The following is a 56127-nucleotide window of genomic DNA, read 5'->3' as shown; positions in this document are numbered from 1 at the left end:
GTTCCGTGTATTCTTTGAGGTCGGCGAGGACCGGCGCCTGCTCGGCCCGGGGCAGCATCAGCGCGAAGTTGGCGGCCGAGCCGATGGCGTTGGCCTCCTGCAGCACGGCTTGGCGGCGGAGGTCGTAGCGCTCGAGGGCCATGGAATAGGTGAAGGCGATCAGCAGGGCGAGCAGGCCGAGGGCGGCGCTGGCGAGGTTTCCGGCGTCCGTGTCGTCGGCGACCTTCCTGCGATGGGCGCGTCCGAGCCGATTGCCGAACTCGGCGGCGGCGATCAGCAGGGCGAGCAGAATCACCAGCACCTCGACGAGACCGAGGGACTGCAGGCTTTCGAAGGACAAGCTCGGAACTCCGCGACGGGCCGCGCCGCGCGGTCCCCCCGGCGCCCTTCGCACGTCCGTCCGCACGGCGCCACCGCCCCTCGCTTGGCCGGCGGGCCCCGGGCCGCTACCGTGGCGCGCATCGATCGGAGGGTGACATGTCCGGGGCGCTTCGGAGATGCGGATTCGTGGCGGCCCTGGCCCTGCTGTCCGGTCCGGCGCCCGCGCAGGAGGCGCCGGTCGGCCCCTGCTCGCCCCACCGCGGTGCGGACGGCGACATCCCGAGCGAGATGCCGGGCTGCGCGCGGCACCGGCGGCCCGCTCCGGGATCGCTCGACGACGAGCTCGACTTCATGCGGCGGCGGCACGACGGCGCGGCCACCGCATCGGACGAGCCCGGCGACGACGCGCCCGCCCCGCGCCACCGCGTCCGTCGACGGCGCGACTGAGGCGTCAGGCTGCTCCGCCGGCCTCGAACACCACGACCATGTGCCCGTCCGGGTCGCTCAGCAGGGCCGCGCGAGCGCCGCCCGGCAGCGCCGCGCCCCGGGTGACGTGGTCGCCCGACAGCGTCGCGACCTCGATCCACACGCGCGTGGCCCAGACGTCGTCGGCCCGCGTGTCGGCCGGCATGGGGCGGCGCGTGCCGACCTCGTAGCCCAGAAGCTCGACGTGCGGCGGCTTCGCGGGCGGCCGCATCGGCACCACCCGGCAGCGGTCGTCCGCGACGTCGTCGAGCCGTTCCTGCTCGACGCCGTGGTTGTGCGTGCCGTCCCCGGCCGTCAGGCCGAGCCCCTCGAAGAAGGCCCGGCTCCGGTCGGCGTCGCCGACCGCCACCGCCGTGTGGTCGATGCCGAGGAAGGGCGAGGCGACGTCGCGCGCGTGCCAGGCCTCGGCTCCCGTCCCTGCCGGGAAGAACAGGAGCTCCAGCGGGTGCCCGTCGGGGTCGCGGAACTTGAAGGCGGTCACGCCGCCGGTGTTGGCCGGCAGGGTCTGCGGCCCGCCCCGCGTGATCGGCCGCGCCCCGGCGGCCAGCGCGCGGCGATGGGCTTCCGCCATGTCGGACACCACGACGGCGATGTGCTGGAACCAGAGGTCGGTCGAGGTGCTGTCCGCCGGGTAGGGGCGGCCGGGAGGGTCGAAGGCGACGAAGGACACTTCCTGCGCGCCGAGCGCCATCGTCAGCCGCTCGGCCCTCGCGTCCCGCAGCCCCAGCAGCGCTAACTCCGCACCGTCCACGGTGACGGGCTCGCCGAGGGCCGCGAAGCCCAGACCCTCGTAGAAGTGCCGGGTTCCCGCGAGGTCGGACGCGGTGAAGTCGACGCGCGCGACGCGCCGGGACTGCAGGGTCATGGGCGGCGCGCTCCCCGCACGTTGGTGTAGATGGCGTAGAGGGTGTGGGACGCGCAGATGAAGAGCTGCGCGCGGTTGCGCCCGCCGAACTCGACGTTGGCAACGGTGAAGGGCACCTTGATCTTGCCCAGCACGTCGCCGGAGGGCGAGACGCAGTGCACGCCGTCTCCGGCGCTCGTCCACACGTTGCCCTCCTCGTCGACACGGAAGCCGTCGCTGTTGCCGGGCGACACGGTGTGGAACTTGCGTCCCCCGCCGAGCCGCGCGCCGTCGGCCGACACGTCGAAGACGCGGATGTACTGCGTCGGCTCGGCATCGAACTGGCCGCCGGTCTCGGCGACGTAGAGCTTCGATTCGTCGGGCGAGAAGGCGAGGCCGTTCGGTCCCTCGAAGTCGTCGGCCACGACAGCCAGCGAGCCGTCGGCGGGGTCGAGCCGGTACAGGTTGGCGGGCAGGAACGCCTCACGCTTGCCGCCCTCGTAGTCCGTGTTGGTGCCGTAGGGCGGGTCCGAGAACCAGATCGTGCCGTCCGACTTCACCACGACGTCGTTGGGCGAGTTCAGCGGCTTGCCGTCGTAGCGGTCCGCCAGCACGGTGATGCGCCCGTCGACCTCGGTGCGGGTGATGCGGCCGCCGTGCGAGCAGGAGATCAGCCGGCCCTGCATGTCGCGGGTGTGGCCGTTCTCGAAGCCGCTCGGCTCGCGGAACACCGAGATCCCGCCGGACAGGCTCCAGCGCATGACGCGGTCGTTGGGCAGGTCGGACACGAGCAGGCACTGCTGGTCGGCGAACCAGACGGGGCCTTCGAGCCAGCCGAACCCCTCCCCGAGCTTGGTCAGCGCCGCGTTGGGCAGCACCATGCGCTTGAAGCTCTTGTCGATGATCTCGTAGTCGTCGGCCATGGCCCTGCCTGGGAAACTGATCCTCGGAGGCCCTCGGCCTCCGGAGGGTGCGGGGCTGAGCCCCGCGCCCGAAGCGTCGTCATGGCCGGGCGATCCGCCGGCATCTCGACGCGATGAGGTGGCCCCGCTCGGTCGCGGCCCGCCCTAGGCGGGCTCCAGGATCGGCGAGTGTCCCGCCAGCACGTAGCTGTTGCCGACCGCGGGCTGCGCCGCCGGCACGTCCCTGGCGCCCAGGCGCTCGCGCAAGTTGTCGGCCACGCGCAGCGCGTTGGCGATGATGGTCAGCGTCGGGTTCACGGCGCCGATCGACGGGAAGAAGCCGGCATCCGTGGAATACAGGTTGTCGAGTTCGTGCGCCTTGCAGTTCACGTCGAGCACGGAGCTCTTCGGGTCGGTGCCGAACTTCATGGTGCCGGCCTGGTGGGCGGTGCCGCCGACCGGGATGTCCTTGCCGAGGTAGAGGTCGCGCTCCAGCAGGAAGGGCGCGCAGCCCGCCGCCTTCATCATGCGCTCCAGCCGCTTCGTGAGCTGCTTGTGCGCCTCCATGCTGGTCTCGTGGAGGTCGAGGAACACCTTCTCGCCCTCGTAGCGGATGCGGTTCTCGGGGATCGGCAGGTCCTCGCTCGACAGCCAGAAGTCGAGCGCGTGGTCGGCGATCTTGTTGAAGGGCAGCTGCGGGATGAAGTCGTTCAGCCAGTGCGGCACCTCCTCGCCGCGCACCTGGTCGCCGTGGGTGGTGGCGCACATCTGGATCAGGCCGATCGGGTAGGGGTACTCCTCGTCGCCGAAATAGTAGTCGCTGCAGCCCAGCGTCTTCTGGAACACCGTGGTGTTCTTCTCCTTCAGGAAGGCCATCAGAACCGACTGGTTGTGGCGCATGTAGTTGCGCCCCACCTGGTCGGAGCCGTTGGCGAGGCCGTTGTCGTGGTTCGGCCCGTAGGAGCGCAGCATCAGCTGCGCGGACGACAGCGCGCCGCAGGCCACGACGAAGACGTCGGCCGAGTAGCGCTCCATGACGCCGTTGCGGTCGACGTGGACGTATTTGACGGTCTTGCCGTCCGGCGACGTCTCCAGGCGCTTGGCGTAGGCCTCGGTGAGCAGGGTCACGTTTTTGAAGCGGGCGATCGTGGGATCGATGCAGATCACCTGCGCGTCGGCCTTGCCGTTGAGCAGGCAGGGGAAGCCGTCGAAGGCGTCGCAGCGCATGCAGATGCTGGTCGGCTTCGGCTTCCCGTCCTTGCCCTCGTCGAGCAGGATGCCCATCGGCATGTGGAACGGGTGGAGGCCCTGCTCGGTCCAGCTCCGGCTCAGCTTCTCGATCAGCGGCTCGTGGCTGACGGGCGGGTAGGGGAAATCGCCCGAGCGCGGGGGCTCGGTGGAGTCCTCGCCCGCCTTGCCGTGCACGTGGAACAGCTTCTCGGCCGCCGTGTAGTAGGGCTCGAACTCGCCGTAGCCGATCGGCCAGGCGGGCGAGATCCCGTTGGGGTGCTTCAGCTCGCCGAAGTCGCGCTCGCGCAGGCGGAACAGCGCCGCGCCGTAGACCTTCGAGTTGCCACCGACGTAGCGGTGGAGGCCCGGCTTGAAGGACGAGCCGTCCTTCCCGTACCATGTCTCGTCGACCTGGTACTTGCCGTCGACGAAGACCGTCTTGGAGTTCCAGTTCGCCTGCTCGCGCGGCAGGTAGGGCCCGCGCTCCAGGATCAGGATGCGCTTGCCCGTGGGCGCGAGGCTGTGGGCCATCGAGCCGCCGCCCGGGCCGCTGCCGATGATGATGACGTCGTAGTGGTCGTCGGACATGGGGCGTCCCTTCGCTCGTGGTGGCGCTCGGCCTGACGGCCATTCGGACAATTAAACGGCCCTCAGTGTCGCGGGTTGCAGCGCACACCATAAAGCCGGAGCCCGCGCCAGCCGGCGGCCCGGCCGCCTTGCGATCCGCCCCGAGTCGGGGGAATAGTGTGCGGCGTGTGCGCGGGGGAGTGCGATCCGGCGATGGCCAAGGACCTGACCGACGATGAACGCGTGTCGTTCCAGGCCGAGATCGACCGCCTGCGGGAGGAGCATCGCGACCTCGACGCTGCCATCGAGGCTCTGATTGACCTCGGCCGCATCGATCAGCTCCAGGTTCAGCGCTTCAAGAAGCGCAAGCTGGCCCTCCGCGACCGCCTGTCCTTCCTCGAAGACCAGATGACGCCGGACATCATCGCCTGACGCATCGCCCGGTGCCGGCCGCGCCGGGGCGCCCCATGTGAGGGGCTCCACGCGAGCCTCGCCATGCGCAAGAAAGCCGACCTCCCCACCAAGATCTGCGCCCACTGCGGCCGCCCGTTCGCGTGGCGCAAGAAGTGGGAGAAGGTGTGGGACGAGGTGCGCTACTGCTCCGACCGCTGCCGGCGCGAGCGGAAATCGCCGGGCCGGGCGGAAGCTTGACCGGAACCATGACGCCGCGGCGCCAGTTCCCCTGCCGCGCAGGCCCGACCCGGGCCTGCCTGTCTTTGGGGGAACCACCATGCCGCTCGACGGCGCTTCCATCATCACCTGGATCATCGTCGGCGGCATCGCCGGCTGGCTCGCCGGCCTGCTCGTCCAGGGCGGCGGCTTCGGCATCATCGGCGACATCGTGATCGGCATCATCGGCGCCATCATCGCCGGCTACCTGTTCCCGGCGCTGGGCATCCCGCTCGGGGCCGGCATCGTGGCGGCCATCATCGACGCGCTGATCGGCGCCGTGGTGCTGATCCTCGTCATCCGCCTGGTGCGACGCGCGGCCTGACGGCCCTCCCCATCGCTTTCCTTCGGAAAGCCGGGCATCCTCGCGGGTGCCCGGCTTTCGTCCGTTCACAGCGCGAGTCCTCCCCATGGTCCTGACCGGCTTCCACCACCTCACCGCCGTCACGGCCGACGCGCCGAACAACCACCGCTTCTACACGCAGGTGCTGGGGATGCGGCTGGTGAAGAAGACCGTGAACCAGGACGACGTGTCGGCCTACCACCTGTTCTACGCCGACGGGCTCGCCTCGCCCGGCTCGGACGTGACCTTCTTCGACTGGCCGGCGGCGCGCGAGCGCCGCGGCTCGGGTTCGGTGGTGCGGACGGGGTTGCGCGTGCCGGGGCGCGACGCGCTGCACTGGTGGGGCGAGAGGCTCGCCGCGGCGGGCGTGTCGCGGGGCGGGATCGCCGAGCGGGACGGCCGGCTGGTGCTGGACTTCGAGGACCCGGAGGGCCAGCGCCTGTCGCTCGTCGCCGACCCCGGCACCGCGCCGCACCACCCCTGGGCCCGCAGCCCGGTGCCGCGCGACTATCAGGTGCTGGGCCTGGGCGCCATCACGCTGAGCACGGCGCGGGTCGAGGCGACCGACGCCGTGCTGCGCGACGTGCTCGGGATGGAGCGGGTGCGCTCTTACCGCGACGGCGACGTCGAGGCCCACGTCTATGCCATGGACGGCGGCGGCGAGACCGCGAAGGAACTCCACCTGCTCGACGAGCCGGGCAAACCCGCGGCGGGGCAGGGCGCCGGCGGCGTGCACCACGTGGCGCTGCGCACGCCGGACGAGGACACCTACCGCGGCTGGGCCGAGCGGCTCAAGGCGATGCGGATGCCGTCGAGCGGGCCGATCGACCGCTTCTACTTCCGGAGCCTGTATTTCCGCGAGCCGGGCGGCGTGCTGTTCGAGATCGCCACGGACGGGCCCGGCTTCGCCACCGACGAGCCGATGGAGCGCCTCGGCGAGACGCTGTCGCTGCCGCCGTTCCTGGAGGGGCGCCGCCGCGAGATCGAGGCGGGGCTGAAGCCGCTCGACGTGTGACCGCAGGGGAGGTCGGTTTCGGAGTGCTTCTGGCCTTTCGCGAGGTCCGGTCCGGCGCTCCGCAGCGGCGATCTCGTGTCTGTGCAGGACGCCCCCCGTCCGCGCTGACGGACGAAGAACCTGCGCGACGACGGCGAGGGAGGCGCCGACGTGCTGTCATGCCGGCGCCGGCGCGCCCCCGTCGCCGCCGCGGTCCCGCGCCTCGGCCTCGCGCTCCTCGCGGGTCTTCGGCGGCGCGATCCCGCGCTTGCGGTCGAGCCACTCCGCGACGCGCTGGAACACCACGTAGAGCATCGGGATCACGAAGAGCCCGACCACCGACGACACGATCATGCCCGCGAAGACGGGGGTGCCGACGTCGCGCCGGCTGAGCTTGGCGGCGCCTTCCGCGACGACCAGGGGCAGGAGACCCAGCACGAAGGCGATCGATGTCATGATCACGGCGCGGAACCGCTGGCCCGCGCCCTCGATGGCGGCGTCGAGGATCGGCACGCCCTCGGCGCGGCGGTCCTTGGCGAATTCCACGATCAGGATGCCGTTCTTGGCCGCCAACGCCACCAGCACCACGAGGCCGAGCTGCGCGTAGAGGTCGAGCACCAGCCCGGCCAGGATGATGCCCATGAAGGCGCCGAACACGCCCACGGTGACGGACAGCAGCACCGAGACGGGGATCAGCCAGCTCTCGTAGAGCGCAACCAGGAACAGGTAGGCGAAGAGGATCGCGAAGCCGAGCACGTAGCCGGTCTTGCCGCTCGCTTGGTATTCCTGGAAGGCGGTGCCGGTCCATTCGTAGGAATAGCCCGTCGGCAGCGTCTTGTCGGACACCTCCGCCATGGCGGCCAGCGCCGCGCCCGATGACACGCCGGCCCTGGGCGAGCCCTGGATCGGGATGGCGCGGTAGTTGTTGTAGCGCGTGATGACCTGCGGGCCCTGCACGACGCGCAGGGACGCCAGCGAGCGCAGCGGCACCTCGCCGCCGGACCTGTTCTTGACGTAGATCTGCCAGATGTCGGCGATGTCGGCGCGGTCCTTGGCCTCACCCTCGATGTTGACCTGCCAGGTGCGGCCGTAGAGGTTGAAGTTGTTGATGTAGGTGCCGCCGAGCGTCGACTGCAGCACGTTGAAGATGTCGCCGATGTTGACGCCGAGCGCCGACGCCTTCACGCGGTCGATGTCGAGGTAGAGCGACGGGTTCGAGGCCGTGAAGGTGGTGAAGACCCGCTGGAGGTCAGGGTTCGCGTTGGCGGCGGCGATCAGACCCTGCGCGGCCTGGCCGATGATCGCCGGGTCTTGGCCCTGAAGGGCCTCGAGGTCGTATTCGAACCCGCCCGAGGTCGACAGGCCGATGATGGGCGGCAGGTTGAAGGCGATGACGTTGCCGGAGCGGATCTGCTGCGCGTCGCGGAAGACCGCGCCGATCGTGGCCTGGACCGAGTCGGCCGCGGCCGTGCGATCCTCGAAGGGCTTGAGCTTGACGACCATGAAGCCGGCGTTGGGCTCGGACACGGTGTCGAGGAACGAATAGCCCACCACCGCGAAGGTGTCGGCCACCTGCGGCATCTTGAGGAGCAGGTCCTCCATGGTCTTCACGGTCTCGCCCGTGCGGTTGACCGAGGCGCCGTCGGGCAGCTGGATCACCACGAAGAAGGCGCCCTGGTCCTCCTCGGGCAGGAAGCCCGTCGGCGTCCGCAGCGCCGCGAAATAGACCGCGACCGCGAAGCCCGCGATGATCACGACGGACACGATCGCCACCCGGACGAGGCGCGCCACGACCCAGGCGTAGCCGTCGCGGGTCTTGTCGATGCCGTTCAGCACGCGGCCCATGATGCCGCGCCGCTTCCCGCTCGGCCGCAGGAAGATGCCGCACAGCGCCGGCGACAGCGTCAGCGCGTTGATGGCCGAGATCAGCATGGCGATGGAGATCGTCACCGCGCATTGCCGGAACAGCACGCCGGTGAGGCCGGGGATGAAGGCCAGCGGCACGAACACCGAGAGCAGAACCAGCGTGATCGCCACGATGGGCGCGGTGATCTCGCGCATGGCCTGCTTGGTGGCCTCCCCGGGGCTGAACTCGGGATGCTCCTCCATCACGCGCTCGACGTTCTCGACCACCACGATGGCGTCGTCGACCACGATGCCGATGGCGAGCACCATGGCGAGCAGCGACACCGTGTTGGCCGAGAAGCCGAACACCAGCAGCACCGCGAAAGTGCCGATGAGGCTGACCGGCACCGCCACGGCGGGGATCAGCGTGGCGCGCAGGTTGCCGAGGAACACGAACACCACGATCACGACGAGCACGAAGGCCTCGCCGAGCGTCTTCAGCACCTCCGAGATCGTGTCGCGCACGAAGGTGGTGGAGTCGTAGACGACCTTGTTCTTCAGCCCCTCGGGGAATCGCTTCGACACCTTGTCGAGCGTGGCCTGCACGGCCGCGGCCGTGTTCACGGCGTTGGCGCCGGGCGACAGGTAGATGCCGATGGCGACGGCCGGCTTGCCGTCGAGGCGGCTGAAGTTGTCGGAGTTCTGCGCGCCGAGGTCGACGCGGGCGACGTCCTTGACCTTGATGGTCGAGCCGTCCGGGTTGGCGCGGATGACGATGTCGCCGAACTGCTCGGGCGTGGTCAGCCGTCCCTGCGTCTGCAGGTTGAACTGGAACTGCTGCTCGTCCGAGATGGGCCGCGCGCCGATGCGGCCCACGGCGGCCTGCACGTTCTGCGACTGGATGGCGTTGACGACGTCGGAGGGCGCCATGTTGAGGTTGTTGAGGCGCTGGACGTCGAACCAGATCCGCATCGAATAGTTGAGCTTGCCGAACAGCGACGCCTGGCCCACGCCCGCCGTGCGCGACAGCTCGTCGAGCACGTTGATGATGACGTAGTTGGTGATGAACAGCGGGTCCTGCTGGCCGTTGTCGCTGTAGAACATCATGAACTGCAGAACGGAGGACGAGCGCTTCTGCACCGTCAGCCCTTCCGCCTGCACTTCGGAGGGCAGCTGCGACAGGGCCGTCTGCACGCGATTGTTGACGTTGACGGTGTCGATGTTCGGGTCGGTGCCGAGCGCGAACGAGACCGTGAGGTTGTAGGAGCCGTCGTTGCCGCTCGACGACTTCATGTAGAGCATCTGGTCGACGCCCACGATCTGCGCTTCGAGCGGCTGCGCCACCGCGGTCTCGACCACCGAGGCCGAGGCGCCGGGGTAGGTGGCGGCCACCTGCACCTGCGGCGGCACGATGTCGGGGAACTGCGCCACCGGGATGCGCAGGATCGAGAGCGCGCCCGCGATGGTGACGATGATCGAGATCACGATCGCGAGGCGCGGCCGGTCGACGAAGATGGAGGAGATCATGCGGGGCGGCGCTTTCTAGACCATCGCCGTCACTGCACGGCCTTCTGAGCCGCGTCGGTGGCGTTCGGCGGCGGCGGGCCGGGGTTGACGGGCTGGCCGACCCGCACCCGCTGCAGCCCGTCGACCACGATGGTCTGCCCTTCCTTGAGGCCGGACAGCACGGCCACCTGCGGCGGCTCGGTCTGGCCGAGCTGCACGTTCTGGCGCACCGCCTTGTTGTCGTCGCCCACCACGTAGACGTAGGAGCCCTGCTGGTCGGTCAGCACGGCCGCCTGGGGGATCGCCAGGAGGTCGACCGGCTGGGCGCCTTCGAGCAGCACGGTGACGAACTCTCCGTCGAACAGCTCGCGCACGGGGGTGTCGACGCCCTTCTGCGGGATGATCGGGTTGGAGATCGTGCCGCGCAGCGTGATGGTGTCGGTGCTGGTCGCCACCGTGTTGTTGACGAAGTTGAGCTTGCCGGTCTGCCCGTAGGTGCGGCCGTCCGGCAGCAGGATGCGGATCTTCACGGCGTCGAAGCCGCCGAGCGGCACGTAGCGGTCGCGCAGCTCCAGCACCGAGCGCACCGACACGGGGAACACGACGTACATCGGGTCCTGCCCCACGACGGTGGCGAGGGTGCCGCTCGACGGCGACACGACGTTGCCGGCCGTGACATTGGTCTGCCCGATCTTGCCGTCGATGGGCGAGGCGATCGTGGTGTAGCCGAGGTTGATCTGTGCGGTCTTGAGCTGGGCCTGCGCGGTGAGGAGCTGGCCCTGCACGTTGCCCTGGTTGGCCTTGGCGGAGTCGACGGTGGACTGCAGACCGGCCGGCGTGTTGATCAGCGTGTTGGCGCGCTGGAGCGTGACGTTGGCGTTGGCGAGCTGCGCCTGGAACTGCTCCACCGCGCCCTGGTCGGCCTGCACCGCGGCCTGGAACGGGGGCTGCTCCAGCTTGTAGAGCAGCTGGCCCGCCTTGACCTCCTGGCCCTCCTTGAAGTCGTAGCTGTCGAGGAATGCGGTGACGCGCGCCACGATGTCGACCCGCTGCGTCGCCTGAATGCGGCCGATGAAGCGGTTGGTCTCCGTGACGGGGTGCTTGGTCACCTTCAGGACGCCGACGGCCGGCGGCCCGCCGGGGGGCGCCTGCGCGGCCGCCGGGGCCGCGGCTGCGACGAGGAGTGCCAAAGCCAGACCGAAACGCCGCATCGCCGCCTCATGCCGCCCCGCCGGTGGCCGACGAGGCCTTCGCGGTCGGAACAGAACTCTTCGGTTAGGATCCTAGTCGGACCTTGAGGCGGGCACAAGGCTGCCGCGACCCCGTCGCCCCCGGCCGTCTCCGGCCGCCGGGTCGCGGCTGCCGACGTGCCGGGGCTGGCCCTCGGCGCCGTTTCGGTTCGCTGATATCCCTATCATGCGTTGCTTGTTACGAGTTTCGCGGCGATGATGCTCGACGAGGTGCCCATTTCGCGCCAGCCGGGGACGGAAATCGCGCCATGCCGCTCGACATCGTACGATCAGTCGTCTTCATGGCCTTCGCCGCGGCCGGCGTGTCGGGCTTGAGCGGTCGAAACGACCAGCTGACTGCGGAGTTGAAATCCTACCTCGGTTCGGAGGACGGCGCCGATCGAGGCTTCTTCCCGCGTTTCAACAGCGATCCCGATCATCAGCTCATCGGAGGAGACTGGTCCGTCGTCTGGGGGCCGGTCGCCGTCGTCCCGCCCGGCGAGGATGGGCCGGACTACGTCGCCAACGCCATGTACGTCGCCTACAGTCCGTCGCAGAACACCTATGTCCTGGCCGTGGCGGGCACCGCGCACCACAGTTTCTTCGACTGGGCGGTCGAGGACGCTGACGTCACCTGGCTGAACACGGTCCGCTGGTCGAAGTGGGTCCCCGGGGCGCCCCATGATGCCCTGATCTCCGGGGGAACCGACGACGGCCTCGGCAACCTCCTCGACAGGGAGGCTCCGTGCAGGGGCCGCCCGGACAAGGTCACGGTGAGGACATTCTTGAAGGGTGTGCACCCGGTCGGCAGGCTGATCGTCACGGGGCACAGCCTCGGCGGCGCGCTCTCGCCCGCCATGGCGTTGATGTTCCACGACGAACTGAGGGAGAGCGGCTGGTCAGACATCCGCGTTCTGCCGCTCGCGGGCCCCACGCCGGGCGATCGCGGCTTCGCCGAGATCTTCATGAAAACGTTCCATCCCGAATGGGAGACGACGACGCCGGACTTCTACTGGAACTGTGATATCCAGAACGTGCATGATCTCGTGCCGCGGGCCTGGGACAGGTTGCGGACCGTCCTGCAGCCCTCGCATGCGGTGACGGACGCGGAGACAGCCGGGCGCCATCCGTCCATCTGGGGCGACATGACCGGGGAGGTCGCCCTCGGTCTCCGGGCCTTCGTCGACCTCCTGAGCGCCCTGGCCGTGGGCGTCAGCTACACGCCGCTCAACCCCATGCGGTTCGACGACACGTTCGGCCACTTCGAGAAGGGCACGAACCGTTGGATAAGCTGGTCCACGCCTCCGGACGGCTTTCCCATCGGTTCGATGGACGAGCTGTCCAAGCTGATCCTCGCGTCGCATTACGATCAGTACATCAGGCATTTCGGCCTGATCCCCCTGGCCGGAACGGCGGTCGGCTGAACGGGCCGGGCCGCCGCATCGAGGGTCGGCGCCCCTCTCACCCCCAGAACGGGTCGGCGTGGCGGAACTTGCGCCAGCGGCGCCGCAGGTCGCGCTCGCCGCCGCGGCGGCGCTTGTCGTTCCAGGCGAGCAGGGCCGTCGCAGGGTCCGCCAGCGCCGCATCGTCGGCCGGCGCGAGGTCGCCGACGCGCTCTTCCGTGACGGCGGCGTCGTTGAGGTGGCCGAGGTCCTGCAGCACCTTCTTGATCGTCGCCACGTAGCGGTGGACGGCCCCACGACCGTAGAGCGACGCCACGTCCTCGCAGGCGTAGCGCAGCTTCTTCAGGCTCTTGCGCAGGGCGTGCCGGTCCTCGACGTCGAGGGACCTGAGGTGCCGCCCGCGTTTGAGAGCCTTGCGCTCCAGGCGATCGAGCAGGCCGGGCAGCAGGTCGAGCAGGCGCGCGTCGCCGTCGGCGTCGCGCTTCAGCCAGCCCGCGTCGGCGGTCCAGGCCGACAGGCCGAGCAGCAGCGCCGTCGGCACCGGACCCTCGACGGCGGCCGTCACGGCCGCGTGCGCCTCCGCGCGGCGCCGCTCCGCCGCGCCGCGCAGGATCCCCGCCGCATCGCCTCCGAGTTCGACCTCGGCCGCGGCGAGGGTTTCGGTGAGGAACACGTCCCAATCGCGCCCCCCGCCGAGCACGCGGCCGAGGTCGCGCAGCTCGCCGTTGAACGTGGCGGTGGCGGCGGGGTCGATGTGGGGCGCGAAGAGCACGAACAGCGTGCGCAGTTTGCGGATGGCGGCGCGCAGGCGGTGCACGCCCTCGACGTCGCCGCGCGCCGCCGGCGACAGGTCGGCGGCGAAGTCCCGCGCCGAGGCCGCCACGAGGGCCGGAAAGGCGTCGCGCAGCGCGACGTCGGCCGGCAGGGCGATGTCGGCCGCGCCGCGATGGGGCGGCAGGTCGTCGGTGAGGAGCGCGTAGCCGCGCTCGCTCTTGCTGTCGGGGCCGATGCGCAGCGCGGCGTCGCGGGCGAGCTCGGCGGCGAGGCGCAGCAGCGGGCCGGCCGGGCCGCCCTTGAGCTCCAGCTCGACCTCGCTCAGCGCGTGCGACCGCGCCCCGGCCCGCACCTCGCCGGCGTCGATCGACGCCTCGACCGTGGTCTTGCCGTCGAGGGTGAGGATGCGCGTGTCGCGCTGGACGTCGGTGGTGAAGACCGGCGTCACGCGGGCAAGATCGTCGCCGACGAGGTCGCGGGCCTCGGGCTCGCGCTCCACCGCGGCGGGGTCGAGCGCGTCGGACGCGACCGGCCATTCCCACTCGCCGCGCGAGGCGAAGCTGCCGTCCCCCTGCGCACTCTTCACCGTCTGCACGAAGTTGTCTCCGGCCCGGCGCACGCGCAGCGCGACGCCCCGCGCCCACAGGGCGAGGTCCGGCGTGTCGTAGTAGGTCGACACGTTGTGGACGCGGCGGGCGGGCGCTGCGGCGAACAGGGGATGGGCTTCCACGGCCGCGCGGGAGGCGGGGGGCAGCAGAAGCTTGATCTCGGTTTCCATGACGGTCCTGTTAGTCGCCTGGGCGCGAAGCTAGCCTTCCTTCGCGGCCCTCGCCATCCCGTCCTCCAGCAATTCGTGGGCGCGGCCGACGCCGCCGCGCTCCCCGATGTCGATCTCGCGCCCCTGCAGTTCGACGTAGTGGCGGAAGAACGCCTCGATCTCGTCGAGCAAGTGGGGGCGGAGGTCGTCCAGCGTCTCGATGTGGCCGGATGTATGGGACTGGGCCGCCACAGCAAGGATGCGGTCGTTGCTGATCCAGCGGCCGTCCTCCTTCTGCCGCACTCCGACGACGCCGATGAGGCGGGCCGAGATCACGCAGCCCACGGGCGTCGGCGCGTCGAGGAACACCAGCACGTCGAGCGGATCGCCGTCCTCGCCGACCGTGGACGGGATGAAGCCGAAGTCGAAGGGGAAGACCACGCCTTCGGGCAGCACCGCGTTGAGCCGGAAGGCGCCGACCTCGTGGTCGTAGCCGTATTTGTTGGGGCTGCCCTTGGGCGTCTCGATCACGACGGTGACGCGGTCCCGGTCGCGGGCGGGCAGGTCGGCGAGGGTGCGGGGCGAGCGATGCATGACGGTTCCGTGACGGTGGCACGGCAACGCGGGCCATCGCGCCGAGGTTCGGCCGGGCGCCGCCGAGCCGGCCGATGCGGCGCTTGAGCGGCCCGCCCCGAACCCTTATCCAGGGAGGAACAATCCGTGATCGCGCGGCCCCGCGGGCGCGCCGGGACCGAGGATCGCATGTCCGGAAACCCCTTCTTCGAGACCTGGGACACCCCCTTCGAGGCTCCGCCCTTCGCCTCGATCGCGCCCGAGCATTTCCGCCCGGCCTTCGACCGCGCCATCGAGGAGCACGAGGCCGAGATCGAGGCCATCAAGGCCGACCCCGCGGAGCCCGGCTTCGACGACACGATCGCGGCCCTGGAGCGCGCCGGGCGCGCGATGTCGCGCATCGGCGGGGTGTTCTGGAACCTCGCGGGCGCCGACACCAACGACGAGATCCAGGGGATCGAGCGGGAGATGTCGCCGGTGCTGGCGCGCCACTGGCAGAAGGTCGGCCTCGACCCCGACCTCTTCGCCCGCGTCGCGGCCGTCCACGCCAGGCGCGACGCGCTCGACCTCACGGCGGAGCAGCGCCGCGTGCTCGACCTCACCTACGACGGCTTCGTGCGCGGGGGTGCGGAGCTCGGCGACGCGGATCGCAAGCGCCTCGCCGAGATCGCCGAGCGCCTGGCCGGGCTCGGCACGCGCTTCGGCCAGAACGTCCTCCACGACGAGAAGGCGTTCACGCTGGTGCTGGAGGGCGAGGACGACCTCGCCGGCCTGCCGCCGGCCCTGCGCGACGCCGCCGCCCAGGCGGCGGCCGAGCGCGGCCTGCCGGGCAAGCACGTCGTCACGCTCGGCCGCTCGCTGATCGAGCCGTTCCTGCGCTTCTCGGCGCGGCGCGACCTGCGCGAGGCGGCATTCCGCGCCTTCGCGACGCGCGGCGAGCACGAGGGCGAGCACGACAACCGCCCCGTGGTGGCCGAGATGGCGCAGCTGCGCGCCGAGCGCGCCGCGCTGCTCGGCTTTCCGACCTACGCCCACCTCAAGCTCGACGACACGATGGCCAAGACCCCGGAGGCGGTGCGCGGCCTGCTCGACCGCGTGTGGGAGCGCGCCCGCGCCAAGGCGGCGAAGGACGAGGAGAAGCTCGGCGAGGTCGTGCGCGAGGAGGGGCACAACTTCGCGCTGGCGCCGCACGACTGGCGCCACTACGCCGAGAAGGTCAGGCGGCGCGACTACGACCTCGACGAGAGCGAGATCAAGGGCTACCTCGCGCTGGAGAACATCGCCGCCGCCGCCTTCGACACGGCGACAAAGCTGTTCGGCCTCACCTTCACGCCGCGGCCCGACGTCCCGGTCTACCACCCCGACGTGCGCGCCTTCGAGGTCAAGGACCGGGACGGCGCGCCCGTGGCGCTGTTCCTCGCGGACTATTTCGCGCGGCCGTCGAAGCGCTCCGGCGCCTGGATGAGCGGCTTCCGCGGGCAGAACAACCTCGACGGGCTGCGCCAGCGCCCGATCGTGGTCAACGTCATGAACTTCGCCAAGGGCGGGGAAGGCGAGCCGACGCTGCTGTCGATGGACGACGCCCGCACGCTGTTCCACGAGTTCGGCCACGCGCTGCACGGCATGCTGAGCGACGTCACCTATCCGTCGATCGCCGGCACGGGCGTGTCGCGCGACTTCGTGGAGTTCCCGTCCCAGCTCTACGAGCACTGGATGACGCGCCCCGAGGTGCTCAAGCGCTTCGCCCTCCACCACGAGACCGGCGAGCCCATGCCGGACGCCCTCTACGAGCGGCTCCAGGCGGCGCGCAACTTCTCACAGGGCTTCGGCACCGTGGAATATTGCGCCTCCGCCATCGTCGACATGGCGTTCCACACGCTGACGCCGGAGGAGGCGCGGAGCGGCGTCGACCCCGAGCGGATCGAGCGGGACACGCTGGCCGCGATCGGCATGCCGGACGCCATCGTGATGCGCCACCGGACGCCGCATTTCGCGCACGTCTTCGCGGGCGACAGCTATTCGGCCGGCTACTATTCCTACCTGTGGTCGGAGATGCTGGACGCGGACGGATTCGGCGCCTTCGAGGAGAACGGGGTGTTCGACCCCGCCACGGCGGAGCGCTTGCGCGCCAACGTGCTCGCGGCCGGCAACACCCGCCCGCCCGAGGAGGCCTACCTCGCCTTCCGCGGCCGGGTGCCGAGCGTCGACACGCTGCTCGAGCGGCGCGGGCTGAACTGAGGATCACATGGCCTGGTCACCCCAGCAGGACGCGGCGCTCAAAGCCGTGTCGGCCTGGCTGAAGGCGGGGGACCAACCGGTCTTCCGCCTGTTCGGCTACGCCGGCACGGGCAAGACCACGCTGGCCAAGCAGATCGCCGAGGACGCACCGGGCGAGGTCGCCTTCGGGGCCTACACGGGCAAGGCCGCCCTGGTGCTGAAGTCGAAAGGCTGCCGCGGCGCTTCCACCATCCACTCGATGATCTACCGCACGCAGGGCGACGAGGAGGAGGAATCGCCCTCCTTCGTCATCAACAAGAAGGCGGCCGCCAACGACGCCGACCTCATCATCATCGACGAATGCTCGATGGTGGACGAGGAGCTCGGGCGCGACCTCCTGTCCTTCAACAAGCCCGTGCTGGTGCTGGGCGACACGGCGCAGCTGCCGCCCGTGAAGGGCGGCGGCTTCTTCACGGACGCCGAACCCGACGTGATGCTGACGGAGGTGCACCGGCAGGCCGCCGACAACCCGATCATCCGCATGTCCATGACGGTGCGGGAAGGCGGCCGGCTCCAGCTCGGCAACTATGGGAACAGCCGGGTGATCCGCCGCTCGGAGATCGAGGCGCCGCGCGTGATGCAGTCCGACCAGGTGCTGGTCGGCATCAACAAGACGCGGCGCGCCTACAACGGCCGCATGCGGACGCTGTTGGGCCATTCCGGCGACAAGCCGGAGATCGGCGAGAAGCTCGTGTGCCTGCGCAACGACAAGAAGAAGGGCCTGCTCAACGGCGGCACCTGGGTCGTCACCGCCGTCCACGCGGACCGCGGCGCCAAGTTCTCCTTCAGCGTGCGGCCCGAGGAGGAAGGCAAGCGCAAGCCCGTGCGGGTCGGCGTGCTGCCGGCCTTCTTCGAGGGCCGCGACGAGGAGGTCCCCTATGCGCAGAAGCGCGAGTCGGACCAGTTCGACTTCGGCTACGCGCTGACGGTCCACAAGGCGCAGGGGTCGCAGTGGGACGACGTGGTCCTGTTCGACGAAAGCTTCGCCTTTCGCGAGCACAGCGCCCGCTGGCTCTACACGGGCCTGACCCGCGCGGCCGAGACCGTCACGGTCGTGGTGTGAAGCGGCGACGGGCGCGGGGGAGGGCGCCGCACACCGGGCGTCACCTGCGCGGGGCTGCCCGGAAAGCGGCCGAAAAGACACAACTTTCCGCTTGATTCACCGCATCGCGACGAGGCCCGAGCTGTGCCTTGACCATTGACAGATTGTGTCCGAAGGATGAACCCGCCGTTCTGAAAGGGCTTCAGCTTCTGATGGCGCGTTTCTGTCCATCCCGCGGCGATAAGGATGTCGATCGACCGAGCCGACGAGCGCAGCGTACCGTGTGGCGAAGATCGAGAGCATCGAAGACGGCGAATTTCGGGCGCTCGCCCCCATCCGTGCAACCAAAAGCTTGGCCGCACGTTTTCGGGACAAGCGAGCGCGCGGCTCCGCCGTCCGACCGGGCGAGGGGCAGGCGGACGATGAGCGCGAAGCACTGAGAACAAGCACCAACGGATCAGGAGAGATCTTCATGACGTCCTTCATCACCAAGGCTGCGCTGGCCCCGGTGGCCGCTTCCTTCGCCCTCATGCTGGCGGCCAGCGCCCCGGCTTCGGCCCAGTCGACGCTGACCAACGGCCCGGATGGCATGCAGCCCAACACGCTGCGCAGCAACGGCCACACCCCCCTGCGCTACCACAACGTCCTGAACCGCCGTCCGCTGACGGTCCGCCGCGCCGGCGCCCCAGTCGTGGCCGCCGCCGCTGCGGCTCCGGTCGCCGCCGCCGGCGTCGTCGCCAATCCGGTCACGGGCGTCCTCGGCGTCGGCCAGACGGTCGTCGGCCTGCCCTTCCAGGTCCTCGGCGGCATCTTCCCGGCCGGCGGCGCGCCGACCAAGGGCGGCGTGACCAACGTCCGCTACGTCGGCACCGGCGCCAAGCAGGCCGAGATCGACGAGGGCTGGACGCAGCCGGTCCCCGTGGATCGCTCGGGCCCGATCTACGTCGTCGAGAACGGCGATCCCACCATCTCGCCGATCACCTTCATCGGTCAGCCCATCCGCGCCATCGGCACCGTGGCCCAGACCCCGTTCCGCGTCATCGGCGCTCCGTTCGGCGGCACCCCCGTGTTCTGATAGACTCAGGTGTCCGGCGGCGCAGGCCGCCGGGTCCCCCGCAGGTTCGAAATGCCGGCTCCTCACGGAGTCGGCATTTTGCGTTTCTCGGCCGGATGCCGACGGTCGGCATCGTTCCTGGTGCGTGTGTCAAGCCAGCTTGACACATCGTTCGGGGGCGGGGATGCTTCAAATGGCAGGAGGGCTCCCCATATGAGGGATCGCTCAGCCGCGCTGCGGTCGACCGGCGACGCTCCAGAGGGCGACCCGGCCGGGGTCGAACCAACGGGCCGCGCCGAAGGCGACGCGACCCGACCAGGACGAGGGTTTGCGATGCACTACCGCCAGTTCTTCGACGACGCGCTGACGCGTTTGCGGGACGAGCGGCGATATCGCGTCTTCGCACACCTCGAACGCGATGCCGAGCGCTTCCCCCGCGCGGTCTGGCATCATGACGGCGGCACGGCCGACGTGGTCGTGTGGTGCTCCAACGACTACCTGGGCATGGGCCGCCACCCTGCGGTGATCGGCGCCATGCGGGCCGCGGCGGAACGCTACGGGGCGGGCGCCGGCGGCACCCGCAACATCTCCGGCACCAGCCACCCCGTCGTCGGCCTCGAAGCCGAGCTGGCCGACCTGCACGGCAAGCCGGCCGCCCTGGCCTTCACCTCCGGCTGGATCTCGAACCTCGCCGGCATCTCCACCATCGCGGGCCTGCTGCCCGACGCCCTGATCCTGTCCGACGCCTGTAACCACAATTCCATGATCGAGGGCATCCGGCGTTCGGGCTGCGAGAAGCAGGTGTTCCGCCACAACGACGTCGCGCACCTGGAAGAGCTGCTGCGCGCCGCCGGACCTGGCCGCGCCAAGCTGATCGTCTTCGAGAGCCTGTATTCGATGGACGGCGACATCGCCCCCATCGGCCGCATCACCGAACTGGCGCGGCGCTACAATGCGATGACCTACTGCGACGAGGTCCACGCGGTCGGCCTCTACGGCCCGCGCGGCGCCGGCATCGCCGAGCGCGACGGCGTGATGACCGAGGTGGACGTGCTGGAGGGCACGCTCGCGAAGGGCTTCGGCACGCTCGGCGGCTACATCGCGGGCGACGCCGCCGTGATCGACGCCGTGCGGTCCTACGCGCCGTCCTTCATCTTCACGACCGCGCTGCCCCCGGCCGTCGCGGCCGCCGCCACAGCGGCGGTGCGCCACCTCAAGGTCTCGGGCGACGAGCGCGCGCGGCATCAGGCGCGCGTGGCCGAGACCAAGGGCGCGCTTCTCGCCGCCGGCATCCCCGTGATGGAGAACCACTCGCACATCGTGCCGGTCTTCGTCGGTGACGCGGAGCTGTGCAAGGCGGCCAGCGACCGACTGCTCGACGAGCACCGCATCTACATCCAGCCGATCAACTATCCGACGGTGGCGCGCGGCACGGAGCGGCTGCGCATCACGCCGACGCCCTTCCACGGCCGCGCCGAGATCGCCGCGCTGACGGAGGCCCTGCGCGAGGTTTGGGACACCCTCGGCCTGCCGAGCGCGTCGCGTTACCAGGCCATCGCGGCGGAGTGAACGGCCCGGGGCCCCGCCCCGGCCCCGGATCTACCGCGCGAGCCAGGCCGTGATCCGCCGCGCCACCTCGTCCACGTCCGCGGTCCGTCGGGCGTAGCACAGGCGCACGAAGCCCTGGCCGACCGCGCCGAAGGCCGAGCCCGGCGCGACGCCGATGCCCGCCTCGTCGACGAGCCTCAGCGCCAGGGCGCGGCTGTCGGAGACGCCGTCGAAGCCGCAGAACAGGTAGAAGGCGCCGTCGGGCAGGGCGCAGCGGAGCCGGCCCGTGCCGCGCAGGGCCGCGGCCAGGAGGTCGCGGTTGGTGCGTGCGCGGTCAACCTGGGCGCGGATCAGCCCCTCGCCGCCCCGGATGGCAACCGCGGCGGCCCGCTGCGTCGCTACCGGCACGCCGGAGGTGGAATACTGGACGAGGTTCTCGATCGCCGGCCCGAGCTCCGGCGGCGCTTCGAGCCAGCCGATGCGCCAGCCCGTCATGGCCCAGTTCTTCGAGAAGGTCTGCACGAAGAGCACGCGGTCGTCCGCGCGCATCACGTCGTGGAACGAGGGCGCGCGCGGGGCGTCGCCGTGGAAGAAGCGGCCGTAGATCTCGTCGGCGATGATCCACAGCCCGTGCGCCCGCGCGAAGCCGAGCAGTTCTTCGAGCTCCTCCCGCGTCGCCACCCAACCCGTGGGGTTCGAGGGGGAGTTGACGACCAGCACGCGGGTGCGCGGCGTGAGCGCGCGCTCCAGATCCTCGACGGCGATGCGCCAGCGCCCATGGTCCGCCTCGCCTTCGAGGCGCATCGGGCATTCGACCGGCGCGGCGCCCGCGGCCACCAGCGCACCGGCGAAGTTCGGCCACGCGGGGGTCGGCACCAGCACCTCGTCGCCCGTGCCGGCCGTGATCCGCACCGCGATCTGCAGCGCGTGCATCCCGCCCACCGTGGCGAAGAAGCGCTCCGGCCCGAAGCGCCCGCCCGGGAAGGGGCGGCCGTAGTGCTCCGCCATGTAGTCCGCGATGGCCGAGCGCAGTTCCGGGATGCCGGCCTGGTAGGTATAGAAGGTTTCGCCGGCGGCCAGCGACGCCGCGGCGGCGTCGCAGATGAAGGCGGGGGTCGGCAGGTCGCCCTCGCCGACCCAGAGCGGGATCAGGCCCTGCCGGTTCCGCCCGTAGTCGAACACCTCGACGATGCCGCTGAGCGGCAGGGCCCTCACTTCGGGCCGGACGTGGTCGAGGAGGGCGGGTGCGGCAGCGTCGTGGGTCATGGTCGGGCTCGGGGCAGATCGATGCCCCGTGAAGCACGCCCTCCGCTCAAAGGCGAGCGCGTTCTCCTCAGAACGGGTAGTAGCGGATCGAGGTCAAGACCTCCGCCTCGTCGGCATGGGGGGCACCGCCCTGCACGGACGAGAAGGCCTGGCGCTGGGTGAAGGAGGCCTGCAGGCCGCCGCGGAGCTGGCCGAAGGGGCCGCTGTAGATCGTGTCCCACAGGCCGCCCGTGACCTGGCGGACGGTGCGGTTGTTGGCTGTGCAGGTCGCCGTCGAGCCCTCGATGTTGCAGCCCGCGTTGGAGTTGAGCGGGTTGCCGTAGCCGTAGTTCACGCCGCCGACGGTGCCGAGCGCGCTGCGGTCGTCCTGCTCCAGGCCGGCATAGGCGTAGAAGTCGAGCGTAGGGGTGGCGTGGAAGGTCGCGCCCGCGAGCAGCATGAACTCGGCGAGCGGCTCGGCCCGGCCCGTCGAGCTCACGGTGATGTCGGGGAGCTGCGCCGTGCCGTAGCGGCCGAGGCCCTCGCCGATCGCGCCCGACAGCTGGAGGTCGAGCACCTTGGGGACGGCGCCCACCACGACGCTGCCGCCGCCGCCGCCGCCGATCACGTCGCGGTTCTGGCCCCCGTAGCGGCTGTAGAAGTCGCGCCCGATCCCGAAGGCTTCCACGTGCACGTCGTGACCGTCGATCGTCGGATCGTAGGCGACCTTGGCGACGAGGTCCGGCGCGTGATTGAGCGACAGCGAGTTCAGCGAGTTGAACAGGCCACCGCCCGTGGCGGCCTGGTTGTAGGTGAAGCTGGACGGCAGGGTGCCGTTCTCGGTCGTCTGCGGGTTCTCGGCCGAGACGCCGACCGACAGGATGGGGCTGATGTCCTCGACGAGGCGCACCTGCGGCTGGCGCGACCACACGAAGCCCGGCACGTATTGCGCGTCGATGGTGAGCGGGATGTCCTCCTTGCGGACCTGCAGGCCCTTGGTGAACATCGTCGCGAGCGACCAGGTCTGGCCCGCGAGGAAGTGCAGACCGTAGTCCGAGCGGTCCGCGGTGGCGTAGAGGTGGCGGATGCGCAGGTTGTAGCTGTTGCTCTCGTTGGAGTTGGCCGTCTGCGCCGCGCCGAGGAAATCGAACTCGCCGTAGGCCGACAGGTGCGTGAACGGGTCCGGGTTGCCCTCCACGAGGCCGGAGATGCGGCTCTGCCGCGCCGAGAAGCGGAACTCGCCGAGCCGGCCCGCGCGGTTCTGCCGGAACGGGATGGCGCCGAAGGGCGTGTCGACGTCCGCCGCGAGGTTGTGCTGGCGCGACACCGTTTCGAGTGCCACGAACCCGCCCGGCGTGAAGGTGAGGCCCTTGTAGCAGAGCGACTTCTCCGGGCAGGCCACGAACTGCGGCAGCGGCCCGTCGCCGTAGACCTGGTCGCCCACGGCCCGCGCCGCCGGGTGGGCCGCGTTGACCGGCGTTCCCTGCACCACCTGCTTGCGCGTGGCGGCCGGCCCGGGCCCGGCGGCGGCGGGGGCCGCCTCGGCGCGGTCCCGCGCGTGGTCGCGCCTTTCCTGCGCGGCGACCTTCGCCTCGAGTCGCCTCAGCTGCGCCTTCAGCAACGCGATCTCGGCCGAGGTGGAAGCGTCGGCGCGAACCTGGCCGGCGCCGAGCGCCAGCAGCAGGCAGGACAGCGAGGCGGTCGACAGGAGACGGGGGCGGCTTCGCATGGGACGCATCCTGCAGGTGGCAGCGGCGCGGCGAAGGTTGCAGGGCTTCTGTGACGGCCGCACGAAACCGGCCCGCCGCCGCCCGGGAGGGTCGAGATGCGGCGCCGGCTGAAGCTTTTCCGCCACAGCTCCGCCGCAGGCCTGGACGGTCCGTCCCGTCCCCGCGCGGCGGATCCTTGAGCGGAGCTGGCCGGCCGGCCGAACCCGCCTTGCGCGCGGCCGCACGGTGTCGCACCACACGGCATGGCGACGCGGACGGGACCTGGGGCGGCATGGCGCGAGGCGCGGAACGCGCAGGCGCGGGCGCGCCTCGACAAGGCGCTGCCGCCCGTGTTCCCGGCCGCCGTGCTGGTCCACGCCCGGGCCCGGCCGCTGGTGCCGCCGCTGCCCCGCCTCGCGGTGGAAAGCTATTGGCGCCATCACCCCGTCCGCGCCGACCGGCTCGCCCGCGCCCTGGCGGCGCTGAGCCCCGTGCCGGACGGCTGGTCCTGGCGGCTCGCCGCCGAACCCGACGACGGGCGGGCGCGCTCCTTCCGCGCGCCGCCCGCGCCGTTCCGCGAGGCCGCGCACCGGGCCGAGCCCGGCATCTGCTGCCTGTGCGGCCAGCCGGTCTACCGCTTCGGCTGGCACCGCGACCTGTGGGGGCAGGGGCTCAACCGCCGCGCCCGCTGGCACGGCTGCTGCGTCGCGGCGTGGAAGCTGTGGAACGCCCCGGCCGACCAGGCCAAGCTGCTCGGGCGGCTCCAGAAGCGGCGGTGCCCCGCGACGGGCGGCCGGTTGCCGAGGGCCCGCGAGGTCGACCACCGCGTACCGCTCCACGTCGTCTGGCGCACGAAGCGCGAGGAGCCCTGGGCGGGGCTGCTGCGTTACTGGGGATTCCCGAACCTGCAGGCCATCGCGGCCGAGGCCCACCGGGCCAAGACGGGCGCGGAAGCGACCGCGCGGGCCCGCGCCGCGGCCGCGGGGGCGGGCGTCACGGCAGATTGTCCCTGAGATAGATGGCGATCCGCACGGGGTCCGGGCGGAAGCCGTGCTGCCCGTCGGCCAGGGCCCGGAGCGTTTCCACGGCCCGCCGCACCTCGCCAGCGGGGTCCTGGTCGATGCAGGCGTCGAAGGTGCCGGCCAGCAGGGCGTCGCGCATGACGGGCGTCAACTCGTGGCCGACCGCGACGACGTCGGCGGCCCGCCCGGCCTCCGCCAGGGCCGCGACGATGCCGCGGTTGCCGGCCCCCATGCTGTAAAGGCCGACGAGGTCCGGCCAGGACCGCAGCGCCTCGGCGGTGAGGGGCCCCGCCACCGCGCCGTCGTCCAGGCCCTCGGCGACGGGCAGCAGCGACAGGTGCGGGAAGTCCCGCTCTATCGCCTGCGCGAAGCCGAGCCGGCGCTCCGCGTGGTCGCGCAGCGTCATGCGCCCCGCCATGGTCAGCACGCGCCCGCGCCGCCCGCCGGTGAAGCGGCCGAGCAGGGCGGCGGCCACGCGCCCGGCCGCGGCATTGTCCGGCCCGATGAAGCAGGCGCGCGCCGACGAGGGCGCGTCCGACACCATCGTGACCACAGCCGTGCCGTCGGCGGCCAGCCGCGCGACCGCGTCGCGGACCTCCGGCGCGTCGACCGCCACGGCGGCGACGCCGTCGGCCTCGCCCCGGCAGCGCTCCAGGGTCCTCGCGAGGTCGGCCGGGTCGAAGGCCGCATAGTCGTCGAGCAGCACGGCGGTGCGCCGGTCGCGCCCGCGCTGGGCCACGGCGCCGATCTCGCGGCGCACGGCCTCCATGAAGCTGTTGCGCGGCAGGCGCGGCACGAGGAAATGGAAGCGAAGGCGCCGGCCGCGGGCGAGGTCGGCCGCCGCGGCGTCGCGGCGGAAGCCGAGCCGCTCCACGGCGTCCCGCACGGCGCGGGCCGTCGCGTCCCGGACGCCGGGCCGGCCGTTCAGCACGCGGTCCACCGTGGCGAGGCTCACCCCCGCGGCGGCGGCCACGTCCCCCGCCGTCGCCGGCCGCCCGTCGTCCATGGTCCCCCGCCCCTTTCGATGTTCGCTCATCATAACCTGAGCAGAGGCGAATTGACGACCCTGCCGCATGCCCCACGGCTCGCCTTGCGGTACGTACCTCACGCTGCTACGCTGCCGGGAGGCGGACAGCACCGGCGCGACGACGCCGGGCACCGCCCGACGACAGCGGGAGGTGACGCGCATGATCACACGCAGGAATTTCGGGGTCCTCGCGCTCGGCGGCACCGCCGCCTCGGCGATGGGCCTGCGGGCGGCGTCGGCGGCCGACAAGGGCCTGATCGGCGTCTCGATGCCGGAGAAGACCACCCAGCGGTGGATCGACGACGGCAACAACATGGCCAAGCAGCTCGGCGCCAAGGGCTACAGCGTCGACCTGCAATATGCCGACGACGACATCCCGAACCAGCTCGCCCAGATCGAGAACATGGTCACCAAGGGCGCCAAGGTGCTGGTGATCGCCGCCATCGACGGCACCACGCTGACCGACGTGCTGCAGAAGGCCCACGACGCCGGCATCAAGGTCATCGCCTACGACCGCCTGATCCGCAACTCGCCCAACGTCGACTATTACGCGACCTTCGACAACTTCAAGGTCGGCGTGCTGCAGGGCACCAGCATCGTCGACGCGCTCGGCCTGAAGGACGGCAAGGGAACGTTCAACATCGAGCTGTTCGGCGGCTCCCCCGACGACAACAACGCCTACTTCTTCTACGACGGGGCCATGTCGGCGCTCGGCCCCTACATCGACAGCAAGAAGCTCGTCGTGCAGAGCGGCCAGACCGGCATGAAGGTGGTCGCGACCCCGAAGTGGGACGCCGCGACGGCGCAGTCCCGCATGGACAACCTCCTGTCCGCCTACTACACGGGCAAGACGCTCAACGCCGTGCTGGCGCCCAACGACAACATCGCGGTCGGCGTCATCTCCTCGCTGAAGGGCGTCGGCTACGGCTCGGGTTCGATGAAGCTGCCGGTCGTCACCGGCCAGGACTGTCAGATCCAGTCGGTCAAGTCGATCCTCGCCGGCGAGCAGTATTCCTCGATCTACAAGGACACGCGCGATCTCGCCAAGGTCGTGGTCGGCATGGTCGACGCGCTGCTCACCGGCTCGCAGCCGCAGATCAACGACGCCAAGACCTACGACAACGGCAAGAAGGTGGTGCCGACCTACCTTCTCAACCCCGTCCTCGTCACCAAGGCCAACGTGAAGTCGGTGCTGGTCGACGGCGGCTACTACACCGCGGCCCAGCTCGGGATGTGAGCCCGCCGGCCGGCCGCGCCGAGGGGGTGTAGACCGCGACCCGGCCGCCGTGGTTCAACGGCGGCCGACACGCGCAGCGCCATCGAAAGGCCGAAAGCACCATGGGTTTCAAATGCGGCATCGTCGGCCTGCCGAACGTCGGCAAGTCGACGCTTTTCAACGCCCTCACCCAGACGGCGGCCGCGCAGGCCGCCAACTACCCGTTCTGCACCATCGAGCCCAACGTCGGCGACGTGGCGGTGCCGGACCCGCGGCTCGACGCGCTGGCCGGGATAGCCGCGTCGAAGGAGATCATCCCGACGCGGCTCACCTTCGTCGACATCGCGGGCCTCGTGCGCGGCGCGTCCAAGGGCGAGGGCCTCGGCAACCAGTTCCTGGCCAACATCCGCGAATGCGACGCCGTCGCTCACGTGGTGCGCTGCTTCGTCGACAACGACGTGACCCACGTCGAGAACCGGCTCTCGCCCATCGACGACATCGAGATCATCGAGACCGAGCTCATGCTGTCCGACCTCGACAGCCTGGAGAAGCGCGTCGTCGCCATGGAGAAGAAGGCCAAGGGCGGCGACAAGGAAGCCAAGGAGACGCTCGACCTCGTGAACCGCTGCCTCGCCCTGCTGCGCGACGGCAAGCCGGCGCGCATGGTCGAGGTGAAGCCGGAGGAGCGCAAGCTCTTCGCCGGGCTCGGCCTGCTGTCGTCCAAGCCCGTGCTCTACGTGTGCAATGTCGAGGAGGAGTCGGCGGACGCCGGCAACGCGCTCTCGGCCGAGGTCGCGGCGCGTGCCAAGGCCGAGGGCGCCGAGAGCGTCGTCGTGTCGGCCAAGATCGAGAGCGAGATCGCGGTGCTGCCCGCGGCCGAACAGAAGGACTACCTCGACGCCATCGGCCTCGCCGAGCCGGGGCTCAACCGCGCCATCCGGGCCGGCTACGCGCTGCTCCACCTCGTGACCTACTTCACCGTGGGCCCGAAGGAGACGCGCGCCTGGACCATCACGGCCGGCACGCGCGCGCCGGGCGCCGCGGGGGTGATCCACTCCGACTTCGAGAAGGGCTTCATCCGCGCCGAGACGATCGCCTACGACGATTACGTGGCCAACAAGGGCGAGGCCGGCGCGCGCGAGGCCGGCAAGTTCCGCCTGGAGGGCAAGGACTACGTCGTGGCGGACGGCGACGTGCTGCACTTCCGCTTCAACAACTGAGAGCGCCCCTTCTCCCCCCGCGGGAGAAGGCGTCATGGCGAAGCCATGACGGATGAGGGGGCGTGGCACGGCGCCCGACGACGGACGCTTCGGAGCGGAGGGGGCGGAGCAGGTCCCCTCAGTCGACCTCGCTCCGCGAGGCCGTCCTTCGTCGAGCTCAGGGCGGGCTCTTCTCCCGCGAAGGGAGAAGGCGGGTGCTACACCCGCGGCTTCGGGTCCATCAGCGGCATCGAACCCGCGCCCGCCGTGCCGCTCGCGTCCTTCACGCCGGCCCAGATGCGGTGCTTCAGCACGAACAGCAGCCCCGCGAAGACGGCCAGGAAGATCACCGCCTTGAAGCCCGTCTGCTTGCGCTGGTCGAGCTTCGGCTCGGCCATCCATTGGAGGTAGGCGGCGATGTCCTTCGAATATTGCGCGACCGTCTTCGGCGACCCGTCCGTGTAGTCGACGAGCCCGTCGCTGAGCGGCGGCGGCATCGAGATGGCGTGGCCCGGGAAATACTCGTTGTAGTATTTCCCGTCGGGCAGCTTGAACCCGGCCGGCGGGTCGTCCTTGTAGCCGTTCAGAAGGGCGTGGATGTAGTCCGGCCCCTCGTTCTGGTACTGGCTGAAGGGCTCGAGCAGGAACCACAGCCCGCCGCGCTCGAAGGAGCGCGCCTTGGCCAGCGTCGACATGTCGGGCGGGTAGGCGCCGCCGTTGGCGGCCCGCGCCGCCTGTTCGTTGGCGAAGGGCGACGGGAACGGGTCCGACGGGCGGCCGGGCCGCTCGTACATGTTGCCCGAATCGTCAGGCCCGTCCTGGACCTTGAAGGTGGCGGCCAGCGCCTTGACCTGGCTGTCCGAGAACTCCGGCCCGCCCGGCTCCGCGAGGTTGCGGAACGACATGAACTTGGCCGCGTGGCAGTTCGAGCAGACCTGGCGGTACACTTGGTAGCCGCGCTGGAGCTGCGCCGTGTCGTAGGTGCCGAAGGGGCCCGAGAACGCCCAGTGCTCCATGGGGGGCAGGGGGTTCTCGGCCTCCTGTGCGGAGGCCGCGCCGAGCGTGCCGAGGGCGAGGCCCGCGGCGACCAGAAGGGATTTGGCGAGGGTCGTCATCTGTTGAGTGATCCGCTTCTCGCCAGGGGTCAGCCGTCGACCGACGGGGAGGCCGCGGTGCGGGCCGCCGCGAAGGAGCCCGATCCGCCCGCCACGCGCGGGCCCAGCACCGCCTCGGTGATGGAGGCCGGGAGCTGCCGCGGCGTCTCGAAGAAGCCCATCAGCGGGGTGATGACCAGCAGGTGCAGGAAGTACCAGAGCGTCGCCACCTGCGACACGAGCACGATGGCGCCCTGCGGCTCCTGCGACCCGCAATAGCCGAGCACGAAGACGTCGGCGAAGAAGATGAACAGGAACACCCGGTAGATCGGCCGGAAGTTGGACGAGCGGATGCGCGACGTGTCGAGCCAGGGCATGAAGGCCAGCAGCAGGATCGACCCGAACAGGGCGCAGACGCCGCCGAGCTTGGACGGCACGGCCCGCAGCATGGCGTAGTAGGGCAGGAAGTACCATTCGGGGACGATGTGGGCCGGCGTCACCAGCGGGTTCGCCTCGATGTAGTTGTCCGAGTGGCCGAGGTAGTTTGGGATGAAGAACACGAAATAGGCGAAGAACACCAGGAAGCAGGACAGCGCCAGCCCGTCCTTCACGGTGAAGTAGGGATGGAAGGGCAGGGTGTCCTTCTTTGACTTGACCTCGACGCCGACCGGGTTGTTGGAACCCGGCACGTGCAGCGCCCAGATGTGCAGCACCACCACGCCGGCGATCATGAAGGGCATGAGGTAGTGGAGCGAGAAGAACCGGTTCAGCGTGGCGTTGCCGACCGAGTAGCCGCCCCACAGCCACACGGTGATCGAGTCGCCGACGACCGGGATGGCGGAGAACAGCGAGGTGATGACCTTGGCGCCCCAGAAGCTCATCTGCCCCCAGGGCAGCACGTAGCCCATGAAGGCCGTCGCCATCATCAGGAGGAAGATGATGAGGCCCAGGATCCACAGCACCTCGCGCGGCGCCTTGTAGGAGCCGTAGTACATGCCCCGCGCGATGTGGATGTAGACCGCGATGAAGAACATCGAAGCGCCGTTGGCGTGGATGTAGCGCAGCATCCAGCCGTAGTTCACGTCGCGCATGATGTGCTCGACGGAGGCGAAGGCGAGCGTGGCTTCGGGCGTATAATGCATGGCCAGCACGACGCCGGTCACGATCTGGCACACCAGCATGAAGGCGAGGATGCCGCCGAAGGTCCAGAAATAGTTCAGGTTGCGCGGGTTCGGAAACACCACGAAGGACGAATGGACGAGCCCCACGATGGGCAGCCGGCTTTCGAACCAGCGCAGCACCGGGTTCTTGGGGACGTAGGTCGAGGCTCCACTCATGGCTGGCTCTCTCGAAAAGGACCGCGGCGTCAGCCGATCTTGACCTTGGTGTCGGACAGGAAGGCGTAGGTGGGCACGGCGAGGTTGAGCGGCGCCGGGCCGGACCGGATGCGGCCGGACACGTCGTAGACCGAGCCGTGGCAGGGGCACTTCCAGCCGTCGTAGGGCCCGTCGTGGCCGAGCGGCACGCAGCCGAGGTGGGTGCAGATGCCGATCACGATGAGCCACTCGGGCTTCTGCACCCGCTGGGCGTCGGTCTGCGGATCCTTGAGCTCGGACAGCGGTGTGTCCTCCGACTCCTTGATCTCCTTGGGGGTGCGGTGGCGCACGAAGACGGGGTTGCCGCGCCACTTCACGGTGACGATCTGGCCGGGCTCGATCTTGGAGATGTCGATCTCGGTCGAAGACAGGGCGAGCGTGGAGGCGTCCGGGCTCATCTGCGAGATCAGCGGCCAGACCATCGTCCCGACGCCGACCGCGCCCACCGCGCCGGTGGCGATGAGCAGCATGTCCCGCCGGGTCACGCCGTCGGACGGCCCATGGCCGTGGTTCGCAGTCGCCGTCGACAACGCGTCACTCCCGTATCGATCGTTCGTCCGTGGAACGGTGGCCCGCTCCCGGACATTATCGCGTCCCGATCGCCCGTTCCCGCGCCGGCGACGGGTAGAGCCGTGCCGGAGGTGCAACAATGCGACCCAACGCCACCGCCGGTTTCCGCACCGTCCCCGCACTGCAATGCGGCGCTCGGAGGGGCTGCCGTCGGCCGCCGATCTGTCGCACCCTTGCCGAGGGTTGTCCAGCCTCGGCCCCGGGCGATCCCGCGTTGCTGCGCTGCAGCATGGGCCGGGCATGATCGCGCCTCCGTTGCGGCTGGCGCTGTTCCAGCCCGACATCCCGCAGAATGCCGGCACGCTCTTCCGTACCTGCGCCTGCCTGGGCGTCGGCGCCGACCTCGTCGAGCCGGCGGGCTTCCCCACGGCGGACCGCAACTTCCGCCGCGCCGGGATGGACTACCTCGACGCGCTCGACCTGCGCCGCCACGCGTCCTTCGCCGCCTTCGAGGCGTGGCGGGCCGGGGCGGTGCCGCGTCCCCGGCTGGTGCTGCTCACCACGGGCGCGGAGGCGGACTACCGCGACGTTCCGTTCCGGCCCGGGGACGTGCTGATGGTCGGGCGCGAATCGGCGGGCGTTCCGCCGGAGGTCCACGCCGCCGCCGACCTCCGGCTGACGGTGCCGATGCGGCCGGGCTTCCGCTCGCTCAATGTCGCCGTGGCGGCCGCCATGGTGCTCGGCGAAGCGCTCCGGCAGCTCCGGTAGGTCAGCGCTCCGCCAGCCAGGCGAGGGCGCCGGCACCCGCGGCCGCGCCGGTGGCGAAGCAGGCCTGCAGCAGGTAGCCGCCGGTCGGGGCCTCCCAGTCCAGCATCTCGCCGGCCGCGAAGGTGCCGGGCCGCCGACGCAGCATGTGGCGCGCGTCGAGCTCGGCGGCGGCGAGCCCGCCCGCGGACGAGATGGCGCCGGCGATCGGCATGGGGGCGTCGAGCCGCACCGGCACGGCGCCGACCAGCGCGGCGAGTTCCGCGTCGTCGCGCGCGCCGAGCGGCCGCCCCTCGGCGTGGGCCGCCTCCTGCAGCAGCCCGACCGCGACGGGCGACAGGTGCAGCGCTTTGCGGAGCGCGGTCGACACGGAGGCCTTGCCGGCCCGCGCCGCCGCGAGCCGCGCCACGACGGCCTCGCGCGGGCGGTCCGGCTGCAGGTCGACCGCGAGCACGGCGGAGCCCTCGGCCGCGACGGCGTCGCGCAGCGGCCCCGACAGGGCGTAGACCCCGCCGCCCTCGAGCCCCGCTCGCGTCACCACGGCCTCGCCGCGCGACTGGTGGGGGCCGAACGAGAGGGCGACGTGCTTGAGCGGCTGCCCTTCGAAGCGGTCGCGGAACGCGTCCGACCAGGCGACCGCGAAGCCGCAGTTCGACGGCGCGAGGGGCGACACGGCGGCGCCCTCGGCGCGCAGCGCCTCCGTCCAGCGCCCGTCCGAGCCGAGCTGCGGCCAGGACGCCCCGCCCATCGCCAGCACGGCGGCGTCGAAGCGCTCGACGTGCTCGCCGTCGGGTGCCGCGAAGCGCAGCGCGCCGTCCCCGACCCACCCGGTCCAGCGGTGGCGCGGGCGGAAGGCGACGCCCGCCGTGCCGAGGCGGCGCAGCCAGGCGCGGAGCAGGGGCGAGGCCTTGAAGCTCCGCGGGAACACGCGGCCGCTCGAGCCGACCGTGGTGTCCTCGCCGAGCTCCGCGCACCAGCGCCGCAGCGCGTCCGGGTCGAAGCCGGCGAGCGCGGGGGCGACCAGCGCCTCCCCGGCGCCGTAGCGGGGCAGGAAGCGGTCCATCCCCTCGCTGTGGGTGATGTTGAGGCCGCCGCGCCCCGCCATCAGGAATTTGCGGCCGGGCGTCGGCATGCGGTCGAACACGGTCACGCGCGCCCCGCCCCGCGACAGGACTTCGGCGGCCATGAGGCCGGCGGGGCCGGCGCCGACCACGGCGGCGCGGGGGGAGACGGGAGACACGGTGGAGGGGGGTCCTGGACTTGCGGGCGGCACGGCGGTTTGCATTCGCATGCGCGCAAATGCAAACGGGGGACGCCCAGACAGCGGACGATGGACCATGCAGATTCCAGCCGAGGACCTCGAAACCCGCAAAGGCAGCGCGCGCGCCTGGTTCGAAGCGCTGCAGGGCCAGCTCATCGCCGCCTTCGAGGCGCTGGAGGACGCCGGCCCCGCGGGCTCGGCGGAAGCGCCCGCGGCGGCGGGCCGGTTCGCCCGCAAGCCGTGGCTCCGCACCGACCACAGCGGCGCGCCGGGCGGCGGCGGCACCATGGCGATGCTGCACGGCCGCGTCTTCGAGAAGGCCGGCATCCACGCTTCCACGGTTCACGGCACCTTCGCGCCGGAGTTCGCCAAGTCCATGCCCGGCGCCGCCGAGGACCCGCGCTTCTGGGCGTCGGGCATCTCGCTCATCGCGCATCCGTGGAACCCCAACGTGCCGGCGGTGCACATGAACACGCGCTTCGTGGTGACGAGCCGCGCCTGGTTCGGCGGCGGCGCCGACCTCACCCCCGTGCTCGACCGGCGCCGCACGCAGGACGACCCCGACAGCCTCGCCTTCCATGCCGCGCTCCGCGCCGCCTGCGAGGCCCACGCGGGCGTGGCGGACTACCCCAAGCTCAAGGCCTGGTGCGACACCTACTTCCACCTGCCGCACCGGAACGAGCCGCGCGGCATCGGCGGCATCTTCTACGACTACCTCAGCGACGCCTGGGACGAGGACTTCGCCTTCACCCGCGCAGTCGGCGAGGCCTTCCTCGGCGTCTATCCCGAGATCGTGCGCGGCGACGTCGGCCGGCCCTACGGCGAGGCCGAGCGGCACGAGCAGCTCGTGCGCCGCGGGCGCTACGTCGAGTTCAACCTGCTGCACGACCGCGGCACCATTTTCGGGCTGAAGACGGGCGGCAACGTCGAGTCGATCCTGTCGTCGCTTCCGCCGAAGGTGATCTGGCCCTGAGGGGGCGACGGCGTTTCCGCCCGTCGCCAGCCCGGCTCCGGCAGCGAAAGCGGGTTCGGCTCCTCCCATCCCCCGCAGCTGTTCACGCGCCGCCGAAGGCGCGCTTCCGGCCTGTCTGCGGCGTTTTCCCCGTGCTACGGATCGGGCCGGCAGGGCCAGGGGCGGGATCGTCGCCTGTTTGACATCATCCCGGTCCATGCGCAGGGGGCGGCCGCCTTCGGGCGGAGTGCCGAACACGGAGACGGAAGATGGACTTCAAGAAGGGCGACATCGTGCAGCTCAAGTCGGGCGGCCCGGCCATGGTGGTGACCGGGGACCAGGGCGACGACGTGCACGTGCTCTGGTACGGCGAGATCGTCGACGAGATCAAGACCGGCACCGTGCCGGGCTTCTGCCTCGTCGAGGCCGAGCTCGAAGAAGCCGAGGACGAGGCCTTCGGCCGCCGCTGACCCCGGTGTAACCCCGACGCCGGCTCCGCCGAACCGGACAGCACGGTCCGCCCGGCGGCGATCTCGCCCCGGGTTCGTTCGGCCGCCGCGCCGGCCGGACACCTCCGGCCTGCGCTCACACCAGGGACACGAACCATGGCTTTCGGTTTCAACCGTCACGTCGCCCCGCTGGCGATCGCCGCCGTCTTCGGCTTCGCCGCCGTCGGCCAGGCGAGCGCCGAGAACATTCACGAGCGCGGCACGATCACGTCGGTCGACGGCTCGGTCGTCAAGGTCAAGGACCGCGACGGCAAGGACGTGATGTTCAACCTCGACGACGGCTGGAAGATCGTCGGCGCCTCGAAGGCCACGATGGCCGACATCAAGCCGGGCGTGTTCATCGGCACCGCCACGGTGGGCGAGGACACGGGCATGAAGGCCGTCGAGGTCGTCGTGTTCCCCGAGGCCATGAAGGGCACGGGCGAGGGCCACTACGCCTGGGACCTGCAGCCCGGCGGCAAGACCATGATGACCAACGCCACGGTGAACAACGAGGTGAAGGGCACCGACGGCAAGACGGTCACGCTCACCTACAAGGGCGGCGAGAAGAAGGTCGACATCAAGGACGGCACCCCGATCGTGCAGCTCGGCGAGGCCACCAAGGCCGACCTCGTGCCCGGCGCCAAGGTGTTCATCAACGCCCCCGGCATGACCGGCGACAAGATCGAGAAGGGCGCCGTGGTGGTCGGCAAGGACGGCGTCACGCCCCCAATGTGATCGGCCTTCTCGGCCTCCGACGATGCAAAGACCCGGCCGGAAGGCCGGGTCTTTGCATGTGTGAGGAGCGACGAAGCTGCGGCGCTTCCGCAACGGTCGGGCCTGCTCTAAGAGACGGGGCCCGCCCGGCCGACGACGACACGCGAATCCGTAGGACCTTTTGATGCCGAAGCGCACCGACATCGCCACGATCATGATCATCGGGGCCGGCCCGATCATCATCGGCCAGGCCTGCGAGTTCGACTATTCGGGCACCCAGGCCTGCAAGGCGCTGCGCGAGGACGGCTACCGGATCGTGCTCGTCAACTCCAACCCCGCCACCATCATGACCGACCCGGACATGGCGGACCGGACCTACGTCGAGCCCATCACCCCCGAGGTCGTGGCCAAGATCATCGCGGCCGAGCGCCACGCCGTGCCGGGCGGCTTCGCGCTGCTGCCCACCATGGGCGGCCAGACGGCGCTCAACTGCGCCCTCGCTCTCGAGCGCATGGGCACGCTGAAGGAGCACGACGTCGAGCTGATCGGCGCCACCGCGGCCGCCATCGACAAGGCCGAGGACCGCGAGCTGTTCCGCGACGCCATGACCAAGATCGGCCTCGCGACCCCGCGCTCGCACCACGTCGGCTCACTCGCAGAGGCGCTCGCCTGCCTCGACGACGTCGGCCTGCCGGCCATCATCCGCCCGTCCTTCACCATGGGCGGCACCGGCGGCGGCATCGCCTACAACCGCGACGAATATATCGAGATCATCGAGCGCGGCCTCGACGCTTCCCCGACCACGCAGGTTCTGGTCGAGGAAAGCGTGCTCGGCTGGAAGGAATACGAGATGGAGGTCGTACGCGACCGCGCCGACAACGCCATCATCATCTGCTCGATCGAGAACGTCGACCCCATGGGGGTCCACACGGGCGACTCGATCACGGTGGCGCCCGCGCTGACGCTGACCGACAAGGAATACCAGATCATGCGCGACGCCAGCCTCGCGGTGCTGCGCGAGATCGGCGTCGAGACGGGCGGCTCCAACGTGCAGTTCGCGGTGAACCCCGCGGACGGCCGCATGATCGTCATCGAGATGAACCCGCGCGTGTCGCGCTCCTCGGCGCTGGCCTCCAAGACCACGGGCTTCCCCATCGCCAAGGTCGCGGCCAAGCTCGCGGTCGGCTACACGCTGGACGAGATCCAGAACGACATCACGGGTGGCGCCACGCCGGCCTCCTTCGAGCCGACGATCGACTACGTCGTCACCAAGATCCCGCGCTTCGCCTTCGAGAAGTTCCCCGGCGCCGAGCCCATCCTCAACACCGCCATGAAGTCGGTGGGCGAGGCCATGGCGATCGGCCGGACCTTCGGCGAAAGCCTGCAGAAGGCCCTGCGCTCGCTGGAGACGGGGCTGAACGGCCTCGACGAGATCCCGATCGAGGGCCTCGTGCCCGGCGAGGAGACGGTCGCGCTGCGGGCCGCGCTCGGCCGGCCGACGCCGGACCGCATCCTGGTCGTCGCCCAGGCGCTGCGCCACGGCATGAGCCACGCCGAGATCCACGAGGCCTGCGCCTTCGATCCATGGTTCATCGCGCAGATCCAGGACATCGTCGACCTCGAGGAGAAGGTGCGCCGCTTCGGCGTGCCCACCACGGCCCCGAGCCTGCGGGCGCTCAAGAGCGCCGGCTTCTCGGACGCGCGGTTGGCCGCCCTCGCGGGCCGCGAGGTCGCGGAGGTGACGGCCGCGCGCCGGAGCTTGGGCGTGCGCCCGGTGTTCAAGCGCATCGACACCTGCGCGGCCGAGTTCGCCTCGCCCACCGCCTACATGTACTCGACCTACGCGCCGCCTTTCGCGGGGGCGCCCGCCGACGAGGCGCGCCCGTCCGATCGCGAGAAGGTGGTGATCCTCGGCGGCGGCCCGAACCGCATCGGCCAGGGCATCGAGTTCGACTATTGCTGCTGCCACGCCTGCTTCGCGCTGCGCGACGCGGGCTACGAGACCGTGATGGTCAACTGCAACCCCGAGACGGTGTCGACCGACTACGACACGTCCGACCGACTCTACTTCGAGCCCCTCACCGCCGAGGACGTGCTGGAGGTGCTGGAGGTCGAGCGTTCGCGCGGCACGCTGAAGGGCGTCATCGTGCAGTTCGGCGGCCAGACGCCGCTCAAGCTCGCCCACGCCCTGCAGGAGGCCGGCATCCCGATCCTCGGCACCACCGTGGATTCGATCGACCTCGCCGAGGACCGCGACCGCTTCAAGCGCCTGCTCGACAAGGTGGGCCTGAAGCAGCCGAAGAACGGCATCTCCTATTCGGTCGAGCAGTCGCGCCTTGTCGCGGCCTCGCTCGGCCTGCCGCTCGTCGTGCGCCCCTCCTACGTGCTCGGTGGCCGCGCCATGGCGATCGTGCGCACCGACGCCGCGCTCGACTCCTACCTGCTCGACGTGCTGCCCGGCCTCGTGCCGCCCGAGGTGAAGACGCGCTACCCCAACGACAAGACGGGGCAGATCAACACGGTGCTGGGCACCAATCCGCTGCTGTTCGACCGCTACCTGTCCGACGCGATCGAGGTCGACGTCGACGCGCTCTGCGACGGGACGGACGTCGTGGTGGCCGGCATCATGGAGCACATCGAGGAGGCCGGCATCCACTCGGGCGACTCGGCCTGCTCGCTGCCGCCCCACTCGCTCGATGCCGGGACGGTCGCCGAGATCGAGCGCCAGACGCGCGTGCTGGCGCTGGCGCTCGGCGTGGTCGGGCTGATGAACGTGCAATACGCCCTCAAGGACGGCGCGATCTTCGTGCTGGAGGTGAACCCGCGCGCGTCGCGCACCGTGCCCTTCGTGGCCAAGGTGATCGGCAAGCCTCTCGCCAAGATCGCGTCGCGCGTGATGGCGGGCGAGAAGCTCGCGTCCTTCGATCTCCAGGCGCTGAAGCTCGACCACGTGGCCGTGAAGGAGGCGGTGTTCCCCTTCGCGCGCTTCCCCGGCGTCGACACGGTGCTGGGCCCGGAGATGCGCTCCACCGGCGAGGTGATCGGCCTCGACCGCTCCTTCGACATCGCCTTCGCCAAGAGCCAGCTCGGCGCCGGCACGGCGGTGCCGACCCGGGGCGCGGTCTTCGTCTCCGTAAAGGATTCCGACAAGCCGCGCGTGCTCGATACCATCCGGGTGCTGGCCGGGCTCGGCTTCCGCATCCAGGCGACCGGCGGCACGCTGAAGAGCCTGCGCGAGGCCGGCATCGAGGCCACGAAGGTCAACAAGGTGTCGGAGGGCCGGCCGCACGTCGTCGACGCCATCAAGAACGGCGGCATCCAGCTCGTGGTCAACACCACGGAGGGGGCCCGCGCGCTCAGCGATTCACGCGACCTGCGGCGCGCCGCCCTGCTGCACAAGGTGCCCTATTACACCACGCTGGCGGGCGCCATCGCGGCGGCGCGCGGCATCGGCGGCTACGTCGGCGGCGAGCTCGAAGTGCGGGCCCTGCAGGACTATTTCAACTGAAGATCGGCCGCCGGGGGCCCGCGGCCTTCGGCGTGTCCCCGGAACCCCGCCGCTTCGCCGCGTGTTGACGGGGCCCCGCGCCCGCATCATCCTGACCAACCGTCGAGCCGGTCTCGACCCACCCGCTCCGGGCGCGCCGCGGGCGTGCGGGCCGGCCCGACCCCCATGCCGCCATCGCGGGCGCCGGCCCGCGATGCACCGTCGAGAGTGAACGAGATGGACAGAGTGCCGATGACCGTCGCGGGCTATTCCGCGCTGGAGGCCGAGCTGAAGATGCGCCAGCAGGAGGAGCGCCCGCGCATCATCCAGGCGATCGCGGAGGCCCGCTCCCACGGCGACCTGTCCGAGAACGCCGAATACCACGCCGCCAAGGAATCGCAGTCGCTCAACGAGGGCCGCATCGCCGAGTTGGAGGACAAGCTGTCGCGCGCCGAGGTCATCGACGTGTCCAAGCTGTCGGGCAAGACGGTGAAGTTCGGCGCGACCGTGACGCTGGTGGACGAGGACACGGAGGAGAAGAAGGTGTTCCAGATCGTCGGCGAGGCCGAGGCCGACGTGAAGAGCGGCAAGGTGTCGATCACCTCGCCCACGGCCCGCGCCCTGATCGGCAAGAAGACCGGCGACAGCGTGGAGGTGAACACCCCCGGCGGCGGCAAGAGCTACGAGCTGCTCGACGTCGCGTTCCGCTGATCGCCCGCCCTCGATGACGTCTTCCCCCACACGCCGCGCCGCCCTCGGCCTCCTCGCCGCGGCGGCCCTGCCGCTCGCCCGCAGCGCGCCCGCGGCGGCACAACTGCTCCCTCCGCCGCCGGGCGGCCTCCCGGTCCCGGGCGGCTCCGCCGTTCCCGGCGGGCTCCGCATCGCCCGCGTCGCGGTGGACACCTCCGCCCTGCGCACGGCCTTCGCGGGCGACGCCGACCTCCTGGCGCACGATCTCCAGGGCGATCTGCGGCACGTCTTCGCCGACCTGATGGTCGGGGCGGGGGACCGCGGCGTCACCCTCCTCGCGCGCATCCATTCGCTCTACCTGCCGCCCTGGGCCGGCGGGCGCCGGGGCGGCAACGGCGGGGAAGGACCCGACAACATCGAGGGCGTCGGCATCGTGGCCTCCGGCAGCCGCGTCCTGTCCGAGACGCCGCTCTACACGACGCTGGATCCGGGCTACAGCGGCGCCTGGTACACGCCGGACATCACCGAGCGCCGCATCGCCTCGATCTCCTACCAGTTCGCCTACTGGCTCCGCCGGGAGATGGGGGTCTGACCGCGGCCGAGGTGGTCGCGCGGGATGCCGTCGCGGGGCTGCTCCCGCCCGGCACGACCGCCTGGGTGCTCAGCGACGGCAAGATCGGCGACGAGGTGCAGTGTTTCGGGATCGCCGATGCGCTCGGCCTCGCCCCGCCGCGCCGCCTCATCGCGCCGCGCGCACCCTGGTCCTGGGCGACGCCCTACGGCCCGGTCGACCCGCGGGAGGCGCCGGGGCGCCCCGGCAGCCCGATCGCGCCGCCCTATCCCGACATCGTCTTCGCGGCGGGCCGGCGCACCGTGCCCTACCTGCGCCGGGTCAAGCGAGCCTCGGGCGGCCGCACCTTCACGGTCTTCGTGAAGGACCCCTACACCGGCACCGGCACGGCCGACGTGATCTGGATCCCGGAGCACGACAAGCTGCGCGGCGACAACGTCGTGGTGTCGCTGACGCCGGCGCACCGGCTGCGGCCGGAGGTCTTCGCCCGCGCCCGCGCGGCGATCGACCCGCGCATCGCGCCCCTGCCGCAGCCCCGCGTCGCCATGGTGCTGGGCGGCAAGGGCGTGAACCACGACTTCTCGCCCGCCGACGTGGAGGCGCTGGCCGGCATCGCGGCGACGATCGCGGGATCGGGCGCGAGCCTGATGGTGACGCCGTCGCGCCGCACGCCGCCCGACGCGCTGGCTGCGATCCGCGCGGCGCTCCAGCCGGCCCTGGCCGAGGGGCGCGCCTTCGTGTGGGACGGCACGGGGGAGAACCCTTATCCGCAGATCCTCGCCCACGCCTCGGCGATCCTGGTCACGGGTGACAGCGCCAACATGGTGGGCGAGGCGACGGCGACGGGCGCCCCGGTGCACGTCTACGAGCCCTCGGGCGGCCACCCCAAGGTGACGCGCTACCTCGACCGCCTGACCGAGGAGGGCGCGGTGCGGCGCTGGACGGGGCGGCTGGAGAGCTGGAGCTACGCGCCCATCGACTCGGCGCCCGTGACGGCGCGGGAGATCGCGGCGCGCTATCGGGCCTTCCGGGGCCTCACAGCCCGTCCCTGAAGCCCTTCGCCTCGCTGATCGGCCGCGCCGCGCGGAGCCGGGCGAGGTCGGGCCGGGGGCGGCCGAGCGCGGCGTCGCCCGCGAAGGCCCGCTCCAGCGCGGCCGCGACGCCGAGCACCAGCGCGTCGCCGCCGCGGGGCCCGACGATCTGCAGCCCGAACGGCATCCCGGACTCGTCGAGGCCGAGCGGCAGGCTCAGCGCCGGATGGCCGGGCAGCGTCACCGCGTAGGCGAGCGCCAGCCATTGATAGTAGGAGCGGGTCGGCACGCCGTCGATCTCGGTCGGGTAGGGCTCCGCCCAGGGGCGGGGGCTCAGCGTCACGGCCGGGCTCACCAGCACGTCGTGCTCGGCGAAGAAGGACTGCCAGCCGCGGTAGATCCGCGTCTGCGCCGCGGCGGCGCGGGCGTAGTCGGCGAGGGAATAGCCGAGCCCCTCCTCGACGTTGACGAGCACGTTCGAGCCCAGCATCTCGGGCCGGGTCCGGTATGTCTCCCCGTGCTGCGCCAGGAAGTGCGAGGCGCGCAGCACCGCGAAGGCGTCGTCGGCCCCCGCGCAGTCCGGCGTCGCCTCGGCGGCGCGCGCGAACAGCGGCGCCAGCGCGACGACGCGGGTGCGGAACACGCGGCGCACGTGCGCTTCCGTCGGCGCGAAGCGGAAGTCCTCCGTGAAGGCGAGGCGGAGCCCCTTCAACTCGACCGGGCGCGGCGGCGACCAGCGCTCCGGTACCCCGCGCACGGCCTCGCCCGGCAGCGCGTAGCTGAGCGGGTCGCGCGCGTCGTCGCCCGCCATCGCGGACAGCATCAGCGCGGCGTCGGCGACGCTGCGCGCCATGGGCCCGTCCGTGGGCAGGTGGCTCCAGCCGAGGCCGCGCGCCTCGCCGGCGACGAGGCCCGGCGACGGCCGCAGGCCGACCACGCCCGCATAGGCGGCGGGGTTGCGCAGGCTGCCGCCGGTGTCGGACCCGGACGCGAGCGGGACCATGCCGCAGGCCAGAGCCACGGCCGAGCCGCCCGACGAGCCCGCGGCCGAGCGCGAGGGATCGAAGGCGTTGCCGGTGGCGCCGTAGACGCGGTTGCGGGTGTTGGCGCCGGCGGCGAACTCCGGTGTGTTGGTCTTGCCGAGCACGATCGCGCCGGCGGTGCGCAGCCGCGCCACGCAGCCGGCGTCCCCGGCCGGGACGTGGTCGGCGAAGATGGGGCTGCCGTAGGTGGTGCGCAGGCCGGCCGTGTCCTGCGTGTCCTTGATGCCGACCGGAACGCCGTGCAGGGGCCCGAGCGGGCCGCCGCGCATCACGGCGGCCTCGGCGGCGCGGGCGGCGTTCCGGGCGCCCTCCTCGTCCACCAGCACGACGGCGTTGACGGCCGGGTCGACGGCGGCGATGCGGCTCAGGCAGGAGTCGAGCGCCTCGACCGGCGACAGGCGCCGGCCCGCGATGGCGGTGGCGAGGTCGACGGCCGACAGGTCACAGGGTTCGGTCATGGCGGGCTCCGGGTCGGCCTGCACCATGCCACCGCGGCCCACGCGGCGCGAGGACCGGGCTTGACGCTGCCCGTCAGCCCTCGACCTTGCGGCCGAGGCCGATGCGGCGGGCGAGCTCGGAACGCTTGTTGGCGTAGGCGGGCGCCACCATCGGGTAGTCGCGCGGGAGATTCCACTTGGCGCGGTACTGCTCGGGCGACATGCCGTAGGCCGACTGCAGGTGGCGCTTCAGCGACTTGAACTTCCGTCCGTCCTCCAGGCATACGATGTAGTCGTCGGTGACGGATTTCTTGATGGCGACCGCGGGCTGCTGCGGCTCTACCACGGGTTCCGCGACGGGTCCCGCCTGCACGCGGTCGAGCGAATCATGAACAGCCTTGATGAGGGTCGGCAGATCACTCGCCGGAACGGCATTGTGGGCCACGTAGGCGGCCACGATGTCGGTCGCGAGCTCGATCATCCGCATCCCGTTGCTGTCTCCGCTCATGTTCCCGGCGTCCTTTGGGTCGTTTTACGTCGATTGAGCGCCACAGCGGCGGCCAGACACGTTTGTCATCTCGACGCTTCTACGCTTGACTTTACGTTAAAGCGTCGCGTTTTCCTTCGCAAGCTTTCGATACGACGTCACACAAGGGCGGCGCGCCGCCTCCGGAGACCGCATGTCGACCGAACGGGATCGATTGAAGGGCCGAATCGCGGCGCTTCTGGCCAAAACCGTGCAGAACGGCTGCACCGAGGGGGAGGCCTTGTCGGCCGCCGCCAAGGTGGCGGAGCTGCTCGACCGCCACGCGCTGTCGCTCACCGACGTCGAGATCCGCGAATCGGTCTGCAACAGCGTCGCCTTCGCGTCGCGCCACCGGAAGCGCGTGCCGCTCGACGCCTGCATCGGCGCCATCGCGGCCTTCTGCGACTGCCGGGTGTGGCGCGAGAAGACCGCGGACGGCGGTGTCAGCCACGTCTTCTTCGGCCTGCCGGAGGACGCCGCAGCGGCCCGCGACCTCGCCGAGACGGTGGACGATGCCGTGCGGGCCGAACTCGGCCGCTACAAGACGAGCCGCGACTACGCGCGCTTCGACACGCGCGACCGCCACACCGTCAACGCCTCCTTCGTGCTCGGCATGGTGAACGGCATCGCCGGCAAGCTCGACGCCCTCAAGGCCGCGCGCGACGCCCGCCACCGCGGCACGGGGCGCGACATCGCGGTCGTGAAGACGTCGGCGGTGGACGAGGCCTTCGCCAAGCTCGGGCTCGTGATGGTGGAGGGGCAGGGCGGCCCGCGGCGCCTCGTCGCCGAAGGGGCCTACGACGCGGGGAGCGCGGCGGGACAAGCGTTGAAGGTGGGGTGAGCGCGCTCCACCGTCATCGCGAGCGAAGCGATGACGGCGGAGAGACCGCCTCCTACTCCGCCGCCTGCGGCAAGGGCTCGGCCCCGCCCGGCACGTAGTTGAGGATCGGCCCGAGCCAGCGCTCGACCTCGCCGACCCGCATGTTCTTGCGCAGCGCGTAGTCCTCGACTTGGTCGCGCTCGACCTTGGCGACGCCGAAGTAGTGGGCCTCGGGATGCGCCAGGTAGAGGCCCGACACGGAGGAGCCCGGCCACATGGCGAAGCTTTCCGTCAGGCGCACGCCCGCCTTGGCCTCGGCGTCGAGCAGGCGGAACAGCGTCGCCTTCTCGGTGTGGTCGGGCTGGGACGGGTAGCCCGGCGCCGGGCGGATGCCGCGGTAGGGCTCGCCGATCAGCTCGTCTGGCTCGAACTGCTCGGCGCGGGCGTAGCCCCACAGCTCCTTGCGCACGCGCTGGTGCATGGCCTCGGCGAAGGCCTCGGCGAAGCGGTCGGCCAGCGCCTTGACCATGATGGAGGAATAGTCGTCGTTGGCGCGGGTGAAGCGCTCGGAGAGCACTTCCTCCTCCATGCCGGCCGTGACCACGAAGCCGCCGACGTAGTCGCCGACCCCGGACTCGCGCGGCGCCACGAAGTCGGCGAGGGCGAGGCTCGCGCGCCCGCCGCCCTTCGAGAGCTGCTGGCGCAGCGTGTAGAAGGTCGCCGCCTCCTCGTCGCGCGCCTCGTCGGTGAAGACGCGGATGTCGTCGCCGACCGCTTCCGCGGGCCAGAAGCCCACCACGGCCTTGGGCCTGAACCAGCCCTCCGCGACGATCTTCGCCAGCATGGCCTGCGCGTCGTCGAACAGCGCGCGCGCCGCGGGCCCCTGCGTCTCGTGGTCGAGGATGGCGGGGTAGCGGCCCTTCAGCTCCCAGGTGGAGAAGAAGGGCGTCCAGTCGATGAAGCGCGCGAGGTCGGCGAGGTCGTAGGTCTCGAAGGTGCGCGTGCCGAGGAAGGACGGCACCGGCGCCTCGTAGCCGCTCCAGTCGATCGCGAGCCGGTTCGCGCGCGCCTTGGCGAGCGGTAGGCGCTGCTTGTCGGCCTCGCTCTTCGCGTGGGCGGCGGCGACGCGGCGGTATTCGTCACGGGTGCGCTCCACGAAGGCGTCGCGGTTGTCGGGCGACAGCAGGCTCGACACGACGCCGACAGCGCGGCTCGCGTCCGTCACGTAGACGGCCTGGCCCGAGGTGTAGCGCGGCGCGACTTTCACGGCCGTGTGGACGCGGCTCGTCGTGGCGCCGCCGATCAGAAGCGGCACGCGGAATTTCTGGCGCTCCATCTCGGAGGCGACGTGCACCATCTCGTCGAGCGAGGGCGTGATGAGGCCCGACAGGCCGATGACGTCGACCTGCTTCTCGCGCGCGACCTCAAGGATCTTCGCGGCCGGCACCATCACGCCGATGTCGATGACCTCGTAGTTGTTGCAGGCCAGCACGACGCCGACGATGTTCTTGCCGATGTCGTGGACGTCGCCCTTCACGGTGGCCATGAGGATGCGGCCCGCGGAAGCGCGCTCGGTCCCGCCGCCGGCCGCCTTCTCGGCCTCCATGTGGGGCAGGAGGTGCGCCACGGCCTGCTTCATCACGCGGGCGGACTTGACCACCTGCGGCAGGAACATCTTGCCGGCGCCGAACAGGTCGCCGACCGTGTTCATGCCGTCCATCAGGGGCCCCTCGATGACGTGGAGGGGCCGCTCGGCGGCGAGCCGCGCCTCCTCGACGTCGGCCTCGACATATTCCGTGATGCCGTTGACGAGCGCGTGGGACAGCCGCTCGGCCACGGGCCGCTCGCGCCACGTCAGGTCCTGTGCCTTGGCCTCCTGGCCCTTGGCGCCGCGGAAGCGCTCCGCCACGGCGAGCAGCCGCTCGGTGCCCTCGGCGCGGCGGTTCAGCACCACGTCCTCGCAGGCCTCGCGCAGCTCGGGGTCGATCGACGCGTAGACGGCGAGCTGGCCCGCATTGACGATGCCCATGTCCATGCCGGCCTGCACGGCGTGGTACAGGAACACGGCGTGCATGGCCTCGCGCACGGGCTCGTTGCCGCGGAACGAGAAGCTGAGGTTCGACACGCCGCCGGACACGTGGGCGTGGGGCAACTCGGTGCGGATGAAGCGCACCGCCTCGATGAAGGCGACGCCGTAGCCGTCGTGCTCCTCGATGCCGGTCGCGACCGCGAAGACGTTGGGGTCGAAGACGATGTCCTCGGGCGGGAAGCCGTCCTCGACCAGCAGCTTGTACGCGCGGGCGCAGATCTCCTTCTTGCGCTCCAGCGTGTCGGCCTGGCCCTGCTCGTCGAAGGCCATGACGACCACCGCCGCCCCGTAGGCCCGCACCGTGCGGGCCGCCTTGAGGAAGGCCTCCTCGCCCTCCTTCATGGAGATGGAGTTGACGATGGCCTTGCCCTGGACGCGCTTGAGGCCGGCCTCGATGACCGAGAACTTGGAGCTGTCGATCATCACCGGCACGCGGGCGATGTCGGGCTCGGCGGCGACGAGGTTGAGGAAGTCGATCATCGCCTTCTCGGAGTCGATGAGGCCCTCGTCCATGTTGACGTCGATGATCTGGGCGCCGTTGGCCACCTGGTCGCGCGCGACGTCGAGCGCGGCGACGAGGTCGCCCTCCTTGATCAGCTTGCGGAAGCGCGCCGAGCCGGTGACGTTGGTGCGCTCGCCGACGTTGACGAAGGGGATCTCCGTCGTCAGCGCGAAGGGCTCCAGGCCCGACAGGCGCATTATCGGCGCGATGTCGGGCAGGGCGCGGGGCGCCTTGCCGCGCACCGCCTCGGCGATGGCGCGGATGTGCTCGGGCGTCGAGCCGCAGCAGCCGCCGACCACGTTGACGAGGCCCTCGTCGGCGAAGCCGGCGATCTGCGCCGCCATCATCTCGGGAGTCTCGTCGTAGAGGCCGAATTCGTTGGGCAGGCCGGCGTTGGGGTAGGCGCACACGAAGGTGCCGGCCGCGGCCGACAGCTCCGCGAGGTGCGGCCGCATCGCCTCGGCGCCGAGCGCGCAGTTCAGCCCGATGGTGAAGGGCTTCGCGTGGCTGAGCGCGTTCCAGAAAGCCGTCGGTGTCTGGCCCGACAGGGTGCGGCCCGACAGGTCCGTGATCGTGCCGGAGATCATCACCGGCAGGCGGATGCCGGTCTCCTCGAACACCTCGTGGGTCGCGAAGTAAGCCGCCTTGGCGTTCAGCGTGTCGAAGATCGTCTCGATCAGGATGATGTCGGCGCCGCCGTCGATCAGGCCGCGCACCTGCTCGGCATAGGCCACGCGCAGATCGTCGAACGTGACGGCGCGGAAGCCGGGGTCGTTCACGTCGGGCGAGATGGAGGCCGTGCGGTTGGTCGGGCCGAGCGCGCCGGCCACGAAGCGCCGGCGGCCGTCCTCGCGCTCGGCGCGCAGCAGGGCGCGCTTGGCCAAACGCGCGCCGTCGCGGTTCAGCTCGTAGACCGCGTCCTCCATGCCGTAATCAGCCTGGGCGATGGTGGTCGACGAAAAGGTGTTGGTCTCGACGATGTCGGCGCCGGCCTTGGCGTAGGCGTAGTGGATCGCCTCGATGGCCTCGGGCTGCGTGAGCGTCAGGAGGTCGTTGTTGCCCTTGAGGTGGCACTCGCAGGCCTGGAAGCGGTGGCCGCGGAAGTGGTGCTCCTCGTAATTGAGGCCCTGGATCTGCGTGCCCATGGCGCCGTCGAGCACCAAGATGCGCTCGCGCGCGGCGGCCGTCAGCGCGGCCAGGATCTCGGCGCCGTCCTGCCGGCCCTCGCGGGTGCGGCCCGCGCTCGTCCCGAACAGGGCGTCGATGTCCTGACTCATGCTGTGCTCCGATCGATCACATGCTGATATAAAGATATTGTTATATGGCGCAAGGCGCATCGGCGCCCGGTCCCTGCGCGCGACGGGGCTTCACCCTTCGTAAACGCTGTGCGGCGCGAAATGTGACCGTGGCGCGACGGCCCCGCCTCGCGCGACTCGTGATCTTGGCTCCGTTTCGGAGGTCGTCACATGGGATCGGCACGCGACGTCTCACCCGACTTCATCCGCCAGCTCGCCGGCTACGGCCTCACCACGGCGGAGATCCTGTACCACCTGCCGGATCACCCCGGCCTGCTCCAGAGCTACGTGTGGCAGGCCTACGACCTCGCACCTGGCTTCCCGGCCCTGACGAAGTTCCTGCAGTTCTGGCGCGATACGCTCGACGGCGCGCTCCACTCGGTGCGGGTGGGCCATTCCGGGCTGATCAGGCCCGCCGAGATCGCGCTGGTGGGGCCGGAGTTCCGGCTGCAGTGATCGATGCTTCGGCCTCGACGGCGGGTGTGTCATTCCGGCCTTGAGCCGGGATCCCGCGGTGAGGCCGGGCGCGATATCGACCGGTTGAGCCCCGTCGGATCGACCGCCCCGGGTCGTCGCTCCGCTCCGTCCGGGATGACAGCATGGCCTACGGCGCTGGATGTTATCAGGGAGCCCTCAGCCCTGCGGCGCGCCGGGCTGGCGCGACGCCTCCGCCTCCGCGAAGGCCGGATCCTCCATGCAGCGGTCGAGGATCGCCGTCAGCGTCGGCGTCGCCGGCAGGTCGAGCTTGAAGATGCGGCCGATCATCGCCATGCCGGAGGCGCAGATGTCCGCGATGGTGATGCTGTCGCCGTGGCAGTAGCGGCCCGTGTCGGGGCTGGCCTTCAGCTTGGCTTCCAGGCTCTCCATGCCGGTGCCGACCCAGTGGGCCGCCCAGGCGCGCCAGGCGTCCTGGTCGAGCCCGAGCGTGGTCGTGGCATATTTGCGCACCCGCGGCACGATCAGCGGGTGCGTGTCGCAGGCCACGTCGCAGGCGATGGAGCGCACCCGCGCCCGGCCGCGCGCGTCCGCCGGCAGCAAAGGCCGCTGCGGGAACCGCTCCTCGACGTATTCGAGCAGCGCCAGGGACTGCGTCAGCGGCGGCAACCCGTCCTCGACCAGTGCCGGCACGGCCCCCATCGGGTTGCGGGCCAGGAACTCCGGCGAGCGCTGCTCGCCCGCGTCGATGTCGACGGGGATCTCGCGGTAGCTCACTCCCTTGAGGGCCAGCGCCACGCGCAGCCTGTACATGGCGTTGGAGCGCCAATGGCCGTAGATGCTGAACGCGCCCCGGTCCTCGACCAGGTCGCCCGTCGTGTCGTGAGTCATGCCGCGATGCCCTCGTCCCGCTTGGGTTCCTCCAGTGTGACGCCGTTGGCCTCCGCGCGGAAGCTCGATGAGGCCTCGTAGATGGCCTTGCGCACGCGCATGATGGCGCCGAGGGGCCGGTGCGCCGCGATCCCGTGCCAGGGGCTGAAGGACATGCGATCGTCGATGCGCTCGTGCTTGGCCTCGTCCCAGGCCACCTGCGGCCCCGCGGTGATGCGGGCCACCGGCACGTAGGGGCTCTCGTCCTCGGGCCAGACCACGGAGGCGTCCTCGACCGGCATCGTGTCGGTCGAGGTGTTGAGCTGCACGCAGAGGTCCCACTCCGCCGTGTGCTCGGCGAAGAAGGCCGTGACGGCGTCGCGCAGCCCGTTGGGCTTGCCGTTGACGTTCAGCGGCGCGTCGGTGAGGCGCTTCACGTCGGGCGAGGCCGGGCGCACGCAGACCTTGGCGACGTAGTCCCCGTACAGGATCGGCACCTGGCTATAGAAAGTCTCGCCGAGGATGTGCGTCTCGGGATGGCCGCCGAGCGAGATCAGCGTCGCGCTCTTGCCGCCCGCGGCCTCGACCACGCTCTCCACCCCGCGCAGGGCGGCCGAGAAGACCTTCTTCAGCACCTGCGGCGTGTCGGTCGAGGCGGCGAGCGGCTTCAGGCTTCTCAGGAACTGCTTCGGCGTGCCGGCCGAGAAGGCGGGCGCGTTGGCCATCACGAAGTCCTGGTTCGCGCCCGCGGCGTCGGGCAGGCGCTCGCCCTCGACCCCGATGACCTTCACCGCGAGGCCGCGGGGGGTCGACACGCTGTCGTCGAGCACGTCGCCGGGGTTGGTCGACAGCCGCATGATCACCGGATGGGTGCCGGGCCGGGCGAAGACGCCCTGAGCGAGGGCGTCGGGCAGGCCGCCGAGCACGCGCATCTCGGCCCGCAGGAGCCCGTGGCTCTTGGCGTGGACGCCGCGCTCGGCGTGGCCCGTGTCCTTGAACACCGTCCCCTCGATCTTGTTGAACTGGGCGATGATGTCCCGCGTCACCTGCGCTTCGTCGGGCTCGGGCTGCTCGAGGTCGGGCCGGTAGCGGACGGGGTGGGCAGGGGCCGCGATGGTCATGGAGCGCTCCGGAACGCTGACTCGTTCGGCGCTGAAACCGGGAGGCGAGGTCGCGGGTTCCCGCGCGCCGCGGCGACCCTGCCGCGACCGGCCGCGCCGCGCGGGAGCCCTGGATTCCCGCCCGCGACGCGGCTAAGCCTCGGCCCGCGGCCGGGAACCCGGCCGCACACGCAAACCTCACGGCGACCCCCGCGCCGAGGGCGCCACGAGGAGAAGCCATGTCGAACCTGCTGCACGACCTCGTCGCCTTCCTGACGGGCGAGACGGCCGACTACACGGCGCTCGGCGCCGCCAGATACGTCGTCATCCTCGCCTTCTACGCGCTGGTCGTGTGCAGCGTGCTGCTGCTCGCGATCAACCTCCGGCAGGAGCGGGCGCAACGCAGCGGGGCGCTGCTGTGGCTGTGGATCGTCCGGGTGCTGGTGGGCTGCATGTGGTTCCAGGCCCTCCTGGGCACGCTGCCCTTCGGCACCGGCAACAGCCTCTACGCCTGGACGCAGCAGGCGGGCGGCCGCGCGGCCTTCCCGCGCGTGGGGCAGTTCATCAACGACACGCTGCTGACGCATTTCACGGTCTTCGACCCCGTCGTGTTCCTGGTCGAGTTCGTCCTCGCCGCGGCCCTCATCCTCGGGCTCTTCGTGCGGCTCGCGGGGCTCTGCACCTTCCTGGCCGGCGCGCTCCTGTTCCTCGGCGTCTACGGTCAGCGCCCGGGCGACCCGGCCGTGTGGCCCTGGGGCTTCGTCTTCCTCGCCCTGCTGGGCGGGAGCCTCGCGGTGTCGGGCGCTGGCCGCGCGCTCGGCGCCGACGCCTGGATCCGACGCAACGTCGCGTCCGTGCGGGACCGGCGCGCCGCGGGCTGGCCGCTGCGCCTCCTGACCTGAGGCGTCTTCCGGTCAGCTCTCCGCCAGCGGCAGCGTCAGCTCCGCGCCGAGGCCGCCCATCCCCGACCGGCCGAGCCTGAGCCCGCCGCCGGACAGCTCTGCGAGCTCGCGCGCGATCGGCAGGCCGAAGCCGTGGCCCGGCGACGCCTCGTCGAGGCGCCGGCCGGGCCGCATCGCCTCCTGGACGGCGCCGTCCGGCAGGCCCGGCCCGTCGTCCTCGACCGCGACCACCGCGGCGCGATCCTCCGCGCGCGCCGTCACGCGCACGCCCGACCGGGCCCACTTGAAGGCGTTGTCCATCAGGTTGCCCAGCATCTCGTCGAGGTCCTGCGCGTCGCAGGCGAGGGCGAGGTCCGACGGCACCGACACCTGGCAGGCGATGCCGCGGTCGGCGTAGATCTTCGGCAGCGCCGCCGCGAGGTCGTCCACGCGGGGCGCGAGGTCTGTGCGGACGCGCGACGTGCCGCCGAGCGCGGCGGCCCGCGCCCGGCCGAGGTGGTGGCGGATGCGCCGGTCCATCAGGGACACGAGGTGGCCGAGCTGCCCGTCGGGGTCGCCCGCCGAGGCGTCGAGCTTCACCGCCAGCGTGGCCAGCGGCGTCTTCAGGCCGTGCGCGAGGTTCGCGACGTGGCGGCGCGCGCGGGCCAGGTTCTCGGCATTCTCGTCGAGCAGCGCGTTCACCTCGGCGACCAGCGGGGCGACCTCGGCCGGCTGGGGGCGAGGGATGCGCTCGATGCGGCCGGCCCGGACCGCGGCGAGGTCGCGCTGGAGGCGCCGCAGCGGCTCCAGCCCCACCCGCACCTGCACCAGCGCGGCGCCGACGAGCGCCGCGCCGAGCAGCGCCAGCGTGAAGGTGAGGTTGACCAGCACGTCGCGCAGCGGGTCGGTCAGGGCCGCGAGCGGCGCCGCGGCCAGCACTGTGGCGAGCAGCGGGCCGACACGCGCCTCGCTCGACCGGAGGCGCAGCATCTCGCCGTCCGGGCCGAACCCCGTGCCCGGCCGTGGGGGCCTCGGCCGGTCCGGCGCCGGGGGAGGCGCGCCGTCCGGCGGAGGCGGCAGGCGGTCCGCCGGGCGGAGCGACCCCGAGCGCGCCACGACCTCCGTGCCGGACAGCACCTCCCAGGACCAGCCCGAGCCCGGCCGGTCGAAGGGCGGCCCCTCGACGTCGTGGCGCAGCGCGAGCCGCCCGTCCGGCGCGACGCCGAGCGCCGCCGTCACGGTGTTGATCTGCGTGTCGAGGCGGCTGTCGATCTGCCCCTCCATGAAGCGGCGCAGCGTCAGCGCGTCGACGAGGCCGGTCGCCACCACGGCGCCGACCACGAGCAGCACGGCGCCGAGCGCCAGCCGTGCCCGCAGCGAGCGCGGGCGGCGCGTTCGGAGATGCGGGGGCGTCACGTCGCGCCGGCCGTCAGCCGATAGCCGCGGCCCCGAACGGTCTCGATCATGTCGTGGCCGATCTTGCGGCGCAGACGGCCGACGATGACCTCGACCGAGTTGGAGTCGACCTCGGCGTCGCCGTCGTAGACGCGCTCGATCAGGTTCGCGCGCTCGACGACGACCTCCTTGCGGAGCGTCAGGCAGGCGAGCACGCGCCATTCGAGGCCCGTGAGGCGCAGGGGGAGCCCGTCGAGCTCGAACGTGCCGAGCTGCGCGTCGAAGGTGAGCGGGCCGCAGCTGACGCGCGACTCGGCGTGGCCCTCCGAGCGGCGGATCAGGGCGCGCAGGCGCAGCACCACCTCCTCCACGCGGAACGGCTTGGTGAGGTAGTCGTCCGCACCGGCCTTGAAGCCCTCGACCTTGTCGGACCAGCCGTCTCGCGCCGTCAGCACGAGGACGGGCAGCTTGCAGCCGGCCTTGCGCCAGCCCTTCAGGACCGTGATGCCGTCGACCTTGGGCAGCCCGAGGTCGAGCACGGCGGCGTCGAAGCTTTCCGTCTCGCCGAGGTGCTGGGCGTCCTCGCCGTTGCGGGCGACGTCGACCGCGAAGTTCTCGCGCTTGAGCACCGCCGCCACGCCCGCGGCGAGCTCGGCGTCGTCTTCGACCAGCAGCACGCGCATGGGATCTCCGGTTGGGTGAGGGCGCCGGGGTAGGGCACGCGGTTGAACCGAACCTGAACCGCGGGGTTCAGGGCCGGTCGCGGGGCCGGGGCCTAGAAGACGGTCCATCGGCGCCGCCCCGCCGACCCGAATGCGGGTCGGGCCCTCGGGGGTCCCGGGCGCCGGACTGGAAGGACCACACGATGCGCAGATTGATTCTCGCCGCCGCCGGCCTGGCGCTGCTGGTGCCCGCCGCACTGGCGCAGACCGCTCCGGCCGCCCCCGCTTCCGGCGCGGCCCCGGCCCCGGCCGTCGGCCAGGCGGCTCCCGCCGGCCAGCCCGGCACCCCGGGTCCGGTGGCGGGCGGCCCGGCCGTTCCCCCGCCGCCCCCCGGCGGCCCGCGCGGCCCCGGCGGTCCCGGCATGATGCCGCCCCCGCCCCCGCCGCCCCCGAGCCGCGCCGCCCACTTCCACCTTCAGCGCGGCGACGCCGTGGTCGACGTGAAGTGCGCCGACGACGACAGCGCCAAGACCTGCGCCGACACGGTCAACGCGATGCTCGACAAGCTCGCGAGCCTGCCGGCGCCGGCCCGGAACTGAGGACGGCTCCGGCCGGACAGGCGGCCCGCTCCATCCGAGCGGGCCGCCCCCGCCTCAGTTCGCCGGCTTCAGGAACTTGTCGACGTTGTCCTTGGTGACGACGTCGAGCCCCGAAATGTTGATCACCGGCACTTTCTCGCCGTTCTTCAGCTTCAGCAGGATGTCCATGGCCTTCTCGCCCATCTCGTAGGGGCGCTGGCCCACCAGCACCTGGGCGTAGCCCTCCTTGAGCAGCTGCAGCTCGACCGGCAGCGTGTCGGGCATCACGAGTGGGAACTTGCCGGCCTTCACCTTGTCCATGTTGGCGTCCACGTAGCCCTTGTAGGCCTTCGGCGCGAACAGCGCCCAGCCGCCGACCGGGATGATGGCGCCGATGTCCGGATTGGCGGTGGCGAAATCCGTGAGCTGCTGGGCCGCCAGCGCGGCATCGTCGTTGCAGAAGGCGGGCGAGCCCTTCACTTCCGTCCAGCCCGCGCCCTTCAGGACCTCGTAGAGGCCCGCGAGGCGCTCGTTGAGGTTCTCGGCCGCCGGCCCGCCCGACTGCGTGGCGAAGGTCGAGGGCTGGGGATGGACCTTGATGAGCTGGCGGCCGAGCTCGCGCCCCATCTCCTTGTTGTCCGTGCCGACATAGGCCTGGCGCGCCGAGTTCGGGGCGTCGGCGTCGAAGGTGATGACCGGGATGTTGGCGTCGCGCGCCTGCTTGATCACGCCCGTCACGGAATCGGCGTCCGCCACCGAGATGGCGATGCCCTGGACGCCCTGCGTGATGAAGTCCTGCATGATCTGCACCTCGGTGGCCGGCTCGTGCGTCGCCGGGCCCTTGTAGATGCAGGTCACGCCGATCTTCTTGGCTTCCGCCATGCAGCCGTCGCGCGACAGGTCGAAGTAGGGGTTGTCCATGCCCTTGGGGATCAGGGCGAAGGTGTCGGCGGCGCGGGCGGTGCCCATCAGCGACGCCACGGCCACGGCGGCCAGCAGGAGGGACTTCATCGGCGTTTCTCTCTCGAAAGCCCGCGCCGGGTCTTCTCGCCCGGCGCCGGGGATGGGGGACGCGCCGCCCTATTCGGGTTGGCGCGTGCGGATGCGGTCGACCAGCACGGCGAGCACGATGATCGAGCCGACGAAAACCTGCTCCCAGTAGGTGTCGGCGCCGAACAGGGCGAGGCCGTTGCGGATCACCTCGATCAGGGCCGCGCCGATCACGGCCCCGGCCGGGCCGCCGATGCCGCCCGCGAGGTCGGCGCCGCCGATGACGGAGGCGGCGATGATCTTGAGCTCGTAGCCCACCGCGAGGTTGGCCGGGGCCGAGCCGAGCCAGCCCAGGATCAGGATGCCGGCCAGGCCCGCGCCGAGCGCGCAGAGCACGTAGACCGACACCTTGACCCGCGCCACCGCAACGCCGGTGAGCTTGGCGGCGCGCTCGTTGCCGCCGAGCACGAAGACGTAGCGGCCCCACCGCGTGTGCCGGAGCACGACGCCCATCACGGCGGCGAGCACGAGCAGGTAGACCAGCGGCACCGGCAGCCCGGCGATCCTGCCGTCCGTCAGCGCGTAGAAGGCGTCGACGCCCGGTCCGGCCGGCGCCTGGCCGCGGCCCTGCGTGATCACGTAGGTGATGCCGCGGCAGATCGACAGCGTGCCCAGCGTCACCACGAAGGGCGACAGCCTCACCACCGCGATCATGAGCCCGTTGACGAGGCCGACCAGCGCCGCGGCGCCGAGGCCGAGCAGCACCGCGCCGCCCATGACGCCGAACGGCACGCCGGCCAGGAAGGTGCCGGCCAGCATCTTCATCAGCATGGCCGTGAGCACGGCGGTCAGCGCCATCACCGAGCCGACCGACAGGTCGATGCCGCCCGTGATGATGACCAGCGTCGAGCCCAGGGCCACGATGGCGATGTAGGAGAAGTTCTTCGACGTGTTGAGGAGGTTGTTGGCCGACAGGAAGTGATTGGCGAAGACCGCCACCAACGCCACCACGACCACGAGGGCGAGGCCCACGTAGGCGGTCTGCGACGCCAGCGCGCCGGAGCGGTACCAGCGGTCCCGGCCGACGTTGGTGAAGACGATGCCGGGCGCGGCGTCGGACATCAGGCGAACTCCTTGGCGCCGGTGATGAGGGCGGTGACCTCCTCGGGCGTCGAGGAGGCGACCGACTTGTCGGCGCATTTCGTGCCGCGGCGCAGCACGACGACGCGGTCGCAGACGCTGAACACGTCCGGCATGCGGTGCGAGATGAGGATCACGGCCACGCCGCCGTCGCGCAGGCGGCGGATGAGGTCGAGCACCTCAGCGACCTGCCGCACCGAGATGGCGGCCGTGGGCTCGTCCATGAGGATCAGCTTGGCCTTGGCGAGCCGCGTGCGCGCGATGGCGACGGCCTGGCGCTGGCCGCCCGACATGGAGCGGACGAGGTCGCGCGGGCGGGTCTCGCTCTTCAGCTCCGCGAAGAGCTCGAGTGCGCGGGCGTTCATGGCGCGGTGGTCGAGGAAGCGGAAGGGGCCGACGCGGCGGGTGATCTCGCGGCCGAGGAAGACGTTGGCGGCCGCCGACACGTTGTCGGACAGCGCGAGGTCCTGGTAGACGACCTCGATCCCGGCCGCGCGGGCGTCGAGCGGGCGGTCGAAGCGGTGCTCCTCGCCGTCGAGGCGGATGGTGCCGTGCGTCGGGTGGAAGTTGCCCGCGATGATCTTGACCAGCGTGGACTTGCCGGCGCCGTTGTCGCCCATGAGGCCGACGACCTCGCCCG

General features: G+C 71.2%; 50 protein-coding genes (2 of these 50 running past the window's edge). 25 read left to right on the top strand and 25 right to left on the bottom strand.

From position 1 onward, the window contains the following. A protein-coding gene (locus L7N97_RS01580; RefSeq protein ID WP_237476634.1) for a bestrophin-like domain crosses the window boundary here: on the bottom strand, nucleotides 1-340 show its start. Its footprint begins 452 nt before the window's first position; the window shows 340 of its 792 coding nt (coding positions 1-340); the start codon lies at nucleotides 338-340; its stop codon lies off the left edge, out of view. 167 nt (nucleotides 341-507) lie between these two features. Between L7N97_RS01580 and L7N97_RS01575 the strand changes: the two genes are divergently transcribed. Continuing rightward, on the top strand, nucleotides 508-768 hold the full coding sequence (locus L7N97_RS01575) for a hypothetical protein (RefSeq protein WP_237476633.1): 261 nt from the start codon (nucleotides 508-510) through the stop codon (nucleotides 766-768). A gap of 4 nt (nucleotides 769-772) precedes the next feature. On the opposite strand, the gene L7N97_RS01570 is transcribed toward L7N97_RS01575, so the two are convergent. The 3 genes from L7N97_RS01570 to L7N97_RS01560 form a co-directional block, all read right to left on the bottom strand. After that, nucleotides 773-1672, bottom strand: coding sequence for a VOC family protein (locus L7N97_RS01570; protein ID WP_237476632.1), 900 nt, complete (start codon nucleotides 1670-1672; stop codon nucleotides 773-775). Next, on the bottom strand, nucleotides 1669-2574 hold the full coding sequence (locus L7N97_RS01565) for an SMP-30/gluconolactonase/LRE family protein (protein ID WP_237476631.1): 906 nt from the start codon (nucleotides 2572-2574) through the stop codon (nucleotides 1669-1671). The genes L7N97_RS01570 and L7N97_RS01565 overlap by 4 nt, the downstream gene beginning before the upstream one ends. 144 nt (nucleotides 2575-2718) lie before the next feature. Further along, on the bottom strand, nucleotides 2719-4371 hold the full coding sequence (locus L7N97_RS01560; RefSeq protein WP_237476630.1) for a GMC oxidoreductase: 1653 nt from the start codon (nucleotides 4369-4371) through the stop codon (nucleotides 2719-2721). Nucleotides 4372-4563: 192 nt separating this feature from the next. On the opposite strand from L7N97_RS01560, the gene L7N97_RS01555 reads away from it, so the two are divergent. The 4 genes from L7N97_RS01555 (at nucleotide 4564) to L7N97_RS01540 (ending at nucleotide 6377) form a co-directional block, all read left to right on the top strand. Further along, entirely contained in the window at nucleotides 4564-4782 is a 219-nt protein-coding gene (locus L7N97_RS01555) for a YdcH family protein (RefSeq protein ID WP_237476629.1), read from the top strand. A gap of 63 nt (nucleotides 4783-4845) precedes the next feature. Further along, a complete protein-coding gene (locus L7N97_RS01550) occupies nucleotides 4846-5001 on the top strand; it encodes a DUF2256 domain-containing protein (RefSeq protein WP_237476628.1) in 156 nt (51 codons plus the stop codon). A 79-nt stretch (nucleotides 5002-5080) separates the two neighbouring features. Then, entirely contained in the window at nucleotides 5081-5344 is a 264-nt protein-coding gene (locus tag L7N97_RS01545; protein WP_237476627.1) for a GlsB/YeaQ/YmgE family stress response membrane protein, read from the top strand. Nucleotides 5345-5429: 85 nt separating this feature from the next. After that, nucleotides 5430-6377 (top strand): ring-cleaving dioxygenase, encoded by a 948-nt coding sequence (locus tag L7N97_RS01540; RefSeq protein WP_237476626.1) that lies wholly within the window; start codon nucleotides 5430-5432, stop codon nucleotides 6375-6377. Nucleotides 6378-6533: 156 nt separating this feature from the next. On the opposite strand, the gene L7N97_RS01535 is transcribed toward L7N97_RS01540, so the two are convergent. After that, nucleotides 6534-9728, bottom strand: coding sequence for an efflux RND transporter permease subunit (locus L7N97_RS01535; RefSeq protein ID WP_237476625.1), 3195 nt, complete (start codon nucleotides 9726-9728; stop codon nucleotides 6534-6536). Between the two features lie 29 nt (nucleotides 9729-9757). Further along, on the bottom strand, nucleotides 9758-10918 hold the full coding sequence (locus tag L7N97_RS01530; RefSeq protein WP_237476624.1) for an efflux RND transporter periplasmic adaptor subunit: 1161 nt from the start codon (nucleotides 10916-10918) through the stop codon (nucleotides 9758-9760). Between the two features lie 287 nt (nucleotides 10919-11205). Here L7N97_RS01530 and L7N97_RS01525 point away from each other — a divergent pair, with 287 nt between their 5' ends. Continuing rightward, on the top strand, nucleotides 11206-12360 hold the full coding sequence (locus L7N97_RS01525; protein WP_237476623.1) for a lipase family protein: 1155 nt from the start codon (nucleotides 11206-11208) through the stop codon (nucleotides 12358-12360). 37 nt (nucleotides 12361-12397) lie between these two features. Here L7N97_RS01525 and L7N97_RS01520 read toward each other — a convergent pair whose 3' ends face one another. Further along, nucleotides 12398-13891, bottom strand: coding sequence for a CYTH and CHAD domain-containing protein (locus L7N97_RS01520; protein WP_237476622.1), 1494 nt, complete (start codon nucleotides 13889-13891; stop codon nucleotides 12398-12400). Nucleotides 13892-13921: 30 nt separating this feature from the next. After that, nucleotides 13922-14464 (bottom strand): inorganic diphosphatase, encoded by a 543-nt coding sequence (locus L7N97_RS01515; RefSeq protein WP_237476621.1) that lies wholly within the window; start codon nucleotides 14462-14464, stop codon nucleotides 13922-13924. A gap of 168 nt (nucleotides 14465-14632) precedes the next feature. On the opposite strand from L7N97_RS01515, the gene L7N97_RS01510 reads away from it, so the two are divergent. The 4 genes from L7N97_RS01510 (at nucleotide 14633) to hemA (ending at nucleotide 20385) form a co-directional block, all read left to right on the top strand. Further along, complete coding sequence (locus L7N97_RS01510; protein ID WP_237476620.1) at nucleotides 14633-16681, top strand: M3 family metallopeptidase; 2049 nt, start codon at nucleotides 14633-14635, stop codon at nucleotides 16679-16681. 7 nt (nucleotides 16682-16688) lie between these two features. Then, on the top strand, nucleotides 16689-17783 hold the full coding sequence (locus L7N97_RS01505; RefSeq protein ID WP_237476619.1) for an ATP-dependent DNA helicase: 1095 nt from the start codon (nucleotides 16689-16691) through the stop codon (nucleotides 17781-17783). A gap of 262 nt (nucleotides 17784-18045) precedes the next feature. After that, entirely contained in the window at nucleotides 18046-18837 is a 792-nt protein-coding gene (locus L7N97_RS01500; RefSeq protein WP_237476618.1) for a hypothetical protein, read from the top strand. 312 nt (nucleotides 18838-19149) lie between these two features. Next, complete coding sequence (hemA, locus tag L7N97_RS01495) at nucleotides 19150-20385, top strand: 5-aminolevulinate synthase (protein WP_237476617.1); 1236 nt, start codon at nucleotides 19150-19152, stop codon at nucleotides 20383-20385. A gap of 30 nt (nucleotides 20386-20415) precedes the next feature. Here the strand turns inward: hemA and L7N97_RS01490 are convergent, their stop codons facing one another. Both L7N97_RS01490 and L7N97_RS01485 read right to left on the bottom strand, forming a co-directional pair. Then, complete coding sequence (locus tag L7N97_RS01490) at nucleotides 20416-21630, bottom strand: pyridoxal phosphate-dependent aminotransferase (RefSeq protein ID WP_237476616.1); 1215 nt, start codon at nucleotides 21628-21630, stop codon at nucleotides 20416-20418. A gap of 67 nt (nucleotides 21631-21697) precedes the next feature. After that, nucleotides 21698-23338, bottom strand: coding sequence for a hypothetical protein (locus L7N97_RS01485; RefSeq protein WP_237476615.1), 1641 nt, complete (start codon nucleotides 23336-23338; stop codon nucleotides 21698-21700). 243 nt (nucleotides 23339-23581) lie between these two features. On the opposite strand from L7N97_RS01485, the gene L7N97_RS01480 reads away from it, so the two are divergent. Beyond that, nucleotides 23582-24331 (top strand): hypothetical protein, encoded by a 750-nt coding sequence (locus L7N97_RS01480; protein WP_237476614.1) that lies wholly within the window; start codon nucleotides 23582-23584, stop codon nucleotides 24329-24331. On the opposite strand, the gene L7N97_RS01475 is transcribed toward L7N97_RS01480, so the two are convergent. Then, nucleotides 24312-25346 carry a LacI family DNA-binding transcriptional regulator gene (locus L7N97_RS01475; protein WP_237476613.1) on the bottom strand — a complete coding sequence of 345 codons (1035 nt, stop codon included), beginning with the start codon at nucleotides 25344-25346 and terminating at the stop codon, nucleotides 24312-24314. The two genes, L7N97_RS01480 and L7N97_RS01475, sit on opposite strands and share 20 nt — an antisense overlap. 181 nt (nucleotides 25347-25527) lie before the next feature. Here L7N97_RS01475 and chvE point away from each other — a divergent pair, with 181 nt between their 5' ends. Together chvE and ychF are read left to right on the top strand one after the other, a co-directional pair. Next, entirely contained in the window at nucleotides 25528-26604 is a 1077-nt protein-coding gene (chvE, locus tag L7N97_RS01470) for a multiple monosaccharide ABC transporter substrate-binding protein (protein WP_237476612.1), read from the top strand. A gap of 101 nt (nucleotides 26605-26705) precedes the next feature. After that, the gene (ychF, locus tag L7N97_RS01465; RefSeq protein ID WP_237476611.1) at nucleotides 26706-27803 is read left to right on the top strand and encodes a redox-regulated ATPase YchF; all 1098 of its coding nucleotides are present in this window, start codon (nucleotides 26706-26708) and stop codon (nucleotides 27801-27803) included. Nucleotides 27804-28000: 197 nt separating this feature from the next. On the opposite strand, the gene L7N97_RS01460 is transcribed toward ychF, so the two are convergent. Genes L7N97_RS01460 through petA form a run of 3 tightly spaced genes read right to left on the bottom strand, consistent with a single transcriptional unit; the run spans nucleotide 28001 to nucleotide 30782 of the window. Beyond that, nucleotides 28001-28897 (bottom strand): cytochrome c1, encoded by an 897-nt coding sequence (locus L7N97_RS01460; RefSeq protein WP_237476610.1) that lies wholly within the window; start codon nucleotides 28895-28897, stop codon nucleotides 28001-28003. 29 nt (nucleotides 28898-28926) lie between these two features. Beyond that, nucleotides 28927-30213: a cytochrome b gene (locus L7N97_RS01455; RefSeq protein ID WP_237476609.1), complete on the bottom strand. Its 1287-nt coding sequence runs from the start codon at nucleotides 30211-30213 to the stop codon at nucleotides 28927-28929. Nucleotides 30214-30242: 29 nt separating this feature from the next. Next, on the bottom strand, nucleotides 30243-30782 hold the full coding sequence (petA, locus tag L7N97_RS01450) for a ubiquinol-cytochrome c reductase iron-sulfur subunit (RefSeq protein ID WP_255721595.1): 540 nt from the start codon (nucleotides 30780-30782) through the stop codon (nucleotides 30243-30245). 280 nt (nucleotides 30783-31062) lie between these two features. On the opposite strand from petA, the gene L7N97_RS01445 reads away from it, so the two are divergent. Further along, nucleotides 31063-31530 carry a tRNA (cytidine(34)-2'-O)-methyltransferase gene (locus L7N97_RS01445; RefSeq protein ID WP_237476608.1) on the top strand — a complete coding sequence of 156 codons (468 nt, stop codon included), beginning with the start codon at nucleotides 31063-31065 and terminating at the stop codon, nucleotides 31528-31530. A 1-nt stretch (nucleotide 31531) separates the two neighbouring features. On the opposite strand, the gene L7N97_RS01440 is transcribed toward L7N97_RS01445, so the two are convergent. Further along, on the bottom strand, nucleotides 31532-32767 hold the full coding sequence (locus L7N97_RS01440) for a BaiN/RdsA family NAD(P)/FAD-dependent oxidoreductase (protein ID WP_309242747.1): 1236 nt from the start codon (nucleotides 32765-32767) through the stop codon (nucleotides 31532-31534). A 97-nt stretch (nucleotides 32768-32864) separates the two neighbouring features. Between L7N97_RS01440 and hemF the strand changes: the two genes are divergently transcribed. The 7 genes from hemF to L7N97_RS01405 all read left to right on the top strand — a co-directional run bounded on the left by hemF (nucleotide 32865) and on the right by L7N97_RS01405 (nucleotide 40745). Then, on the top strand, nucleotides 32865-33761 hold the full coding sequence (gene hemF, locus L7N97_RS01435; protein WP_237476607.1) for an oxygen-dependent coproporphyrinogen oxidase: 897 nt from the start codon (nucleotides 32865-32867) through the stop codon (nucleotides 33759-33761). 248 nt (nucleotides 33762-34009) lie between these two features. After that, the gene (locus L7N97_RS01430; protein WP_237476606.1) at nucleotides 34010-34210 is read left to right on the top strand and encodes a DUF2158 domain-containing protein; all 201 of its coding nucleotides are present in this window, start codon (nucleotides 34010-34012) and stop codon (nucleotides 34208-34210) included. A gap of 135 nt (nucleotides 34211-34345) precedes the next feature. Beyond that, on the top strand, nucleotides 34346-34966 hold the full coding sequence (locus L7N97_RS01425; RefSeq protein WP_237476605.1) for a hypothetical protein: 621 nt from the start codon (nucleotides 34346-34348) through the stop codon (nucleotides 34964-34966). A 163-nt stretch (nucleotides 34967-35129) separates the two neighbouring features. Then, nucleotides 35130-38453, top strand: coding sequence for a carbamoyl-phosphate synthase large subunit (gene carB / locus L7N97_RS01420; protein ID WP_237476604.1), 3324 nt, complete (start codon nucleotides 35130-35132; stop codon nucleotides 38451-38453). 216 nt (nucleotides 38454-38669) lie between these two features. Then, on the top strand, nucleotides 38670-39143 hold the full coding sequence (gene greA, locus L7N97_RS01415; RefSeq protein ID WP_237476603.1) for a transcription elongation factor GreA: 474 nt from the start codon (nucleotides 38670-38672) through the stop codon (nucleotides 39141-39143). 13 nt (nucleotides 39144-39156) lie between these two features. Then, nucleotides 39157-39714: a hypothetical protein gene (locus L7N97_RS01410; protein WP_237476602.1), complete on the top strand. Its 558-nt coding sequence runs from the start codon at nucleotides 39157-39159 to the stop codon at nucleotides 39712-39714. A gap of 11 nt (nucleotides 39715-39725) precedes the next feature. Then, a complete protein-coding gene (locus tag L7N97_RS01405; protein ID WP_237476601.1) occupies nucleotides 39726-40745 on the top strand; it encodes a mitochondrial fission ELM1 family protein in 1020 nt (339 codons plus the stop codon). On the opposite strand, the gene L7N97_RS01400 is transcribed toward L7N97_RS01405, so the two are convergent. Both L7N97_RS01400 and L7N97_RS01395 read right to left on the bottom strand, forming a co-directional pair. Continuing rightward, nucleotides 40729-42225, bottom strand: coding sequence for an amidase (locus tag L7N97_RS01400; protein WP_237476600.1), 1497 nt, complete (start codon nucleotides 42223-42225; stop codon nucleotides 40729-40731). The two genes, L7N97_RS01405 and L7N97_RS01400, sit on opposite strands and share 17 nt — an antisense overlap. Nucleotides 42226-42298: 73 nt before the next feature. After that, complete coding sequence (locus L7N97_RS01395; RefSeq protein ID WP_237476599.1) at nucleotides 42299-42712, bottom strand: Ros/MucR family transcriptional regulator; 414 nt, start codon at nucleotides 42710-42712, stop codon at nucleotides 42299-42301. A 172-nt stretch (nucleotides 42713-42884) separates the two neighbouring features. Between L7N97_RS01395 and L7N97_RS01390 the strand changes: the two genes are divergently transcribed. Continuing rightward, nucleotides 42885-43571, top strand: coding sequence for a DUF7168 domain-containing protein (locus L7N97_RS01390; RefSeq protein WP_237476598.1), 687 nt, complete (start codon nucleotides 42885-42887; stop codon nucleotides 43569-43571). 52 nt (nucleotides 43572-43623) lie between these two features. Here L7N97_RS01390 and metH read toward each other — a convergent pair whose 3' ends face one another. Beyond that, entirely contained in the window at nucleotides 43624-47418 is a 3795-nt protein-coding gene (gene metH, locus L7N97_RS01385; RefSeq protein ID WP_237476597.1) for a methionine synthase, read from the bottom strand. Nucleotides 47419-47607: 189 nt separating this feature from the next. On the opposite strand from metH, the gene L7N97_RS01380 reads away from it, so the two are divergent. Next, on the top strand, nucleotides 47608-47892 hold the full coding sequence (locus L7N97_RS01380) for an usg protein (protein WP_237476596.1): 285 nt from the start codon (nucleotides 47608-47610) through the stop codon (nucleotides 47890-47892). A 177-nt stretch (nucleotides 47893-48069) separates the two neighbouring features. On the opposite strand, the gene maiA is transcribed toward L7N97_RS01380, so the two are convergent. Together maiA and L7N97_RS01370 are read right to left on the bottom strand one after the other, a co-directional pair. Then, nucleotides 48070-48762, bottom strand: a complete 693-nt coding sequence (gene maiA, locus L7N97_RS01375; RefSeq protein WP_237476595.1) for a maleylacetoacetate isomerase — start codon at nucleotides 48760-48762, stop codon at nucleotides 48070-48072. After that, on the bottom strand, nucleotides 48759-49862 hold the full coding sequence (locus L7N97_RS01370; protein ID WP_237476594.1) for a catalase family protein: 1104 nt from the start codon (nucleotides 49860-49862) through the stop codon (nucleotides 48759-48761). The genes maiA and L7N97_RS01370 overlap by 4 nt, the downstream gene beginning before the upstream one ends. A gap of 218 nt (nucleotides 49863-50080) precedes the next feature. On the opposite strand from L7N97_RS01370, the gene L7N97_RS01365 reads away from it, so the two are divergent. After that, entirely contained in the window at nucleotides 50081-50743 is a 663-nt protein-coding gene (locus L7N97_RS01365; protein WP_237476593.1) for a DoxX family protein, read from the top strand. A gap of 12 nt (nucleotides 50744-50755) precedes the next feature. Here the strand turns inward: L7N97_RS01365 and L7N97_RS01360 are convergent, their stop codons facing one another. Continuing rightward, entirely contained in the window at nucleotides 50756-52138 is a 1383-nt protein-coding gene (locus tag L7N97_RS01360; protein WP_237476592.1) for a sensor histidine kinase, read from the bottom strand. Further along, nucleotides 52135-52800 carry a response regulator gene (locus tag L7N97_RS01355; protein ID WP_237476591.1) on the bottom strand — a complete coding sequence of 222 codons (666 nt, stop codon included), beginning with the start codon at nucleotides 52798-52800 and terminating at the stop codon, nucleotides 52135-52137. Before L7N97_RS01355 ends, L7N97_RS01360 begins: the two co-directional genes overlap by 4 nt. Before the next feature lie 182 nt (nucleotides 52801-52982). Between L7N97_RS01355 and L7N97_RS01350 the strand changes: the two genes are divergently transcribed. After that, on the top strand, nucleotides 52983-53378 hold the full coding sequence (locus L7N97_RS01350) for a hypothetical protein (RefSeq protein WP_237476590.1): 396 nt from the start codon (nucleotides 52983-52985) through the stop codon (nucleotides 53376-53378). Nucleotides 53379-53432: 54 nt separating this feature from the next. On the opposite strand, the gene L7N97_RS01345 is transcribed toward L7N97_RS01350, so the two are convergent. From L7N97_RS01345 to L7N97_RS01335, 3 genes are all read right to left on the bottom strand, one after another. Then, nucleotides 53433-54368, bottom strand: a complete 936-nt coding sequence (locus tag L7N97_RS01345; RefSeq protein ID WP_237476589.1) for a sugar-binding protein — start codon at nucleotides 54366-54368, stop codon at nucleotides 53433-53435. 69 nt (nucleotides 54369-54437) lie between these two features. Then, complete coding sequence (locus tag L7N97_RS01340; RefSeq protein ID WP_237476588.1) at nucleotides 54438-55469, bottom strand: ABC transporter permease; 1032 nt, start codon at nucleotides 55467-55469, stop codon at nucleotides 54438-54440. Next, nucleotides 55469-56127 carry the 3' portion of an ATP-binding cassette domain-containing protein gene (locus tag L7N97_RS01335; protein ID WP_428980944.1) on the bottom strand. It continues 109 nt past the right edge of the window, so the window shows 659 of its 768 coding nt (coding positions 110-768); the start codon falls outside the window, past its right edge; its stop codon occupies nucleotides 55469-55471. Before L7N97_RS01335 ends, L7N97_RS01340 begins: the two co-directional genes overlap by 1 nt.

Origin of the sequence: Lichenibacterium dinghuense (assembly GCF_021730615.1) — a bacterium.
Lineage (GTDB): Bacteria > Pseudomonadota > Alphaproteobacteria > Rhizobiales > Beijerinckiaceae > Lichenihabitans > Lichenihabitans dinghuensis.
Note: the sequence above shows the minus strand (reverse complement) of the source record. Positions and strands in the feature narration are given on the sequence as shown.

Bases quoted from the DNA above. Each gene is read 5' to 3' on its own strand.
- L7N97_RS01445 (WP_237476608.1), top strand. From the start codon at position 31,063: ATGATCGCGCCTCCGTTGCGGCTGGCGCTGTTCCAGCCCGACATCCCG.
- L7N97_RS01340 (WP_237476588.1), bottom strand. From the start codon at position 55,469: ATGTCCGACGCCGCGCCCGGCATCGTCTTCACCAACGTCGGCCGGGAC.
- L7N97_RS01540 (WP_237476626.1), top strand. From the start codon at position 5,430: ATGGTCCTGACCGGCTTCCACCACCTCACCGCCGTCACGGCCGACGCG.
- L7N97_RS01550 (WP_237476628.1), top strand. From the start codon at position 4,846: ATGCGCAAGAAAGCCGACCTCCCCACCAAGATCTGCGCCCACTGCGGC.
- L7N97_RS01535 (WP_237476625.1), bottom strand. From the start codon at position 9,728: ATGATCTCCTCCATCTTCGTCGACCGGCCGCGCCTCGCGATCGTGATC.
- L7N97_RS01460 (WP_237476610.1), bottom strand. From the start codon at position 28,897: ATGACGACCCTCGCCAAATCCCTTCTGGTCGCCGCGGGCCTCGCCCTC.
- L7N97_RS01485 (WP_237476615.1), bottom strand. From the start codon at position 23,338: ATGCGAAGCCGCCCCCGTCTCCTGTCGACCGCCTCGCTGTCCTGCCTG.
- L7N97_RS01475 (WP_237476613.1), bottom strand. From the start codon at position 25,346: ATGGACGACGGGCGGCCGGCGACGGCGGGGGACGTGGCCGCCGCCGCG.
- L7N97_RS01365 (WP_237476593.1), top strand. From the start codon at position 50,081: ATGTCGAACCTGCTGCACGACCTCGTCGCCTTCCTGACGGGCGAGACG.
- L7N97_RS01505 (WP_237476619.1), top strand. From the start codon at position 16,689: ATGGCCTGGTCACCCCAGCAGGACGCGGCGCTCAAAGCCGTGTCGGCC.
- L7N97_RS01560 (WP_237476630.1), bottom strand. From the start codon at position 4,371: ATGTCCGACGACCACTACGACGTCATCATCATCGGCAGCGGCCCGGGC.
- L7N97_RS01480 (WP_237476614.1), top strand. From the start codon at position 23,582: ATGGCGACGCGGACGGGACCTGGGGCGGCATGGCGCGAGGCGCGGAAC.
- L7N97_RS01515 (WP_237476621.1), bottom strand. From the start codon at position 14,464: ATGCATCGCTCGCCCCGCACCCTCGCCGACCTGCCCGCCCGCGACCGG.
- ychF (WP_237476611.1), top strand. From the start codon at position 26,706: ATGGGTTTCAAATGCGGCATCGTCGGCCTGCCGAACGTCGGCAAGTCG.
- L7N97_RS01430 (WP_237476606.1), top strand. From the start codon at position 34,010: ATGGACTTCAAGAAGGGCGACATCGTGCAGCTCAAGTCGGGCGGCCCG.
- L7N97_RS01370 (WP_237476594.1), bottom strand. From the start codon at position 49,862: ATGACCATCGCGGCCCCTGCCCACCCCGTCCGCTACCGGCCCGACCTC.
- L7N97_RS01510 (WP_237476620.1), top strand. From the start codon at position 14,633: ATGTCCGGAAACCCCTTCTTCGAGACCTGGGACACCCCCTTCGAGGCT.
- L7N97_RS01380 (WP_237476596.1), top strand. From the start codon at position 47,608: ATGGGATCGGCACGCGACGTCTCACCCGACTTCATCCGCCAGCTCGCC.
- L7N97_RS01525 (WP_237476623.1), top strand. From the start codon at position 11,206: ATGCCGCTCGACATCGTACGATCAGTCGTCTTCATGGCCTTCGCCGCG.
- L7N97_RS01395 (WP_237476599.1), bottom strand. From the start codon at position 42,712: ATGAGCGGAGACAGCAACGGGATGCGGATGATCGAGCTCGCGACCGAC.
- L7N97_RS01410 (WP_237476602.1), top strand. From the start codon at position 39,157: ATGACGTCTTCCCCCACACGCCGCGCCGCCCTCGGCCTCCTCGCCGCG.
- L7N97_RS01345 (WP_237476589.1), bottom strand. From the start codon at position 54,368: ATGAAGTCCCTCCTGCTGGCCGCCGTGGCCGTGGCGTCGCTGATGGGC.
- L7N97_RS01530 (WP_237476624.1), bottom strand. From the start codon at position 10,918: ATGCGGCGTTTCGGTCTGGCTTTGGCACTCCTCGTCGCAGCCGCGGCC.
- L7N97_RS01570 (WP_237476632.1), bottom strand. From the start codon at position 1,672: ATGACCCTGCAGTCCCGGCGCGTCGCGCGCGTCGACTTCACCGCGTCC.
- L7N97_RS01400 (WP_237476600.1), bottom strand. From the start codon at position 42,225: ATGACCGAACCCTGTGACCTGTCGGCCGTCGACCTCGCCACCGCCATC.
- hemF (WP_237476607.1), top strand. From the start codon at position 32,865: ATGCAGATTCCAGCCGAGGACCTCGAAACCCGCAAAGGCAGCGCGCGC.
- carB (WP_237476604.1), top strand. From the start codon at position 35,130: ATGCCGAAGCGCACCGACATCGCCACGATCATGATCATCGGGGCCGGC.
- L7N97_RS01555 (WP_237476629.1), top strand. From the start codon at position 4,564: ATGGCCAAGGACCTGACCGACGATGAACGCGTGTCGTTCCAGGCCGAG.
- L7N97_RS01520 (WP_237476622.1), bottom strand. From the start codon at position 13,891: ATGGAAACCGAGATCAAGCTTCTGCTGCCCCCCGCCTCCCGCGCGGCC.
- L7N97_RS01455 (WP_237476609.1), bottom strand. From the start codon at position 30,213: ATGAGTGGAGCCTCGACCTACGTCCCCAAGAACCCGGTGCTGCGCTGG.
- L7N97_RS01350 (WP_237476590.1), top strand. From the start codon at position 52,983: ATGCGCAGATTGATTCTCGCCGCCGCCGGCCTGGCGCTGCTGGTGCCC.
- chvE (WP_237476612.1), top strand. From the start codon at position 25,528: ATGATCACACGCAGGAATTTCGGGGTCCTCGCGCTCGGCGGCACCGCC.
- L7N97_RS01390 (WP_237476598.1), top strand. From the start codon at position 42,885: ATGTCGACCGAACGGGATCGATTGAAGGGCCGAATCGCGGCGCTTCTG.
- L7N97_RS01355 (WP_237476591.1), bottom strand. From the start codon at position 52,800: ATGCGCGTGCTGCTGGTCGAAGACGACGCCGAGCTCGCCGCGGGCGTG.
- L7N97_RS01545 (WP_237476627.1), top strand. From the start codon at position 5,081: ATGCCGCTCGACGGCGCTTCCATCATCACCTGGATCATCGTCGGCGGC.
- L7N97_RS01490 (WP_237476616.1), bottom strand. From the start codon at position 21,630: ATGACCCACGACGCTGCCGCACCCGCCCTCCTCGACCACGTCCGGCCC.
- metH (WP_237476597.1), bottom strand. From the start codon at position 47,418: ATGAGTCAGGACATCGACGCCCTGTTCGGGACGAGCGCGGGCCGCACC.
- greA (WP_237476603.1), top strand. From the start codon at position 38,670: ATGGACAGAGTGCCGATGACCGTCGCGGGCTATTCCGCGCTGGAGGCC.
- hemA (WP_237476617.1), top strand. From the start codon at position 19,150: ATGCACTACCGCCAGTTCTTCGACGACGCGCTGACGCGTTTGCGGGAC.
- maiA (WP_237476595.1), bottom strand. From the start codon at position 48,762: ATGACTCACGACACGACGGGCGACCTGGTCGAGGACCGGGGCGCGTTC.
- L7N97_RS01425 (WP_237476605.1), top strand. From the start codon at position 34,346: ATGGCTTTCGGTTTCAACCGTCACGTCGCCCCGCTGGCGATCGCCGCC.
- L7N97_RS01565 (WP_237476631.1), bottom strand. From the start codon at position 2,574: ATGGCCGACGACTACGAGATCATCGACAAGAGCTTCAAGCGCATGGTG.